This window comes from Variovorax sp. (genome assembly GCF_035634955.1).
In the GTDB taxonomy this organism is placed as follows: domain Bacteria; phylum Pseudomonadota; class Gammaproteobacteria; order Burkholderiales; family Burkholderiaceae_C; genus Variovorax.
The window spans coordinates 506,769-551,158 of record NZ_DASQBZ010000015.1; the positions used below are offsets into that span (position 1 = coordinate 506,769).

General features: G+C 69.4%; 36 protein-coding genes (1 of these 36 only partly in view). 18 read left to right on the forward strand and 18 right to left on the reverse strand.

Features of this window, described 5'->3' with window-relative positions; translation table 11 throughout:
* Window positions 1-512, reverse strand: partial view of a TonB-dependent siderophore receptor gene (locus VES41_RS07335; protein ID WP_324814879.1) — the start only. The gene continues 1,600 nt to the left of window position 1, outside the view; the window shows 512 of its 2,112 coding nt (coding positions 1-512); the start codon lies at window positions 510-512; the stop codon falls past the left edge of the window.
* A 195-nt stretch (window positions 513-707) separates the two neighbouring features.
* Here VES41_RS07335 and VES41_RS07340 point away from each other — a divergent pair, with 195 nt between their 5' ends.
* Complete coding sequence (locus VES41_RS07340; protein WP_324815036.1) at window positions 708-1,694, forward strand: LLM class flavin-dependent oxidoreductase; 987 nt, start codon at window positions 708-710, stop codon at window positions 1,692-1,694.
* Window positions 1,695-1,737: 43 nt separating this feature from the next.
* Here VES41_RS07340 and VES41_RS07345 read toward each other — a convergent pair whose 3' ends face one another.
* From VES41_RS07345 to VES41_RS07370, 6 genes are all read right to left on the reverse strand, one after another.
* A complete protein-coding gene (locus VES41_RS07345; protein WP_324814881.1) occupies window positions 1,738-3,396 on the reverse strand; it encodes an L-lactate permease in 1,659 nt (552 codons plus the stop codon).
* Between the two features lie 124 nt (window positions 3,397-3,520).
* A complete protein-coding gene (mnmA, locus tag VES41_RS07350) occupies window positions 3,521-4,666 on the reverse strand; it encodes a tRNA 2-thiouridine(34) synthase MnmA (protein WP_324814884.1) in 1,146 nt (381 codons plus the stop codon).
* A 71-nt stretch (window positions 4,667-4,737) separates the two neighbouring features.
* Window positions 4,738-5,220 carry an NUDIX hydrolase gene (locus VES41_RS07355; protein ID WP_324814887.1) on the reverse strand — a complete coding sequence of 161 codons (483 nt, stop codon included), beginning with the start codon at window positions 5,218-5,220 and terminating at the stop codon, window positions 4,738-4,740.
* Window positions 5,217-7,628 carry a CHASE2 domain-containing protein gene (locus tag VES41_RS07360; protein WP_324814889.1) on the reverse strand — a complete coding sequence of 804 codons (2,412 nt, stop codon included), beginning with the start codon at window positions 7,626-7,628 and terminating at the stop codon, window positions 5,217-5,219. The genes VES41_RS07355 and VES41_RS07360 overlap by 4 nt, the downstream gene beginning before the upstream one ends.
* A 102-nt stretch (window positions 7,629-7,730) precedes the next feature.
* Entirely contained in the window at window positions 7,731-8,054 is a 324-nt protein-coding gene (locus tag VES41_RS07365; RefSeq protein WP_324814892.1) for a hypothetical protein, read from the reverse strand.
* Complete coding sequence (locus VES41_RS07370; RefSeq protein ID WP_324814895.1) at window positions 8,054-8,797, reverse strand: response regulator transcription factor; 744 nt, start codon at window positions 8,795-8,797, stop codon at window positions 8,054-8,056. Before VES41_RS07370 ends, VES41_RS07365 begins: the two co-directional genes overlap by 1 nt.
* A 275-nt stretch (window positions 8,798-9,072) precedes the next feature.
* Between VES41_RS07370 and VES41_RS07375 the strand changes: the two genes are divergently transcribed.
* From VES41_RS07375 to VES41_RS07400, 6 genes are all read left to right on the forward strand, one after another.
* On the forward strand, window positions 9,073-10,209 hold the full coding sequence (locus tag VES41_RS07375; protein ID WP_324814898.1) for a Re/Si-specific NAD(P)(+) transhydrogenase subunit alpha: 1,137 nt from the start codon (window positions 9,073-9,075) through the stop codon (window positions 10,207-10,209).
* A 30-nt stretch (window positions 10,210-10,239) separates the two neighbouring features.
* A complete protein-coding gene (locus VES41_RS07380) occupies window positions 10,240-10,566 on the forward strand; it encodes an NAD(P) transhydrogenase subunit alpha (protein WP_324814901.1) in 327 nt (108 codons plus the stop codon).
* Window positions 10,563-12,050: an NAD(P)(+) transhydrogenase (Re/Si-specific) subunit beta gene (locus tag VES41_RS07385; protein ID WP_324814904.1), complete on the forward strand. Its 1,488-nt coding sequence runs from the start codon at window positions 10,563-10,565 to the stop codon at window positions 12,048-12,050. Before VES41_RS07380 ends, VES41_RS07385 begins: the two co-directional genes overlap by 4 nt.
* 76 nt (window positions 12,051-12,126) lie before the next feature.
* Window positions 12,127-13,800, forward strand: a complete 1,674-nt coding sequence (locus tag VES41_RS07390; RefSeq protein ID WP_324814907.1) for a long-chain-fatty-acid--CoA ligase — start codon at window positions 12,127-12,129, stop codon at window positions 13,798-13,800.
* A 73-nt stretch (window positions 13,801-13,873) separates the two neighbouring features.
* Window positions 13,874-14,629 carry a 5'-methylthioadenosine/adenosylhomocysteine nucleosidase gene (locus VES41_RS07395; protein WP_324814910.1) on the forward strand — a complete coding sequence of 252 codons (756 nt, stop codon included), beginning with the start codon at window positions 13,874-13,876 and terminating at the stop codon, window positions 14,627-14,629.
* Window positions 14,630-14,790: 161 nt separating this feature from the next.
* Window positions 14,791-17,133: a xanthine dehydrogenase family protein molybdopterin-binding subunit gene (locus VES41_RS07400; RefSeq protein WP_324814913.1), complete on the forward strand. Its 2,343-nt coding sequence runs from the start codon at window positions 14,791-14,793 to the stop codon at window positions 17,131-17,133.
* 174 nt (window positions 17,134-17,307) lie between these two features.
* On the opposite strand, the gene VES41_RS07405 is transcribed toward VES41_RS07400, so the two are convergent.
* On the reverse strand, window positions 17,308-18,297 hold the full coding sequence (locus VES41_RS07405; protein ID WP_324814916.1) for a magnesium and cobalt transport protein CorA: 990 nt from the start codon (window positions 18,295-18,297) through the stop codon (window positions 17,308-17,310).
* A 275-nt stretch (window positions 18,298-18,572) separates the two neighbouring features.
* On the opposite strand from VES41_RS07405, the gene VES41_RS07410 reads away from it, so the two are divergent.
* The 4 genes from VES41_RS07410 (at window position 18,573) to hprK (ending at window position 22,857) form a co-directional block, all read left to right on the forward strand.
* Window positions 18,573-20,660, forward strand: a complete 2,088-nt coding sequence (locus VES41_RS07410; RefSeq protein WP_414719061.1) for an ATP-dependent helicase — start codon at window positions 18,573-18,575, stop codon at window positions 20,658-20,660.
* 268 nt (window positions 20,661-20,928) lie between these two features.
* Window positions 20,929-21,261: a ribosome hibernation-promoting factor, HPF/YfiA family gene (gene hpf, locus VES41_RS07415; RefSeq protein WP_324814922.1), complete on the forward strand. Its 333-nt coding sequence runs from the start codon at window positions 20,929-20,931 to the stop codon at window positions 21,259-21,261.
* 110 nt (window positions 21,262-21,371) lie between these two features.
* Window positions 21,372-21,839 (forward strand): PTS sugar transporter subunit IIA, encoded by a 468-nt coding sequence (locus VES41_RS07420; RefSeq protein WP_324814925.1) that lies wholly within the window; start codon window positions 21,372-21,374, stop codon window positions 21,837-21,839.
* Window positions 21,840-21,897: 58 nt separating this feature from the next.
* Window positions 21,898-22,857 (forward strand): HPr(Ser) kinase/phosphatase, encoded by a 960-nt coding sequence (gene hprK, locus VES41_RS07425; RefSeq protein ID WP_324814928.1) that lies wholly within the window; start codon window positions 21,898-21,900, stop codon window positions 22,855-22,857.
* Window positions 22,858-22,887: 30 nt separating this feature from the next.
* Here the strand turns inward: hprK and fur are convergent, their stop codons facing one another.
* On the reverse strand, window positions 22,888-23,307 hold the full coding sequence (gene fur, locus VES41_RS07430; RefSeq protein WP_324814932.1) for a ferric iron uptake transcriptional regulator: 420 nt from the start codon (window positions 23,305-23,307) through the stop codon (window positions 22,888-22,890).
* Between the two features lie 82 nt (window positions 23,308-23,389).
* On the opposite strand from fur, the gene VES41_RS07435 reads away from it, so the two are divergent.
* The 7 genes from VES41_RS07435 (at window position 23,390) to VES41_RS07465 (ending at window position 30,823) form a co-directional block, all read left to right on the forward strand.
* Entirely contained in the window at window positions 23,390-23,953 is a 564-nt protein-coding gene (locus tag VES41_RS07435) for an outer membrane protein assembly factor BamE (RefSeq protein WP_324814934.1), read from the forward strand.
* 87 nt (window positions 23,954-24,040) lie between these two features.
* On the forward strand, window positions 24,041-24,895 hold the full coding sequence (dapB, locus tag VES41_RS07440) for a 4-hydroxy-tetrahydrodipicolinate reductase (RefSeq protein ID WP_324814938.1): 855 nt from the start codon (window positions 24,041-24,043) through the stop codon (window positions 24,893-24,895).
* A gap of 84 nt (window positions 24,896-24,979) precedes the next feature.
* Window positions 24,980-26,236 carry an ABC transporter substrate-binding protein gene (locus VES41_RS07445; protein WP_324814940.1) on the forward strand — a complete coding sequence of 419 codons (1,257 nt, stop codon included), beginning with the start codon at window positions 24,980-24,982 and terminating at the stop codon, window positions 26,234-26,236.
* Window positions 26,226-27,170, forward strand: a complete 945-nt coding sequence (locus VES41_RS07450) for a sugar ABC transporter permease (protein WP_324814943.1) — start codon at window positions 26,226-26,228, stop codon at window positions 27,168-27,170. Before VES41_RS07445 ends, VES41_RS07450 begins: the two co-directional genes overlap by 11 nt.
* Window positions 27,167-28,033 carry a carbohydrate ABC transporter permease gene (locus VES41_RS07455; RefSeq protein ID WP_324814946.1) on the forward strand — a complete coding sequence of 289 codons (867 nt, stop codon included), beginning with the start codon at window positions 27,167-27,169 and terminating at the stop codon, window positions 28,031-28,033. The genes VES41_RS07450 and VES41_RS07455 overlap by 4 nt, the downstream gene beginning before the upstream one ends.
* Window positions 28,034-28,037: 4 nt before the next feature.
* Window positions 28,038-29,702, forward strand: a complete 1,665-nt coding sequence (locus VES41_RS07460; protein WP_324814948.1) for an alpha-amylase family glycosyl hydrolase — start codon at window positions 28,038-28,040, stop codon at window positions 29,700-29,702.
* Window positions 29,699-30,823, forward strand: coding sequence for a sn-glycerol-3-phosphate ABC transporter ATP-binding protein UgpC (locus tag VES41_RS07465; RefSeq protein ID WP_324814951.1), 1,125 nt, complete (start codon window positions 29,699-29,701; stop codon window positions 30,821-30,823). The genes VES41_RS07460 and VES41_RS07465 overlap by 4 nt, the downstream gene beginning before the upstream one ends.
* A 21-nt stretch (window positions 30,824-30,844) precedes the next feature.
* On the opposite strand, the gene ggpS is transcribed toward VES41_RS07465, so the two are convergent.
* The 9 genes from ggpS to glgB form a co-directional block, all read right to left on the reverse strand.
* Entirely contained in the window at window positions 30,845-32,338 is a 1,494-nt protein-coding gene (ggpS, locus tag VES41_RS07470) for a glucosylglycerol-phosphate synthase (protein ID WP_324814954.1), read from the reverse strand.
* Window positions 32,335-33,120, reverse strand: a complete 786-nt coding sequence (locus VES41_RS07475; RefSeq protein ID WP_324814956.1) for an HAD family hydrolase — start codon at window positions 33,118-33,120, stop codon at window positions 32,335-32,337. The genes ggpS and VES41_RS07475 overlap by 4 nt, the downstream gene beginning before the upstream one ends.
* Entirely contained in the window at window positions 33,117-34,262 is a 1,146-nt protein-coding gene (locus VES41_RS07480) for an NAD(P)H-dependent glycerol-3-phosphate dehydrogenase (protein ID WP_324814959.1), read from the reverse strand. Before VES41_RS07480 ends, VES41_RS07475 begins: the two co-directional genes overlap by 4 nt.
* A gap of 151 nt (window positions 34,263-34,413) precedes the next feature.
* Window positions 34,414-34,584, reverse strand: a complete 171-nt coding sequence (locus VES41_RS07485) for a hypothetical protein (protein ID WP_324814961.1) — start codon at window positions 34,582-34,584, stop codon at window positions 34,414-34,416.
* A gap of 246 nt (window positions 34,585-34,830) precedes the next feature.
* Complete coding sequence (locus tag VES41_RS07490) at window positions 34,831-37,311, reverse strand: glycogen/starch/alpha-glucan phosphorylase (RefSeq protein WP_324814963.1); 2,481 nt, start codon at window positions 37,309-37,311, stop codon at window positions 34,831-34,833.
* A gap of 30 nt (window positions 37,312-37,341) precedes the next feature.
* A complete protein-coding gene (gene glgA / locus VES41_RS07495; RefSeq protein ID WP_324814966.1) occupies window positions 37,342-38,814 on the reverse strand; it encodes a glycogen synthase GlgA in 1,473 nt (490 codons plus the stop codon).
* Window positions 38,815-38,819: 5 nt separating this feature from the next.
* Window positions 38,820-40,142, reverse strand: coding sequence for a glucose-1-phosphate adenylyltransferase (glgC, locus tag VES41_RS07500; RefSeq protein ID WP_324814968.1), 1,323 nt, complete (start codon window positions 40,140-40,142; stop codon window positions 38,820-38,822).
* A gap of 2 nt (window positions 40,143-40,144) precedes the next feature.
* Complete coding sequence (gene glgX / locus VES41_RS07505) at window positions 40,145-42,229, reverse strand: glycogen debranching protein GlgX (RefSeq protein WP_324814969.1); 2,085 nt, start codon at window positions 42,227-42,229, stop codon at window positions 40,145-40,147.
* Window positions 42,230-42,254: 25 nt separating this feature from the next.
* Window positions 42,255-44,390: 1,4-alpha-glucan branching protein GlgB (gene glgB / locus VES41_RS07510; RefSeq protein WP_324814970.1), on the reverse strand; the 2,136-nt coding region annotated here is incomplete at its 5' end.

Below are 44,390 nucleotides of genomic sequence, written 5' to 3' on the forward strand. Positions count from 1 at the left end.
CCCGAGCCGAACAGCATGCCGGAGGGCCCTCGCAGCACTTCGACACGCTCGAGCGTATAGGGCTCGGTGCGCGTGGTGCTGGTGTAGTAGCCGTAGTTCTGGCGCAGGCCGTCCAGATAGACGTCCGGGTAGCTGCCGCGGATGCGGACCGAATCGGTGCGCGCGTCCAGGCCATACGCGTCGGAACGCACGCCGGCCGAGTAGTTCAGGGCGTCCTGCATGTTGGTGACGCCGCGGTCCACCAGTTCGTCGCGCGGCACGATGGTCACCGATTGCGGCGTCTCCGACAGCGGGGTGTCGGTCTTGGTGGCGCTGATGGCGTTCTTCGCGCGGTAGCCGATCACCGGTGTGGCCGCGGTTTCCGGCACCGCGTCGGCATTCACGCGCACTTCGGGCAAGGTGCCGGCCGGCGTGGCCTGCACCTGCGACTGGGCCCAAGCCGGGGCGGCGGCGGCCAGCAGGCTGGCGAGCAGGGTCATCGGGTGCTTGTGAGGGGCCCAGGCAGCCTTCATGAGTCGTTTCTCCTCGAGTTTCTTGTGCGGAACCAAAAATGATAGCCATTCGCATTCCATTTTTTGTGGAATGTCAGCAACGATGGGCGGGAATTGGCGCGAAGCGCGTGGCGAGACGCCGCGGCACGAGGGAGAAAAACAACACGCCGGCAGGCTTTGGCGCTTGGCGCCATGATGGCGGCCATGTCTGCCGCCATGCCACCGCTTTCCATCCTCGACCTGTCTCCGATCTGCGAAGGCGGGGACGCCGCCCAGTCGTTCCGCAACTCGCTCGCGCTGGCGCAGCACGGCGAGCGCCTGGGCTACAGGCGCTACTGGATGGCCGAGCACCATGGCATGCCCGGGATCGCCAGCGCGGCCACGGCCGTGCTGCTGGCCCACGTGGGCGCGGGCACCTCGACCATCCGCATCGGCGCCGGCGGGGTGATGCTGCCGAACCATTCGCCGCTGGTCATCGCCGAACAGTTCGGCACCCTCGAATCGCTCTATCCCGGCCGCGTCGACCTGGGCCTGGGCCGCGCGCCGGGCTCGGACCAGCGCACCGCGCGCGCCCTGCGCCGTGATCTCGACAGCAATTCCGAACAGTTCCCGCAGGACGTGCTCGAGTTGATGGACTTCCTGTCCAAGGAGCCGCGGCAGCCGGTGCTGGCGGTGCCGGGCCGGGGGCTGGAGGTTCCGATCTGGATCCTCGGGTCGAGCACCTTCGGCGCGCAGCTGGCGGCGCACCTGGGCCTGCCGTACGCCTTTGCATCGCACTTCGCGCCGCAGCAGATGATGCAGGCCATCGAGATCTACCGCAGCACATTCCGCCCCTCGGCGCAGCTGGCCAAGCCGTACGTGATGCTCGGCTTCAATGTATTCGCGGCCGAGACCGACGAGGCGGCCGAACTGCTGGCCAGCTCATGGCAGCAGGCCTTCGTCAACCTGCGCAGCGGCCGGCCCGGACGCCTGCCGCCGCCGGTGCCGGGGTACCGGCAGCGGGTCGGGCCGGCGGAGAACATGCTGCTCGACACCGTACTGTCATGCGCCGCGGTCGGTTCGCCACAGACGGTGCGCGCCGCCGTCGAGGCCTTCGTGGCGCGCACCGGGGCCGACGAGCTGATGGTGACGTCGCAGATCTTCGAGCCGGCGGCGCGGCTGCGCTCCTACGAACTGCTGGCCCAGCAGTGCATGAAAGCCTGAGCAGGCCCGGCCGCTCGCGCCGCCGGCCCCGCGGCGGCCATGTTCAGTGCACGAGCAGGGTGAAGGGCCAGACGTAGGCCTGCAGCGTCACCAGGATGCCGACCAGCGACGCCAGCGCGATCGAGTGGAAGAACACGAAGCGCAGGATGTCGCCCTCGTGGTTGAACCAGCGCGTGGCAGTGGAGGCGACCACGATCGACTGGGCGTCGATCATCTTGCCCATCACGCCGCCCGAGCTGTTGGCCGCGCCCATCAGGTTGGCCGACAGGCCCAACTGCTCGGCCGCCACCTTCTGCATGCCGCCGAACAGGACGTTCGACGCCGTGTCCGAGCCGGTCAGCGCCACGCCGAGCCAGCCCATCAGGGTGCCGAAGAACGGATAGAAGACGCCGGTGTTGGCGAAGGCCAGGCCGAGCGTGGTGTCCGTGCCCGAGTAGCGCGTGAGCGTGCCCAGCGCCAGCATCAGCATGATGGTCAGCAGCGAATAGCGCACCAGCCAGATCGTGCGGCCGAAGGTGCGCACGATCTGCAGCGGGTTGTACTTCATGAGCACCCCGCCGACGATGGCCGCCAGCAGGATGGCGGTGCCGGTCGCCGACAGCAGGTTGAGCGTGTAGACGGCACTTTCCTTGGTCGGCGCGGTCACCACCGGCGGCACCTTCTCCACCATGTTGTGCAGCCCGGCGATCGGGAAGTTCGGCGAGTACAGGCCGTTGAGCCAGCCCTTGACCGACGGCAGGCCCCAGATGAACACGAACACCGACAGGATGACCCACGGCATCCAGGCACGGACCAGCTCGGCGGTGCCGTGGCGCGTCACCGGCGCCGGGGGTTTGGTCTCGCCGGCGCTTATGTCCTTGCCGCGCAGCGAGGCCGACGTCCAGATGGTGCGCGGCTGCCACACCTTGAGGAAGGCGACCAGGCAGACCATCGAGACGATGGCCGCGATGATGTCCACCAGCTCGGGTCCGATGAAGTTCGACACCAGGTACTGCGGGATCGCGAACGACAGGCCCGCAACCAGGATCGCCGGCCAGATCTCGGCCATGCCCTTGCGCCCGGCGAACGCCCAGATCAGCCAGAAGGGCACGAGCAGCGAGAAGAAGGGCAGCTGGCGGCCGATCATTGCCGTGACTTCCATCAGGTCGTAGCCGTGCACCTTGGCCAGCGTGATCACCGGCGTGCCCAGCGCGCCGAAGGCCACCGGCGCCGTGTTGGCGATGAGCGACAGGCCCGACGCCGCCAGCGGCGAGAAGCCCAGGCCGATCAAGATGGCCGCGGTCACCGCCACCGGGGTGCCGAAGCCGGCTGCGCCCTCGAAGAAGGCGCCGAAGCAGAAGGCGATCAGCAGCAGCTGGATGCGCCGGTCCTGCGTGATGCCCGACAGCGAATCCTGCAGCACCTTGAAGCTGCCGTTCTGTTCGGTCAACTGGTGCAGGAAGATGATGTTCAGAACGATCCAGCCGATCGGCAGCAGGCCGGTCAGGCCGCCGAGCATCGCGGCGCGGCCGGCCATGTCCGCGGGCATGCCGTAGGCGAAGATCGCCACCAGCAGCGCGGCGACCAGGCCCATGCCGGCGGCGATGTGCGCCTTGATGTGGAAGAAGCCGAGCGCGGCCAGCATCACCACCACCGGGATGGCCGCGAGGGCGGTGGAGATGAACATGTTGCCCAGGGGGTCGTAGATCTGCTGCCAAGGCATGGCGGATTCTCCTTGTCGAAATGTTGTTAGGCGGAGCGCGACAGCGCCGCCGCATCGCGCGGCGGCCGGGCGAGATTATCGTGAGTGAGCGCTTCTGTGCGCGCCGGGCCGCGTCGCCGATGTGTCAGGGCGTGTGCGCCCAGGGCAGCGCGGACGCGATCACGCCGCCGCCCAGGCACACGTCGCCGTCGTACAGCACGGCCGACTGGCCGGGCGTGACGGCCCACTGCGCCTCGTCGAAATCCAGCTGCAGCGGCGCCGTGCCGTCCGCCGGCCCCGCCGGCATCTGGCACGCGGCATCGGCCTGGCGGTAGCGGGACTTGGCGCCGTAGCGGCCCGGCGCCGGCGGTTCGCCCGCCACCCAGCTCAGGTCGTCGGCGGCCAGCGAGCGCGAGAGCAGCCAGGGGTGGTCGTGTCCCTGCACCACCCACAGCGTGTTGCTGTCCATGTCCTTGCGCGCGACGAACCACGGAGCATGTTCGCCGCCGCCGCGGGCGGCGCCTTTTTCCTTGATGCCGCCGATGCCCAGGCCCTGGCGCTGGCCCAGGGTGTAGAAGGACAGTCCCTGGTGCTGTCCGAGCACGCGTCCGCGGTCGTCGCGGATCGGCCCGGGCGCCTTGCTGATGTAGCGGTTGAGGAACTCGCGGAACGGCCGCTCGCCGATGAAGCAGATGCCGGTCGAGTCCTTCTTCTTTGCGTTCGGCAGCCCGATCTCGTCGGCGATGCGCCGCACCTCGGTCTTGCGCAGCTCGCCCACCGGGAAAAGGGTGCGCGCCAGCTGCTGCTGGTTGAGGCGGTGCAGGAAGTAGCTCTGGTCCTTGGCGGGATCGAGCCCTTTGAGCAATTCGTGGCGTCGCGTGGCCTCGTTGAACCGCACGCGCGCGTAGTGGCCGGTGGCGATCCGCTGCGCGCCCAGGCGCATGGCGTGGTCCAGGAAGGCCTTGAACTTGATCTCGGCGTTGCACAGCACGTCCGGGTTGGGCGTGCGGCCCGCCTGGTATTCGCGCAGGAACTCGGCGAAGACGCGGTCCTTGTAGTCGGCCGCGAAATTGACATGCTCGATCTCGATGCCCAGCACGTCCGCCACGCTGGCGGCGTCCACGAAGTCGATGTTCGACGAGCAGTACTCGCTGTCGTCATCGTCCTCCCAGTTCTTCATGAAGATGGCGACCACCTCGTGGCCCTGCTTCTTGAGCAGGTACGCCGTGACGGCCGAGTCGACACCGCCGGACAGGCCGACGACCACCCGTTGCTTCGCTTGCGTGCTCATGGGCGATATTGTCCCTGCGCCGGCCGCTCCATGCCTGGGGCGGGACATGCCGCGGTGCGCCCGGCCGCGGTTCAGTCCGCGGCCAGCACCGACGGGTCGACGTGGATCAGCGACAAGGGGTGGCGTGCGCCGGCGAGATGGTCCTCGACGCAGCGCAGCAGCAGCGGGCTGCGGTGACGCGCCCGGCTGGCGCGGATCTCCTCTGGCGTCAACCAGAGCGTGCCGAGGATGCCGGTGTCGAGCTCGCGGCCGGGCACTCGCTCGCCGAGCTCGCCGCAGAAGGCCATGCGCAGGTAGGTGGTGTCGTGCCCGTCGCGCTGGCGCGCCCGTGCCATGTAGATGCCGACCAGGCCGGTGGGGCGGAACAGGTGGGCCGTTTCCTCCAATGCCTCGCGCGCGCACGCCTGGACGGGCGTCTCGCCGGCCTCGAGATGCCCTGCCGGGTTGTTGAGCATGCGGCCCGCGGGCGTGTCCTCCTCGACCAGGAGGAAGCGTCCGTCCCGCTCGATGACCGCCGCCACGGTGACGTTGGGCTTCCATCGCGGCGCGGTCATGCGTCCTCTTGCTGTTGCTGGCTGAGATGCTTCATGGTGCTGCAGTTGAGCTTGGGCAGCAGCAGTATGACGGTGCAGCCGGCATTCTCGGCGCTGTCGATCTCCACGCTGCCTCCGTGGCGCTGCGCCACCGTACGCACCAGCAGCAGGCCCAGGCCCACACCGTGCACGCCCGGGTGCGACTCGCGGTGCAACCGATGGAAAGGCTGGAACAGTTGGCTCTGCTGTTCGGCCGCGATGCCCGGGCCCTGGTCGCGCACGGAAATCGCCCACCTGTCGCCGCGATCGGCAATGCCGCAGGCGATCTCGGCACCGGCCGGCGAATACTTCAATGCGTTGCCCAGCACGTTGGTCAGGGCGCGGGCGAGCAAACCGCGATCGCCGGCGCAGGGGGCTTCGTCCGGGCCGGCGCCGAGCACGATGCGCACCTCGCGCCGGCGCGCCTCGTCCCAGGCGTTGTCGATGGCCTGCATCAGCGACTCGTTCAGGTCGAGCACCTCGGCCTTGAAAGGCTGCGCCTCGGCGCGCGCCAGGTTGACGAAGCCGTCGGCCAGCTCGAGGCCAGTCTGGGCATGGCGCTCGATGCGCTGCAGCAGCAGCTCGCGCGGCAGCATGGCGGGGCGGGCGCGCGCCAGTTCGATCACCGTGAGGATGGACGCGCTGGGCTCCCGGATGTCGTGCGAGATGAAGCGCAACGCCTCGTCGCGCTGGCTCTGCGCGCGGCGCATGCGGGTGATGTCCACCAGCGAGATCATCCAGCCGGAATGGATGCTCTCGGCGGTGAAGGTCGGCGCGCAGCGCAGCAGGAGGATGCGCCCGCGGGCGTCTTCCCCTTCTCCGGCGATCGGCGCGGGCGCGTCCTGGCGCAGGGCCTCGGGCGCCAGCATGCGGGCGCCGTTGTCGCGCGAGCGGATGTCGGCCAGCAGATCCTGGGCATCCTCGCCCTTGAGGGCTTCGGCAGTGCGCCCCCAATGTGCCGCCGCGGCCCGGTTGGCCATGAACACCTTGCCGCGCCGGTTCAGGATCAGGGTGGCATCGGGCAGGCGGTCGACGCCATCGCGGACGAAGCGATGCAGGTCACGCACGCGCCGCATGGCCAGCGCGGAGGCGTCGAAGTCGCGATCGAGGAAGTCGCCATCGGCCTGTTCGTCGCGCGGCAGGGACAGGCCCGCCAGCACTGTGTTCAGCTCTCGGGTGCCGCGCTGCAGAAAGCGGTGCGCCGCCGTCAGGCGCATCAGGCTCCACAGGGGATAGACGAGCAGCAGGCCGCCGAGCCCGGCAGCGGACGTGAAGCGCAGACCGATCCACGGCTGGGCCACCTGCACGCCCGTGCGCGCGACCAGGACCGTCAACAGCAGCACGAACACGCCCAGCGGCCCCAGCCAGAGCAGGCCCAGGAGGACGATGGCCAGCGGCACCAGGTTGAATGCCAGGTTCTGCCAGGTCGACGCCGAGGCGATGTGCTGGCCCGCCAGCAGCGCCTGCAGTTCGGTGGCGAAGATCTCGACACCCGGAACCAGGCCGTACTGCCTGGGCGCCGGGCTGGCGAACACGTCCGCAAGGCTCGCGTCGGTCGCGCCGATCAGCACGTAGCGGTTCTTGAAGACTTCCGGCGGCACGTTGCCGCGCAGCACGTCGATGTACGACACGGTCCGGTGCGAAGACGACGGGGCATGGAAGACGATGGCGTCATGCGCGGTGCGTGCCCAGCGTGCGGCCGGGGGCGACGTGGCCCCGCCGGCCGCGGTTTCGGGCTGCGGTGCGACCGGCTGGCCGCTGCCGGCCTGCGCCAGCGCCAACGCGAAGCTGGGCCACTCGCGCCCGGGAAAGCCCTCGCGCTGGTAGACCCCCTGGACGGTGCCGTCGGCGTCGAGCGAAAGGTGCGCGTGGCCCAGGCCGGCCGCAGCCGCCGCGAAGGCCGGGGCCGGCAGCATTTCCTTCTGCGTCTCGCCATGGCGACCACTCACCTGCACCGCCATCGGCAGGATGACGCAGCCGGCGTCCCGGATGCGGTGGGCCAGCAGCGCGTCGTCATCGTCAGGGGCATCGTCCTCGCCGCCGAGCAGCAGGTCGAGGCCGATGCAGCGCGGCCCTCCCCGGGCAATGCGGCGCAGCACCTCGGCATGGAGCGCGCGGCGCCAGGGCCAGCGGCCGATGGCGTCCATGCTCCGTTCGTCGATCGCGACGATGACGATGTTGTCGCTGGCGTCCGGCCGCACCAGGTTGAGCGCGCTCTCGCGCAACAGGCGGTCGGCCCGAGGCAGGCTGTTCGAGGCGGTCAGCGTCGCAACCAGCCCGAGCAGGCCGACGGCCAGCACCAGCCAGCCCAGGCGTCGTCGCGCCAGGCCGACCAGGCGCTGCGCGGGCGTCGGGCGAGTCACCGGGGGCGATGGAACGGAGAGTGGCATGTGGGTGGCAGATGGGGCGCGCAGGTGGTGGGACGGGCGGTACGCCGCGCGAACGCGGTCAGTCCGCGCTGCACGGCCGGCAGCCGGCGTCGGCCGAACGAATCAGCCGCGGATGCTGGCGACGACGCCTGGCGTTGCCGGGTCGAAGATCTGGCCGCGTCTGCGCATCAGCGTGCGCGGCGCTGCACCGGGTGCGTCCGCACCGTTGCCCACCAGCGGCTGTGCTGGCCTCGGGGCCGGCGAGTCGTCATCGGTCGGCACGTCGAGCACACTGCCGTCCATCAGGTCGACCTTCACGCTGTTGCCGGCGGCCTCGGCCGCCGGCGGCCCGGCATCCGGCTGGCTGTGCAGCGCGGCGGCGCTGCAGGCGCACGAGAGAAGCAGGCCGCCCAGGCCGGTGCAACACCGCCGGAACGCGGTGTTCATCAGGTGCTCCTGATGCCGGCCTCTGCGTCGGCTTCGTCGGCGCCGTACGGCGACATTCCGGTGTCGACGGTCTCCAGCCTGTAGCCCAGGCCATACACGGCGGACAGCAGGAAGCCGTTGGCCGGCCGCAGCGAAAGCTTGGTGCGCAGGCGCGAGATGTGTGTGTCGAGCGAGCGAGAGGGCTCGTCCGGCCCGCGGCCCCAGACGGCTTCGCGCAGATGCTCGCGCGACAGCAGTCGTCCCATGTTCTGGAACAGGAACAGGGCCAACTCGTACTCGCGGTGCTTCAGGTCGACCGGCGCGCCATCGACATGCAGCGTGCGCGATTGCGGGAAGAAGTGGTAGGTGCCGAACTGCAGTTCGACTTCGTGCTGGCTCGGGTAGGCGCGCCGCAGGAGGGCGCGCACCCGTGCCTGCAGTTCGGCGGCGCGGATCGGCTTGACCATGAAGTCGTCGGCGCCGGCGGCCAGTCCTTCGACCAGGTCCGCTTCGTCGCGGCGGTTGGTGACGAAGAGAATCGGCATCCGGCTGGCCAGGTCCTCACGGACCCATTTCACGATGGACGGACCCTGGATGTCAGGCAGGGTCCAGTCGAGGATCAGAAGGTCGAAGGACTGGACGCGCAGGTCGCGCATCAGCGCCTTTCCTTCCGTGTAGGCGTGGCATTCATGGTCGATGCCGTTCATGGTGTGGCGGATCAGTTCGATCTGCGACACCTCGTCATCCAATGTGGCTATGCGCATTGTTTTTCCGTCCCTTTTTTGCTAGTTGTGCTACGCAGTCTAAATCTGCGAAGCCGGCCATGTTCCAGCGATCCAGTTGCGATTGTCAACTCTTGCGCCAAATGTCACGATGGCTACGATCATTGTCCACGGGCTGTGAGAAACGTCGGACACCCTTTGCGGAAGCGGCGTTAGCGGCCACATTTACACACTTGTCTCAGGTCAAGAAACCCTTCGCGGTCTTCAGGTAAGCTCCCGGCCGATTGGGTTGAGTCCCCAGCCCGGAGGAGGTTGCTATGTTGATTGGCGTGCCCGCCGAGACAGTGGCGGGCGAAACCCGCGTGGCCGCAACGCCCGAGACGACCAGGAAGCTGGTCGCGTCCGGCCATGTCGTGCAGGTTCAATCCGGTGCCGGCCTGGCCGCGTCCGTCACGGACGAGGCTTATCAGGCTGCAGGTGCCCAGATCGTGGACGCAGCTGCGGCCCTGGGCGCGGAAATCGTGCTCAAGGTCCGCGCGCCCTCGCAGGAAGAGGCTTCCCGCATGAAACCCGGCGCGGTCGTGGTGGGCATGCTCAACCCGTTCGATGCCGAGGGCCTGCAGCGCCTGGCGACGGCGGGGCTGACCGCGTTCGCCCTGGAGGCCGCGCCGCGGACCACCCGGGCGCAGAGCATGGACGTGCTGTCGTCGCAGGCCAATATCGCCGGCTACAAGGCGGTGATGATGGCTGCCGACAAGTACCAGCGCTTCTTCCCGATGCTGATGACGGCCGCCGGCACGGTCAAGGCCGCGCGCGTGGTCATCCTCGGCGTGGGCGTGGCCGGGCTGCAGGCCATTGCCACGGCCAAGCGCCTGGGCGCGGTGATCGAGGCGTCGGACGTGCGTCCGAGCGTCAAGGAGCAGGTCGAGTCGCTGGGCGGCAAGTTCATCGACGTGCCGTACGAGACGGCTGAGGAAAAAGAGGCCGCAGAGGGCGTGGGCGGCTATGCCCGGCCCATGCCGCCGTCGTGGCTCGCGCGCCAGCAGGTCGAGGTGGCCAAGCGCGTGGCGCTTGCCGACGTGGTCATCAGCACGGCGCTGATCCCGGGCCGGGCTGCGCCGACGCTGATCAGCGAGGAAATGGTCAAGTCGATGAAGCCGGGCTCGGTGATCGTCGACATCGCGGCCGGGAAGGGGCCCGGCGGCGTGGGCGGCAACTGCCCGCTCTCCGAGGCCGACAAGACGGTGACCAGGCACGGCGTGACGATCGTCGGCGAGACCAACCTGCCGGCCCTGGTGGCGGCCGATGCGTCGTCGCTGTATGCGCGCAACGTGCTGGACTTCCTCAAGCTGGTGCTGCCCAAGGAGGGCGGCTTCAAGGTCGACCTCGAGGACGACATCGTTGCCGCCTGCCTGGTGGCGCAGGCCGGCCAGGTCACGCGGGCGAAAGCCTAGTCAAGCACGAAGACACAGCGGAGAACAGCCATGGATCCCGTCAGCCATACCGTCATCAACCTGATCATCTTCGTGCTGGCCATCTACGTGGGCTACCACGTGGTGTGGACCGTCACGCCCGCGCTGCACACGCCGCTGATGGCGGTGACCAATGCCATCTCGGCCATCGTCATCGTCGGGGCCATGCTGGCGGCGGCGCTCACCGAGACCTGGGTCGGCAAGGGCATGGGCGTGTTGGCCGTCGCGCTGGCCGCGGTCAATGTGTTCGGTGGCTTCCTTGTCACGCGGCGCATGCTCGAGATGTTCAGGAAGAAAGAGAAGAAAGCGCCTGCGCGCGCCGAGGGAGCCTCGAAATGAGCATGAACGTCGTCACGCTGCTGTACCTCGTGGCCAGCGTGTGCTTCATCCAGGCACTCAAGGGCCTGTCGCACCCGACCACGTCGATTCGCGGCAACCTGTTCGGCATGGCCGGCATGACCATCGCCGTGCTGACCACGGCGGCGTTGATCGTGCAGCTGGCCGGCGGCAAGGCCAGCGGCATGGCATGGGTGCTGCTGGGTCTGGTGGTCGGCGGCGGCTACGGGGCCTGGCGCGCCAAGACGGTCGAGATGACCCAGATGCCCGAGCTGGTGGCCTTCTTCCACAGCATGATCGGCCTGGCGGCGGTGTTCATCGCCATCGCCGCCGTGCTCGAGCCATGGGCGTTCGGCATCACGGCCGCGCCGGTGGCCGCGGCGGTGGGGGTGAACACGCCCGACGGTGCCTACATCATCGACGGCTTCCTGCGCTATGCGATCCCGGCGGGCAACCGGCTTGAGCTCTTCCTGGGCGCGGCCATCGGCGCGATCACCTTCAGCGGCTCGGTGATCGCCTTCGGCAAGCTGTCGGGCAAGTACAAGTTCCGCCTGTTCCAGGGCGCGCCGGTGCAGTTCAAGGGGCAGCACGTGCTGAACCTGGTGCTGGGCCTGCTGACCGTCGCGCTCGGCCTGGTGTTCGTGTTCACCGAGAGCTGGGCCGCGTTCTTCGCGATGCTGGCGCTGTCCTTCCTGATGGGCGTGCTGATCATCATCCCGATCGGCGGCGCCGACATGCCGGTGGTGGTGTCCATGCTCAACAGCTACTCGGGCTGGGCTGCTGCCGGCATCGGGTTCTCGCTGAACAACGCGATGCTGATCGTGGCCGGTTCGCTGGTGGGCTCCTCGGGCGCGATCCTGAGCTACATCATGTGCAAGGCGATGAACCGCTCGTTCTTCAGCGTGATCCTGGGCGGCTTCGGCGGCGAGGCCACCGCGGCGGTCGGCGGCGCCAAGGAGCAGCGGCCGGTCAAGAGCGGCAGCGCGGACGACGCCGCGTTCGTGCTGGGCAACGCCGAGACGGTGGTCATCGTGCCCGGCTACGGCCTGGCCGTGGCCCGCGCGCAGCACGCGGTCAAGGAACTGGCGCAGAAGCTCACCGAGAAGGGCGTGACCGTGAAGTACGCCATCCACCCGGTGGCCGGGCGCATGCCGGGACACATGAACGTGCTGCTGGCCGAGGCCGAGGTGCCCTACGACCAGGTCTTCGAGATGGAAGACATCAACGGCGAGTTCGGCCAGGCCGACGTGGCCATCATCCTGGGCGCCAACGACGTGGTGAACCCGGCGGCGCTGCAAAAGGGCAGCCCCATCTACGGCATGCCGATCCTGGAGGCCTACAAGGCCAAGACCGTGATCGTCAACAAGCGGTCGATGGCGGCGGGCTACGCGGGGCTCGACAACGAGCTTTTCTACATGGACAAGACCATGATGGTGTTCGGTGACGCCAAGAAGGTGGTCGAGGACATGGTGAAAGCTGTCGAGTAACTTTTTATTGCACTTACCATAGAGGGGCGTGGCGCCACGGGCGGCCGCGCCCTTTTTCTATCTGGAGACGACACCGATGACCGATCGCCCCTGGCTGTCCAGCTATCCCGCAGGCGTGCCCGCCGATATCGACGCGACCCAGTACGCCTCGCTGGTCGAGCTGATGGAGGAGAGCTTCGGCCGCTACGCCGACAGGATTGCCTTCAGCTTCATGGGCAAGGACATCACCTACGCCGAGGTCGACAAGGCTAGCCGCAAGCTGGCGGCCTACCTGCAGGGCCTGGGCCTGGTCAAGGGCGACCGCGTCGCGCTGATGATGCCGAACACGCCGCAGTACCCGATCGCGGTGGCGGCGGTGCTGCGTGCGGGGCTGGTGGTCGTGAACGTCAATCCGCTCTACACGCCGCGCGAGCTCGAGCACCAGCTCAAGGATTCCGGCGCCAAGGCGATCATCATCATCGAGAACTTCGGCGCCACGCTGCAGAAATGCATCGCCGCCACGCCGGTCAAGCATGTGGTGCTGGCAGCCATGGGCGACCGGCTGGGTCTCAAGGGCCTGCTGGTGAACTTCGTGGTCCGCGACATCAAGAAGCTGGTGCCTCCCTTCCAGTTGCCCGGCGCAGTGCGTTTCAACGATGCGCTCGGCCGCGGCGGCTCGCGCAAGTTCGAAGCGCCGCAGATCGGGCCGGACGACGTCGCCCTCCTGCAATACACCGGCGGCACGACCGGCGTGTCGAAGGGCGCGGTGCTGCTGCATCGGAACATCATCGCCAACGTGCTGCAATCCGAAGCCTGGAACGCGCCCGCCATGAGCAAGGTGCCGCAAGGCGAGCAGCCCACCAGCGTGTGCGCGCTGCCGCTCTATCACATCTTCGCCTTCACGGTGAACATGATGCTGTGCATGCGCACCGGCGGGAAATCCATCCTGATTCCCAACCCGCGCGACCTGGCGGCCACGCTCAAGGAGCTGTCGCGCCACACCTTCCACAGCTTTCCGGCGGTCAACACGCTGTTTGCCGGCCTGGCCAACCATCCGGACTTCAACACCGTCAACTGGAAGAACCTGAAGGTGTCGGTGGGCGGCGGCACCGCGGTCCAGAGCGGCGTGGCCAAGCTGTGGCTGAGCAAGACGGGCTGCCCCATCTGCGAAGGCTACGGCCTTTCGGAGACCTCGCCGTCGGCCAGCTGCAACCCGGTCACGAGCACGGAATACAGCGGCACCATCGGCGTGCCGCTGCCGAGCACCCGGATGAAGCTGCTGGACGACCAGGGCAACGAGGTTCCCCTGGGCCAGGCCGGCGAGATCGCGATCAAGGGCCCGCAGGTCATGGCGGGCTACTGGCAGCGCCCGGACGAGACGGCCAAGGCCATGACCGCCGACGGCTATTTCAAGACCGGCGACATCGGCGTGACGGACGAGCGTGGCTACTTCCGGATCGTGGACCGCAAGAAGGACATGATCATCGTCAGCGGGTTCAACGTCTATCCGAACGAGGTCGAGGACGTGGTGTCGCAGCTGCCCGGCGTGCTCGAGTGCGCCGTGGTGGGCGTGCCCGACGAGAAGACCGGCGAGGGCATCAAGCTGGTGGTCGTGCGCAAGGGCGACGAACTGACCGAGGAGCAGATTCGCGAGTTCTGCCGCGACAACCTCACCGGCTACAAGCGCCCCAGGTTGATCGAGTTCCGCACCGAGCTGCCGAAGACGCCGGTCGGCAAGGTGCTGCGCCGCGAACTGCGCGACCCACGCTGACCGGCGGCGACCCCATGCACGCCCGGACTGCGGCACGGCGTCACGGTGCAGGCACGGCCGAACGGCGGCGCCGATGACCACCGCCATCCTCAGCGCCTTGCCCGAAGAGCAGGCCGGCCTGGCGCAGCGGCTGGACGGCCTGCGCACCCAGGTGTATGCGGGCCGGGAGTTCCATGTGGGCCGGTGGCAGGGCCGGGAGGTCGTGTTCGTCCTGTCGCGCATCGGCAAGGTGGCGGCGGCGACGACCGCCGCCGCGGCGATCGAGCGCTTCGGCGCGACGCGGCTGTTCTTCACTGGCCTAGCCGGCGGCCTGCACCCGGACGTGCGGGTCGGCGACACGGTGATCGGCGGCGAATTTCTCCAGCATGACATGGATGCCTCGCCGCTGTTCGCTCGCCACGAGGTTCCGCTCTACGGGCGCGCGCGCTTCGCGGCCGATGCGTCCTCGGTGGCGCTTCTGCTGGCGGCGGCTCAGGCCGCGCCGGAAGGCGGCGGGCTCGAACCGGAGGTGCGGCAGCGGTTCGGCCTCGGCCGGGCTTCGCGCCTGCACCGCGGACTGATCGTCAGTGGCGACCGCTTCGTCTCGCGTGCGCACGAGGCACAGGCCCTGCGCGAGCAGTTGCCGGACGCTCTGGCGGTCGACATGGAGGCGGCCGCCGTGGCCCAGGTGTGCCACGACCACGGCGTGCCGTTTGCCGCCGCGCGCCACGTCTCGGACCGCGCGGACGACGAGGCGCACGTCGATTTCCCGGCCTACCTGGCGCAGGTGGCGGCCTGCCAGGCGCGCGGCCTGATCACCGCGCTGCTCGATCGGCTCCCGGCGCCCTGACCGGTCCGGCCCGGCGTGGCCGGGTCGTACGCCCACGGCCCATGCGCGCAGCGCCTGTGGATTTCCCGCTTCTGCGGCATGATGCGCGGCACCGAGATGACGCGCCGCCGCATCCAGCCGGCGCGCCCGATTCACCCATCCATGCATGAACGAGGCCCGCCGTGACCGTTGACCAGAGCCCTTCCCCGCCCGTCGTCGCCCGCTTCGGCAGCGGCCAGGCCGTGCGCCGGCTGGAAGACGAGGCCCTGCTGAGCGGACGCGGCCAGTACACCGACGACGTTCGCGCCGAAGGGCAACTGCACGTGGCTTTCGTGCGGTCGCCCTATCCGCATGCCCGCATCCTGTCGATCGACACCGCCGCCGCGAGCGGCATGCCCGGCGTGGCCCGGGTGCTGACGGGGGCCGAACTGGTCGACGCCGGCGTCAAGCCGATCCCGGGTGTCGCCGGCTTCGCGCGCGCCGACGGCAGCCCGGGCGCCACGCCGCCGCGCCGTGCGCTGGCCCACGAGCGCGTGCGCTTCCTGGGCGAGGCGGTGGCCGCCGTGCTGGCCGACAGCGTGCAGCAGGCGCGCGACGCGGCAGAGGCCGTGATGGTCGACTACGAGGATCTGCCAATGGTGGTCGACCCCCGGCAGGCCTTGGCCCCGGGGGCGCCGGTGGTCTGCGACGAGGCGCCGGACAACATTTCGGCCGAGATGCGGCACGGCGACGCCGTCGCGGCAGATGCCGCCTTCGCCCGGGCGGCGCACGTCGTCGAGCTGACCTTGCGGCATCAACGGCTGGCCGCCGTGACGCTGGAGCCGCGCTCGGTCCAGGCCGATTTCGACGCCGCCACCGGGCGCACCACTGTGCGCATGAGCACCCAGATGCCGACCGGAGCGCGCAACACCATCGCCACCGACATGCTCGGGATTCCCGCCGACGACGTGCGCGTGGTCGTCGGCGACGTGGGCGGCGGCTTCGGCATGAAGACCGGTCTCTACCCGGAAGACGCGGTGGTAGCGATTGCCGCGCGCATGCTGCACCGGCCGGTCAAGTGGATCGCCGATCGCAGCGAGGAGTTCATCTCCTCCACACACGGGCGCGACATCGAGGCGCACTGCGCACTGGCGCTGGCAGCCGACGGCCGCATCCTGGCGCTGCGCGTGCATTCGGTGGCCAATGTCGGTGCCTACCCCACCGGCGCGGGCGTCGCCATCCAGTTGCTGATCGGCCCGTGGGTGCAGACGAGCGTCTACGACATCCAGACCATCGACTTCCATTTCAAGGCGGTGATGACCCACACCGCGCCCACCGGCGCGTACCGCGGCGCCGGCCGGCCCGAGGCCATCTTCAACATCGAGCGCCTGATGGACGAGGCCGCGCGCCAGACCGGCATTGACCGCCTCGCGCTGCGCCGCCGCAACTTCATCCGGCCCGAGCAGATGCCCTACACCAACCCGATGCAGCAGGTGTACGACAGCGGCCGTTTCGAGCATGTCATGGACCAGGCGCTGGCGCTGGCCGAATGGAGCGGGTTCGACGCGCGCGCGGCCCAATCGGCCGAGCGGGGCCTGCAGCGCGGGCTGGGCATTGCCACCTTCCTCGAATGGACGGGCGGCAACGTGTTCGAGGAACGCGTGACCGTCTCGGTGCAGGCGGAGGGCGTGATCGAGGTCTACTCCGCCGTCAACGCAATGGGCCAGGGCATCGCCACGTCGCTGGCGCAACTGGTGGTCGATGCCTTCGGCGTGCCGATCGAGAAGGTGCGCGTGGTGCTCGGCGACACCGACCGCGGCAACGGGTTCGGAAGCGCCGGCTCGCGCTCCATCTTCACCGGCGGCTCGGCCATGCAGGTCGGGTCGCAGCGCACCATTGACGTCGCGCGCGGCCTGGCCGCCAAGGAATTCGAGGCCAGCGAGCAGGACGTGCGCTACGACGCCGGCCAATTCAGCGTCGCCGGCACCGACCTGGCCATCGGCCTGTTCGAGCTGGCCGGGCGCCAGCCGGACGCGCGCATCTTCATGGACTCGACCAGCGCCGTGGCCGGCCCGAGCTGGCCCAACGGCTGCCACATCTGCGAGGTGGAGCTCGACCCGGCCACCGGCGAAGTCGCGGTGCAGCGCTATGCCTCGGTCAACGACGTCGGCCGCGTCATCAACCCGATGATCGTGCGCGGCCAGCTCGACGGCGGCGCCGTGCAGGGCATCGGCCAGGCCTTGCTCGAGGAGGTGGTCTACGACGCCGCCTCCGGCCAGCTCGTCACCGGCAGCCTGATGGACTACGCGCTGCCCACCTCGTCCGGTTCGCCCGAGTTCACCACCGAGATGGACACCGGCACCCCGTGCCTGAACAACCCGCTGGGCGTCAAGGGCGTCGGCGAGCTGGGCACCATCGGCGCGACGCCGGCGGTCGTCAATGCCGTGGCCGACGCCCTGTCCCGCGCCGGCCATGCCGACAAGGCGGCGCGGCTGCAGATGCCGCTGACGCCGGACAGGCTCTGGCGGCTGCTGAATGCCGGTTGAGCGGGTGCGCCCCGCCGCTGCGGCCTGATCCGCCGCGTCGCGCCCCCAGGCAGGCGCGCGGCAAGCGCAGCGAAGCCCCTTCGGGAACAACCACGGAACCGGCTCCGCCGGGCCGGAGGGTGTGCCCCCTCGAGGGGGTTGGCGGACCTGCGAAGCAGGGTAGCCTGGGGGGAGCTATTTCAACCAGCCGCGCCGCCGGAAGTACCACATCGGCCCGAGCGCGCTGGCGGCCATCAGCGCCAGCACGTACGGAAAGGCGGCCTCGCCCAACGCCCTGAGATCCGGGAAGGCCAGGTTCATGCCGTAGATGCTGGCGATCAGCGTCGGCGGCAGCAGCGCCACGCTGGCCACCGAGAAGATCTTGATGGTCTTGTTCTGGTTGATGTTGATGAAACCGACGGTCGCATCCATCAGGAAGTTGATCTTGTCGAACAGGAACGCCGTGTGGTTGTCGAGCGACTCGATGTCGCGCAGCAACTGCCGCGCCTCCTCGAACTGCTCGGCGTTGAGCATGCGGCTGCGCATCATGAAGCTCACCGCGCGGCGCGTGTCCATCACATTGCGGCGGATGCGCCCGTTCAAGTCTTCCTGGCGGGCAATGGCGCCCAGCGCCTCGCCGGCGAGTTCGTCGCTCACGTTCCCGGCCAGCACCTTCTTGCTGACCACCTCAAGCTCGTCATAGATGTCCTCGAGCGTGTCGGCCGAGTACTCGGCGTCGGTGTCGAACAGCTTGAGCAGCACCTCCTTGGCATCCTCGATGAAGCCGGGTGCCCGCCGCGCGCGCAGGCGCAACAGGCGAAACACCGGGATGTCCTCCTCGTGGATGGAAAACAGCACGCCCGAACTGCGCCGGGAGACGTCGTTGTGGCGATTGAGGATGAAGGCCACGCGCACCGAGCGCGGGTCCTCGTCGTCGATCAGGAAGTCGCTGCGGATGTGCAGTTCGCCGTTGTCTTCCTCGTAGAAGCGGGCGGATTCCTCGATGTCCTCGTCCATCGCGTCTTCCGGAATGGACAGGTCGTAGTACTGCTTGACCCAACGCTTTTCCTCCAGCGTGGGCGATTCCAGGTCCACCCAGATGGGGCGGAACTTGGACAGTTCTTCCAGCGACTCGATCTCTTCCTGGACGAGACGGCCGTTGGCGAGCGTGAAGATGTTGAGCATGGGCTCACTCCCTGAGATGACGTTCGACGAATGGGCAAGAGTGCGGGGCGCTTTCAACCCCGATCCGGCACCCATTCGCGAATGACGGGCGTCAGCTGGGAGTTGAAAGCTGCCGAGGAGGGCAGTTTTCCAAGGCGGTGCTCCTAAAAGCGTGCTTGTTGCGACGGGCGCAATTATGTCATCTGTGCATGGATCGGGCGGCGCCTTCTTGCGCCTGCCCGACCGCGTGATCCGCTGGATGAATGTACAGTTGCGCCTGCGCCGCCATGAACACGATCGAACACCCTCTCAGCCGCCTGCATGAAGCCCTGGAGCGGCTGAACCCGCCGCAGCGCGAGGCGGTGCTGCACGGCGCCGACGGCGCCGACGCCGGCGCATTGCTGGTGGTGGCGGGCGCCGGTTCGGGCAAGACGAGCACGCTCGCGCACCGCGTGGCCAGCCTGATCGCCCATGGTGCCGATCCGCAGCGCCTGCTGCTGCTGACGTTCTCGCGCCGCGCGGCGCAGGAGATGTCGCAGCGCGCCGGCCACGTGCTGGCGCGGGCACTGGGCCTGGGAACGCAGTCGCCGCCCGAACTGCCCTGGGCCGGCACCTTTCACGCCATCGGCGCGCGTCTGCTGCGCGACCATTCGGCATCGCTGGGGCTGGACCCGCAATTCACCATTCACGACCGCGGCGATGCCGAAGACCAGATGGGCCTGGTCCGGCACGAGTTGAACCTCGCCGGCAGCGGCCGGCGCTTTCCCGGCAAGGGCACCTGCCTGTCGATCTATTCGCGCGTGGTCAACACCCAGGACAGCCTGTCGGCCGTGCTGGCGCGCGCCTTCCCGTGGTGCGCCGAATGGGAGGCCGAACTCGGGCGGCTGTTCGGCGCCTACGTCGATGCCAAGGCCGCGCAGAACGTGCTCGACTATGACGACCTGTTGCTGGCCTGGCACGAGATGATGGGCGAGCCTGCGCTTGCAACACAAGTGAGCAAACGCTTCGACCATGTCCTGGTCGACGAGTACCAGGACACCAACCGGCTCCAGTCGGCCATCCTGCAGCGGCTCAGGCCGGACGGACGCGGGCTGACGGCCGTGGGCGACGATGCGCAATCCATCTATTCGTTCCGCGGTGCCACGGTACGCAACATCCTCGACTTTCCGAGCCAGTTCGCCTCCCCCGGGCGGCCGGCACGCGTCGTCACGCTCGAGCGCAACTACCGGTCCACCTCGCCGATCCTCGACGTTTCCAACGCCGTCATCGCCGGGGCCGGAGAGCGCTTCGCCAAGCGGCTGTGGAGCGACCGGCCGTCCGCAGGCCCGGCCCAGCTGGTGCTGGTTCCCGACGAAGTCCACCAGGCGCGCTGGGTGGCCGACCAGGTGCTGGCGCACCGCGAAGGCGGGTTGCGGCTGAAGTCGCAGGCCGTGCTGTTCCGGGCCGCCAGCCACAGCGCGGCGCTCGAGCTGGAGCTGGCGCGGCGCAACATCCCCTTCGTGAAATTCGGCGGACTCAAGTTTCTCGAGGCCTCGCACGTCAAGGACATGCTGGCGCTGCTGCGCTTTGCGCAGAACCCGAAAGGCCGTCTGGCCGGTTTCCGGGTGGTCCAACTCATCCCCGGCATCGGCCCGGCGACCGCCACGCGGCTGATGGACGCGCTGGAGACGTCCGCCGATCCGGCCGCCACCGTGCGGGATCTGCCCGTGCCCGCGGCGGCGCGCGACGCGTGGGCGGAATTCGCCGCGACCTACGGCGCGCTGCGCTCAGCCGGCCCAGGCACCTGGCCGGCCGACCTGGAAGTGGCGCAACGCTGGTACCAGCCGCAACTCGAGCGGCTGCACGAGGACGCGGGGCTGCGCCTGGCGGACGTCGGCCAGCTGGTGCAGCTGGCGGCCGGCTATGCCTCGCGCGAACGCTTCCTGACGGAACTGACGCTCGACCCGCCCGACGCCACCAGCGACCGGGCGGGCCCGCCCCTGCTGGACGAGGACTACCTGATCCTGTCGACCATCCATTCGGCCAAGGGGCAGGAGTGGACCTCCGTGCACGTGCTCAATGTGGTGGATGGCTGCATTCCCTCGGACATGGCCACCGGCAGCGCCGAGGAGATCGAGGAGGAGCGGCGCCTGCTGTACGTCGCCATGACGCGGGCCCGGGACCACCTGCATCTGCTGGTGCCGCAGCGCTTCTATGTGACGCGGCAGTCGGCGCGCGGCGACCGCCACCTGTATGCGGGGCGCACGCGCTTCATTCCGGCCGCCGATGCGAAGGGGTATCTGCAGGTGGTGTGGCCGCCGCCGCCCGCGGAGCCGCCAGCCGTGCCGCCGCCCGCGGCCACCATCGACCTGCGCAACCGCCTGCGCGCGGCCTGGCGGTCCTAGCGTGTGTCCCGGCGGCTCGGGGCGCCATCGCTGCGCACCCTTGCAAGCCCCCCAGTTTGACGCAAAACGCCTGTAACAGGTATCCGGTATTGCAGGCTGGGTCTTGCATTGCTTTTCACCACCCTCGCGGGCATAGTGAATCGGACCAGTTCTGCTCCAGCGCACGCCGCTCCTCTCCCACCTGCTATCCGCTTCCCCCACTTTCCCGCCGACCTGGCCGCATCCGCGGCTCATGGTCTCTTCAACCGTCGCTTCCAGGAGGTCACACATGAATTTGACGATCAGCGGACATCACCTCGACGTCACACCCGCCCTTCGCACCTACGTCACCAGCAAGCTGGACCGCATCACGCGCCATTTCGACCAGGTCGTAGACGTCAAGGTGATCCTGACGGTGGAAAAGCAGAAGGAGAAGGAAAAGCGCCAACGAGCCGAGTGCAACATCCACGTCAAGGGAAATGACATGTTCGCCGAGTCGAGTCATCACGATCTCTATGCCGCCGTCGATGAACTGGTCGACAAGCTCGACCGGCAGGTGGTTCGCCACAAGGAGTGCCTGCAGGACCACCATCACGAGACCGTCAAGCGAGTGGTGAACTAAGGTTCTAGAAGGCAGTCCGAGCCGTTCGGGCAAATCCTATTGCGGGCCGCCGAAAGGCGGCCCTTTGCATTTCGTGGCATGGGTGCATAATCGGCCCCGTCCCACACACCATGAATCGTCTCGCGTCCATTCTGCCGCCCGCCCAAGTCCTCGTGAGCGTCGATGTCACCAGCAAGAAGCGTGCCTTCGAAGAGGCGGGCCTTTTGTTCGAGAATCTGCACGGCTTGGGGCGGGCACTCATCACCGACAGCCTGTTTGCCAGGGAGCGCCTGGGCTCCACCGGCCTCGGCCACGGCGTGGCCATTCCGCATGGCCGTATCAAGGGCCTGAAGTCGCCCATGGCGGCCGTGTTCCAGCTGGCCAATGCCATCGGCTTCGATGCGCCGGACGAGCAACCCGTCAAGCTGCTGATCTTCCTGCTGGTGCCCGAGGCGGCCACGCAGAAGCACCTCGAGATCCTGTCCGAGATTGCCGAGCTGCTGAGCGACTCCGGCCTGCGCGAGCTGATCAAGTCGAGCGCCGATGCGGCGCAGCTGCACGCCCTGATCGCGGGCTGGCAGCCGGCGCAGGTCGCGTGAGCCGCCCGGCTGCCTTCCTTCCTGCTTCCATGCCCCAAGCGGGGCACCTGTATTTCTCATGAAGCCGAACGCCATCAGCGCCGATGCGATGTTCGAGGAATTCCGCGGCTCGCTGCGCTGGGAGTGGCTGGCCGGCCTGGGTGCCTCGGAGCGCCAGTTCGACCCGGAAGTCATCAGTCGCGCCCAGTCGGCCGCTGACCTGGTCGGCTACCTCAACTACATCCATCCCTACCGGGTGCAGATCCTCGGCGCCCGCGAGGTGGCCTACCTCACCACCGGCTCGCCCGACGACTGCGCACGCCGCATTGCGCGCATCGTCACGCTGGAGCCGCCGATGCTGGTGCTGGCCGACGGCCAGGCGCCACCGGACCAGCTGCTGACGATCTGCGAGCGCGCCCAGCTGCCGCTGTTCTCCACGCGCGAATCGTCGGCCTTCGTCATCGACCTGCTGCGCGCCTACCTGTCCAAGCACTTCGCCGAGCGCACCTCGATGCACGGGGTGTTCATGGACATCCTGGGGCTCGGCGTGATGATCACGGGCGAGTCGGGCCTGGGCAAGAGCGAGCTCGGCCTGGAGCTGATCTCGCGCGGCAACGGCCTGGTGGCCGATGACGCGGTCGACCTGTACCGCATCAACCAGACCACGATCGAGGGGCGCTGCCCGGACCTGCTGCAGAACCTGCTGGAGGTGCGCGGCATCGGCCTGCTGGACATCCGCGCCATCTTCGGCGAGACGGCGGTGCGACGGAAGATGCGGCTCAAGCTCATCGTCCACCTGGTGCGCCGCGACAGCTTCGAGCGCGACTACGAGCGCATGCCCTCGGCACCGCTGACGCAGGACGTGCTGGGCGTGCCGGTGCGCAAGGTGATCATCCAGGTGGTCGCCGGCCGCAACATCGCCGTGCTGGTCGAGGCCGCGGTGCGCAATTCGATCCTGCAACTGCGCGGCATCGACACCTATGCCGATTTCGTGGCGCGCCACCACAAGGCAATGGAAGGCGCCAGGGACGACGACTGACGCCCGGCGCCCCGCCCGGGCTTGCCGGGTCTATCGCTTACTGAGGCAGTCGGCGCACACGCCGTAGAGCGACATGGCGTGATCCTGCAGCTGCCAGCCCTTGTCCTTGGCGACCATCTGCTGGCGCGACTCGATTTCCGCGTCGAAGAATTCCTCGACCCGGCCGCAGCTGGTGCACACCAGGTGGTCGTGATGGGAGCCTTCGTTGAGCTCGTAGACTGCCTTGCCGCTTTCGAAATGGCTGCGCTCGAGAATGCCGGCCTGCTCGAACTGGGTCAGCACCCGGTAGACGGTGGCCAGGCCGATGTCGGAGTGATCGTTGAGGAGCACGCGATAGACGTCCTCGGCCGTCATGTGGCGTTGGTTGCCGCTGTGGAAGATCTCCAGAATCTTCAGTCGGGGCAGGGTGGCCTTCAGGCCCGTGCTTTTGAGTTCGTCGATCTTGTCCATGATGCGTGCCGCTTTTGTGGCCTGCGAGCGGCAAAGAGGGTGCCGCTACAATGAGCCGATCATATCGCTTGCCCTTCTTTCCATGACTGCCAATCACCCACGCCGATCCTGGGCGCTCCTGGCGGCGATCGCTGGCAGTGCCGTGCTGGGCGCGTGCAGCAGCATCGGCGACAGTACCCGCGGCGCGCTCTATGCCATCACCCCCTACAAGGTCGAGGTGGTCCAGGGCAACTTCGTCTCCAAGCAGCAGGTCGATGCGCTTCAACCCGGCATGACGCGCCAGCAGGTGCGCGAGATCCTGGGAACGCCGCTGCTCAACGACGTCTTTCACAGCAACCGCTGGGACTACGTCTTCACCATCCGCCGCCAGGGCGTTGCGGCGCAGCAGCGTCGCCTGACCGTCTACTTCGACGGCGAGCGCATGGTTCGCCACGAGGGCGACCCGATGCCCAGCGAAGAGGAATTCGTCGCCACGCTCGATCCGCGCGGCAAGTCCGAGCCCAAGATCCCGAAGCTCGAGGCCAGCGAGGACGAGCTCAAGAAATACGCGCCCAAGCCGAAGGACGCCGCCGAGCCGGGAGCCGGCGCGGCCGAGCCGCAGCCGCCGCTGCCAGCGAGCTATCCGCCGCTGGGCACCGGCCGCTGATTTCGCCACTTCCAATCGCCGTTGGCGGGCCAGCCGGGGCACGGCCAGCTGCGTGCGCACCCGATCCGTCCGTCCGAGGAACCTGTCTTGACCAATTCGTCCTCCGCCTCCGCTTCTGCCGCTGCCCACGCCGGCAAGCGGCGGGTCGCCGTCGCCGGCGCGTCCGGCCGCATGGGCCGCATGCTGATCGAAGCCCTGCTGGCTTCCGATGACTGCATCCTTGCCGGTGCGCTGGACGTCGCCGGCAGCCCGGCGCTGGGCCAGGATGCCGGGGCCGCGCTGGGCGTCGCCACCGGCGTCCCGATCGTCGCCGACCTCCGCCAGGGCCTGGCCAACGCCGAGGTCCTGATCGATTTCACCCGGCCGGAAGGCACTCTGGCGCATCTGCAGATATGCCGCGAACTCGGCGTGCAGGCGGTGATCGGCACCACCGGCTTCTCGGACGCGCAAAAGGCGCAGATCGCCGACATTGCGCAAGGCACTGCCGTGGTGTTCGCACCCAACATGAGCGTGGGCGTGAACGTGACGCTCAAGCTGCTCGAGATGGCGGCCAAGGCCCTGTCCACCGGCTACGACATCGAGATCGTCGAGGCCCATCATCGCCACAAGGTGGATGCGCCGTCGGGCACCGCCTTGAAGATGGGCGAGGTGATCGCCCAGGCGCTGGGCCGCGACCTGAACGATTGCGCCGTCTATGCGCGCGAAGGCGTCACCGGCGAGCGCGATCCCTCCAGCATCGGATTCGCCACCATTCGCGGCGGCGACATCGTGGGCGACCATACCGTGCTGTTCGCCGGCATCGGCGAGCGCATCGAGATCTCGCACAAGTCGTCCAACCGGGCCGGCTACGCGCAGGGCAGCCTGCGTGCCGTGCGCTTCCTGGCCGGCCGACGCAGCGGCCTGTTCGACATGTTCGATGTGCTGGGCCTGCGCCAGCCCTGACGACCGGATCTCGCGTTCCACCGCGATTGGACTGCACTATTGATTGAACGCGTCCCCCGCCCATGCCTCGGCCGGCTTGCGGCCATGGTGTTGTCGAGCCTGCTGTGGCTGGCGCTGACGCCGCGGTGGGCGATGGCCGTGGAGATCTCGATCTCCTGCGGCGCGGTGGGGCAGGAACTGCAGTTGTGCCGCGAAGGTGCCCAGGCGTGGGCCGAGCGCACCGGCAACTCGGTGCGGGTGGTGTCCACGCCCAATTCGGCGAGCGAGCGGCTGGCGCTCTATCAGCAACTGCTGGCCGGCGGCAGCACCGCGATCGACATCTACCAGATCGACGTGGTGTGGCCCGGCATCCTGGCGCGCAACCTGGTGGACCTCGGGCCGATGGCCGGCAACGCGCCGGCAGAGCACTTCCCGGCCATCATCCGCAACAACACGGTCGACGGCCGCCTGGTGGCGCTGCCTTTCTATACCGACGCCGGCGTCCTGTTCTACCGCGCCGACCTGTTGCGCAAGTACGGCTTGCCGGTTCCCCAGACCTGGGACGAAATGACGCGCACGGCAGGGCGCATCCAGCAGGCCGAGCGCCAGGCGGGCAATGGCGGCCTGTGGGGCTACGTGTTCCAGGGCCGCGCCTACGAGGGCCTGACCGTCAACGCGCTGGAATGGATCGACAGCCGCGGCGGCGCGCTGGTCGACGCGCAGGGCCGGGTCGTGGTGGACAGTCCTGCTGCGCGCGAGGCCTTGTCCATGGCCGCAGGCTGGATCGGGTCGATCGCGCCGCCTGGCGTGCTCAACTATTCGGAGGAAGAGGCGCGCGGCCTGTTCCAGTCCGGGCATGCGGTGTTCATGCGCAACTGGCCGTATGCCTGGGCGCTGGCGCAAGGTGCGGACAGCCCCGTGCGCGGCAAGGTGGGCGTGGCCGCACTGCCCAGCGGGGATCCGGCGCGCGGCGCGGCGCGTCACAGCGGCGTGCTGGGCGGCTGGAACCTCGCCGTCTCGCGCCACTCGCGCCACGTCGCCGAGGCGGCGGACCTGGTGCGCTATCTCACCGGCAGCGACGAGCAGAAGCGGCGCGCCGTGAAAGCCGCCTACAACCCGACCCGGCCGGCGCTCTACCAGGACGCCCAGGTGATCGCCGCCAATCCGTTCTTCCGCACGCTGTATCCCAGCTTCGAATCGGCCGTGGCGCGGCCGTCGCGGGTCACGGGCCGCAAGTACAACCGCGTCTCCAGCGCCGTCGCCAACGAGGTGCACGGGGCGCTGTCCGGCAGCAGCACGCCCGAGGCCGCGCTGCACGAACTCTCGCATGAACTGCGCAGGATGAGCCGCCGTGGCTGGTAGCGTGCCCCCGACGCGCCGCCCCGGCGGCCTTGCGCGCCAGCGCGTGCGTGCGGCGTGGATGTTCCTCGCGCCAACCCTGGTGGCGCTGGTGCTGGTGGCCGGATGGCCGCTGGCGCGCACGCTGTGGTTCGGCTTCACCGACGCGCACCTCGACGAACTGGGCGCGGCGCGCTTCGTCGGCCTGGACAACTACCTGTCGCGCGACGGCGGCGAATGGTATGGCGTGCTGGCCGATCCGGTGTGGTGGCGCGCGGTCTGGCGCACCGTCTGGTTCGCGGCGGTTTCGGTGTCGATCGAGACCGTGCTGGGCCTGGTGGTGGCGCTGGCGTTGAACGTGCGCTTTCCGCTGCGCGGCGTGGTGCGCGCGGCAATCCTCATTCCGTGGGCCATTCCCACCGTCGTGTCGGCCCGCATGTGGGGCTGGATGCTCAACGACCAGTTCGGCATCCTCAACCATGTGCTGATGGGCCTGGGCATCATCTCGCAGCCCGTCGCCTGGACCGCCGACGCGCAACTGGCCATGTGGGCGGTGGTGATGGTCGACGTGTGGAAGGCCACGCCCTTCATGGCGCTGCTGACGCTCGCGGCGCTGCAGATGCTGCCGGGCGACTGCTACGAGGCGGCACGGGTGGACGGCATCCACCCGGTGCGCGTCTTCTTCCGCGTCACGTTGCCGCTGATCCGCCCGGCGCTGATGGTGGCGGTGATCTTCCGCGCGCTGGACGCGCTGCGGGTGTTCGATCTGATCTACGTGCTCACCGCCAACTCGCGCGACACCCAATCGATGTCGGTGTATGCGCGCCAGTGGCTGGTGGATTTCCAGGAGGTCGGCTACGGCTCGGCCGCCTCCACCCTGCTGTTCCTGGTGATCGTCCTGCTGACCTGGACCGCGCTGGTGGTCGGCCGGGTGCAGCCGCAGGGGGATGCGCAATGAGCGCCGGCCAGACCCGCCGCACTCGGCGCATGAGCGGCGCCGCACTGGCGCGCCGCGCCGGCTTCGCGCTGCTGCTGGCGATCATCTTCCTGGTGTCCGTCTTTCCCTTCTACTACGCGCTGGTGTCCTCGCTGCGCACCGGCTCCGAGCTGTTCGTGCCGTCGCTGTGGCCGGACCACTTCGATCTGCGCAACTACGCGCAGATCTTCGTGCAGCAGAACTTCGGCCGCAGCATCCTCAATTCGCTGGCCGTGGCGCTCGGCGTCGTGGGCGCGTCGCTGCTGCTGGGGCTTGGCGCCGCCTGGGCGCTGGGGCGCGTGCCGTTCCGCGGCCGGGGGCTGCTGCTCATGACGATCCTCGGCGTGTCCATGTTCCCGCAGGTGGCGGTGCTGTCGGGCATGTTCGAGCTGATCAGCGCGCTCGGCCTGTACGACCGCCTGCCCGGGCTGGGGCTGGCCAACCTGGTGCTCACGCTGCCCTTCACCGTGTGGGTGCTGACCACCTTCATGCGCGAGCTGCCGCGTGAACTGGAGGAGGCCGCCTACGTGGACGGCGCCTCGCCCGCACTGCTTCTGCGCCGCGTGTTCCTGCCGCTGCTGTGGCCGGCCATGGTGCCGGCCGGGCTGCTGGCGTTCATCGTGGCCTGGAACGAGTTCCTGTTCGCGCTGACCTTCGCGCTGTCGCCCGACGCGCGCACGGTGCCGGTGGCCATCGCGCTGCTGTCCGGCGGCAGCAGCCAGGAGCTGCCGTGGGGTCCGATCATGGCGGCATCCGTAGTGGTCACGGTACCGCTGATGCTGCTGGTGCTCGTGTTCCAGCGGCGCATCGTCGCAGGCCTGACGGCCGGCGCGGTCAAAGGATGATGAGATGACGACAGACAACGACGCTTCGGCGGCAACCGACTGGTGGCAGCGCGGCGTGATCTACCAGATCTACCCGCGCTCCTACCTCGACACCAACGGCGACGGCGTCGGCGATCTCGCGGGCATTGCCGCGCGGCTGGACCACGTGGCCGCACTGGGCGCCGACGCCGTCTGGATCGCGCCGTTCTTCGTCTCGCCCATGGCCGACTTCGGCTACGACGTGGCCGACCACTGCCAGGTGGCGCCCATGTTCGGCACCATGGCCGACTTCGACGCCGTGCTGGCACAGGCGCACGAGCGCGGCCTGCGCGTGCTGATCGACCTGGTCATCTCGCACACCTCCGAGCGCCACTCCTGGTTCGCCGAAAGCCGCGCCGACCGCACCAACCCGAAGGCCGACTGGTACGTGTGGGCCGACGCCCGGCCCGACGGCGGGCCGCCCAACAACTGGCTGTCGCTCTTCGGCGGCAGCTCCTGGACCTGGGACACGCGGCGGCGCCAGTACTACCTGCACAACTTCCTGGCGAGCCAGCCCGACCTGAACTTCCACAACGAGGCGGTCCAGCAGGCCGTGCTCGACGTCGTGCGCTTCTGGCTCGAGCGCGGGGTGGATGGCTTTCGCCTGGACACGGCCAACTTCTACTTCCACGACAAGGCGCTGCGCGACAACCCGGCGCTGGGCGAGGGCGGGCAGACGGTCGGGGTGCCCGAGAGCAACCCCTACAGCTACCAGGACCACGTCTACGACAAGTCCCGGCCCGAGAACCTCGCCTTCCTGGAGCGCCTGCGCCGGCTGGTGGACACGCACCCCGGCACCGCGATGGTGGGCGAGATCGGGCCCGACCGCGATCCGGCCGGCACCACCGCGGCCTACACCGCGCGCGGCAAGCGCCTGCACATGGCCTACACGTTCAACCTGCTGGGCGAGACCTTCTCGGCGGGCCACATCCGGCGCGTCGTCGAGGAGTTCGACCAAGCCATCGGCGACGGCTGGCCCAGCTGGGCCATGTCCAATCACGACGTGGCGCGGGTCATCTCCCGCTGGCGACTGCAGGAGCATGGAGAACGCGCCGCGCCGCTGCTGCTGGCGCTGCTGATGTCGCTGCGCGGCACGCCCTGCATCTACCAGGGCGAGGAGCTGGGCCTGCCCGAGGCGGAGATTCCCTTCGAGCTCCTGCAGGACCCCTATGGCCGCCAGTTCTGGCCCGAGTTTCCCGGCCGCGACGGCTGCCGCACGCCGATGCCCTGGGTGGCCGAGGCGCTGCATGCGGGCTTCAGCGTGGCCACGCCCTGGCTGCCGGTGCCGCTGGCGCACGTGCAAAGGGCGGTGTCGCTGCAGTCGGCCGACGCCGCGTCGGTCCTGTCGCGGGTGCAACGCTTCATCCATTGGCGCAAGACCCAGCCGGCGCTGCAACTGGGCGGCATCCGGTTCGTCGACCGGGTCGCGGCGCCGCTGCTGTGCCTGGAGCGGCTGCTGCCTGGCCGGACGCTGCGCGCGGTGTTCAACCTGGGGCCCTTCCCGATGAGCCTGGCGTTGCCTGACGCGCTGACGTTCACGCCGCTGGATGGGCATGGCTTCGGCGGGCAGATGCAGGGCGCCACGCTGATGCTGCCGGGCTTCGACGCCTTTTTTGCGCAGCGCGACGAAGAGCAGGAGGAAAGTCCATGAACGCTCCCGACAGCAGGCCGCCGATCCAGGCCCAGGCCGTCGAGCTGCGCGGCGTGCGCAAGGACTTCGATGGCCATGCCGTGATCCGCGGCGTCGACCTGCGCATCGAGCCGGGCGAGTTCTGCGTCTTCGTCGGCCCGTCGGGCTGCGGCAAGTCGACACTGCTGCGCCTGGTCGCCGGCCTCGAGCAGGCCAGCGACGGGCAGGTGCTGATCGGCGAGCGCGACGTGACCGATCTCGCCCCGCGCGAGCGCGGCGTGGCCATGGTGTTCCAGAGCTATGCGCTGTACCCGCACATGACGGTGCACCAGAACATCGCCTTCGGCCTCGAGGCCGGGCGGCGCCTGGGCCGCGCGCAGATCGATGCCCGGGTGCGCGAGGCGGCCGAGCGTCTGGAACTCACGCCGCTGCTGCAGCGCCTGCCGCGCCAGCTCTCTGGCGGCCAGCGCCAGCGCGTGGCCATCGGCCGCGCCATCGTGCGCGAACCGAGCGTGTTCCTGTTCGACGAGCCGCTGTCCAACCTCGATGCGCAATTGCGCGGCCAGACGCGGCTGGAGATCGCGCGACTGCATCAGGCGCTCAGGACCACCATGGTCTACGTGACGCATGACCAGGTCGAGGCCATGACGCTGGCCGACCGCATCGTCGTCCTCAACGGCGGGCGCATCGAGCAGGTCGGCTCGCCGACCGAGCTCTATCGCAACCCGCGCAACCTGTTCGTGGCCGGCTTCATCGGCAGCGCGCGGATGAACTTCCTGCCGGTGCAGGTCGAGGCATTGGCCGAAGGCCAGGTGCGCGTGCGGCTGCCCGGCGGGGCGGTGCAGGCACTGCCGGCGCCGGCCGCCGAACTGGCGCCTGGCCAGCCGCTGACGCTGGGCATCCGCCCCGAGCACATCACGCACGACGTGGGCGGCGCGGCCATCGACGGACCGATCGAAGTGGTCGAGGAGCTCGGCGAGGACCGCCTGGCCTACCTGCGCGCGCCCGACGGCACCTTGTTGTGCGCCCGCTGGGGTGCCGAGGTTCCGCTTGCCGAAGGCGAGCCGGGCCGGATGTACCTGCCGGCGCGGCGCTGCCACCTGTTCGACGCCGACGGCACCGCGCTGCAGGACGCGCACTGACGGCCGCGCCCGGCCCGGGCGTCAGAGGCTGCGGAAGCTCTCGAGCGTGTGGCGCGCCCAATGGGTGGCGTCGTATTTCTCGACGCTCGCGGCCATGCTGCGCATGCGCTCGCGCTGCTCGTCCTGCGGCATCGCCAGCGCGCGCTCGATGGCGTCGTCCATCAGCTGGGACGAATACGGGTTGACCAGCACCGCGTCCGCCAGTTCGACCGAGGCGCCCGTGAATTCCGACAGCACCAGCACGCCGTCCATGCCGCGCCGCGCGGCCACGTATTCCTTGGCCACGAGGTTCAGCCCGTCGCGCAGCGGCGTGATCCAGCAGATGTCGGCGCAGCGGTAGTACGCGATCAGTTCCTCGAAGGGGATGGCGGACGTCATCAGCAGCAGCGGCTGCGCCGCCAGCGTGCCGTAGCGGCCGTTGATGCGCCCGGCGATCTGCTCGATCTCGTGCTGCACCTTGCGGTAGACGGCCATGCCGTTGGCGGCGGCGACCGAGGTCACCAGCAACTGAACCTGCGTGGCCACCTCGGGGCGGCGCTCCAGCAGCCGCTCGAAGGCCAGCAGCATGTCGCGCGTTCCCTTCGTGTAGTCGCTGCGGCCCACCGAGATGATCAGGCGCCGGCCGCCCAGGTCCTGGCGGATCGTCTCCTCGCGCCGTGCGGTGGCGGCACTGGCCGCGACCTCGCCGATGTAGCGCACGTTGGTGCCCACGGGAATCGAGTCGACGCGGATCTCGCGCCCCTTGTGGCGAATGCGCGTGGCGACCGACGCTTCCGACAACGCCAGGCCGACCGGCGACAGCGTGGGCTCCACGTCCACCTCCTCGACGATCTCGACGCCCTTGAGGTTGCGCGCCGCCGCGACGAAGCCCGAGGCATACCGCGGGATGTGGAACCCGACCTCGTCGCACGCGAGCAGGCTGTCGATGATCTCCTCGCGCCACGGCAGGATGTTGAAGATGCTCGACGACGGGAACGGCGTGTGGTGGAAGAAAGCCAGCCGCACGTCGGGCCGCAGCGCGCGCACGTAGCCGGGCACAAGCCACAGGTTGTAGTCGTGCACCCAGACGGTGGCGCCGTGCTCTGCCTGCTCCACGGCGGCCTCGGCGAAAAGCCGGTTGACCTCGCGGAACACGGGCCAGTCCACGGCGTCGTAGTTGTAGCGCTCCGGGAAGGAGTGCAGGATCGGCCACAGTGCCTCCTTGGAGGTGACGTGGTAGAAGCTGCGCACCTGCGCGGCGCTGAGCGGCAGGCGCGAGACGTTGTACTCGCCGTACGAGTCGCTCATGCGGACCACCTGCTGGAAGTCCTTGTCCTTGTGCTTGGGGTCGACCTGCTTCCAGGCCACCCAGGCGCCCTGGTCCACCGCCCCGAAGAAGCTCTTGAGCGTGGGCACGATGCCGTTCGGACTCTTGTGCTCGCGATAGACGGTGGCGCCGTCCTCGACGACTTCCTCGTAGGGTTGGCGGTGATAGACGATCACCAGGCTGGATTTCTTCACGGTGTTGTTGTTCATGACGGGAGACGAGGGTTCAAGTGGTCGGCCACGAAGCCGTGGTGATGCAGTGCGTCGGCGATGCCGGCCGCGCCCGGAGCGGGGCTGCGGTACACGCGCGGCCACTGCGCCAGGTGCGGCAGCAGGGCCGGTTCGGAATTGCCGACGGCCACGCCGGCCAGGCCGGTGCGGAACAGCGACAGGTCATTGAGGGTGTCGCCCGCCACCAGCAGCGATTCGTGCGGCCAGCCAAGGTGCCCGGCCAGGCGCAGCAGCGTCGGCCCCTTCGAGATGCCCGGCGGAAGCACGTCCAGGTACAGGTCGGCCGAGAGCAGGCAGTCGAAGCCGGCATCGCGCACTTTCTGCACCGTGGCCGGCGAAAGCGCGGCCGGCTCGTAGTAGTAGCTCAGCCGGTAGCGGAAGGGCGTCTCCTGCAGGCGCAGGCCCGGCTCGTGCGCGAGCAGCGCGCGCATGCGCGCGCCGGCGTCCCCCCAGGCCTGGGCGATGGGCTGCTCCAGTTCCTCCATGGGCTCGATGCCTGGGCCGCCGGCGATGGTGGTGCCGACGTCGCCGATGACATAGTCGGGCCGAGGCACCGGCGTGTCGCGCACCAGCGTGCGGATGAACGGCAGGTCGCGGCCGGTGACGAAGACCAGAGTCACCCGTTCGCGGTGTGCCTCGATCCAGCGGTACAGCGCGAGCCGCTGCGCGTCGCTGCCGCCGAGGAAGGTGCCGTCCAGGTCGGTGGCCAGCACCAGCGGGCGCCGCGGGGCCGGCGGCATCGGGGGCGTGGTGCGGCTCACAGGCGCTGCTCCGCGTGGGCGCGTCCGGCCGGTGGCTGGGCGATCTGCAGCGCGATGGCGGATGTCTCGGCACGGAAGGGCCGGGCCAGCAGCTGCCGCATGGCGGCGGCGATCGGCACGCCGTCGGCAACCACCGCGCGAACCGCCTCGCAGATGGGCATGTGCACCTCGAGCCGGCGCGCCAGGTCGGTCACCGGCACCGCGTTGTCGCGGCCTTCGACCACCACCGGGCGTCCGTCGAACATGTCGAGCGGGCTGCGGCCGGTGGCCAGCCCGATGCCGAAGCGCATGTTGCGCGATTGCTCGCTCGAGCAGGTGAGCGACAAGTCGCCCAAACCTGCCAGCCCGTACACCGTGTCGCTGCGTCCGCCCAGGGCCAGCGCCAGCTGGCGGATCTCCTCCAGTCCGCGCGTGATCAGCGCTGCGCGCGCGTTGGCGCCAAAGCCCATGCCCTGCGCGATGCCGCTGGCGATCGCCAGCACGTTCTTGACCGCGCCGCCGACTTCCACGCCGCGCAGGTCGTCGGTGACGTAGGGACGGAACGCCGGCGTGCCTAGCGCTGCGGCCAGGCGCGCGGCGAGCGAGTGCGCCGCGGCGGACGCCGCATCCTCCGAGGCCAGCGTCACGGCGCTGGGCATGCCTTGTGCCACTTCGCTGGCAAAGGTAGGGCCGGACAGCACGGCCAGCGGATGGCCGGGCAGGGCTTCTTCGACCACCTGGGCCATCAGCAGGCCACTTGCGTGCTCGATGCCCTTGGCGCACACGACCAGCGGCAGGCCCGACGGCAGGGCGCCGGCCATGGCGTTGCAGGTGACGCGCAGATGCTGCGACGGCACCACCAGCAGGGCGGCGTGCGCGTCGCGCAGGGCATCTTCCATGCGGGCATGCACGGTGACCCCGGCGGGCAGGCGATGCCCGGGCAGGTAGACGGTGTTCTCGCGGCCCTGCTGCATGCGGGCGGCGAGATCCGCCTCGCGCAGCCACAGCGCCACGGCGCGTCCGGCGCGCGCCGCGCTGATGGCCAGCGCCGTGCCCCAGGCGCCACCGCCGATGACGGCGATGCGCTGCAGCGGCGCGGCACACGTCGCGGGGCGCGGGGAAGTGGACGATGAAAGGGAAGAAGGACGGGCGATCCGTGCCATGGCGAGACTCCTCACGTTCGATTTGTGCGGTCGTGCCTGCGCATGCGCGAGGAACGCCGGATCGGCGTCGCGCAAAGAGGCAGACGAAGGGCGGGCCGGTGCTGCCGAGCCGTGCGAGGCTGGCGCTACCGGACGGGGGCGCGTGCGGCGATCAGCCGCCTGGAGCGCGAGCGGTCTGCTCTGTGATGAACAGGGGGAACGGAACGGGCTGGCTCAGCAAGGGCGTGAGCGCATTGCGCGATCGCAGCAGCCCGCAATTGAGCGAACCACGCAGCCACATGGGGAGCGTGGCCAGCACGCCCCCGCGCGTGAAGCGGGACATGCCATTGCGGCGGGGAGTGTGCGAGGCGGTCAGCTGCAACCGTTTCTTCCCTATCTTGGGGCGGCCGGCGGGATGCGCCGGGCCACAGGTGGAGGGGAGACTCGGGCCCCTGCAATGGGACCGGAGCCGGCACGACGCACACGGGGCGCACGTGCCTGCGAGGGGCTCACATTGTAACTTGCGATACAACTTCGTGCCGGGTAAATGGTCTTGCCGGTCGACGCGTCCGAGGGGCGCTGCCGGGTTTCATTGCCCGGGCTCGAGCTTGACCGGCTTCGTCTTCCAAATCTCGTGCGAGTACTGCGCAATGGTGCGGTCCGACGAGAAGCGGCCCATGCCGGCCACGTTCAGGATGGCCGTGCGCGTCCATGCGTCCGGATCGCGGTACAGCGCATCGACGCGCTCCTGCGTCTGGACGTAGCTCGCGTAGTCGGCCAGCAGCTGGTAGTGGTCGCCCCAGTTCACCAGCGCGTCGAAGATGGCGTGGTAGCGCGCCTGCTCGCCGTGCGAGAACATGCCGTCGCGGATGGCATCCAGCGCCCGCTGCAGTTCGAGGTTCGACTCGTAGATCTCGGCAGGCTGGTAGCCGCCGGCGCGGATGTTCGCCACCTCGGCAGCGGTGTTGCCGAAGATGAAGAAGTTTTCGGCGCCCACCGCGTCGCGCATCTCCACGTTGGCGCCATCGAGCGTGCCGATCGTCAATGCGCCGTTGAGCGCGAGCTTCATGTTGCCGGTGCCCGACGCCTCGGTGCCCGCGGTGGAGATCTGCTCCGACAGGTCGGCTGCCGGGATGATCAGCTCGGCCAGGCTCACGCTGTAGTTGGGCACGAACACGACCTTGAGCAGCTTCTGCGCGCGCGCGTCGTTGTTGACCACCGCCGCCACGTCGTTGACGAGCCGGATCACCAGCTTGGCCATCTGGTAGGCCGAGGCCGCCTTGCCCGCGAACACGACGACCCGCGCGACGTGGCTGCCTTCCGGGTCGTCCAGGATGCGCAGGTAGCGCGTGATCACGTGCAGCACGTTGAGCAACTGCCGCTTGTATTCGTGGATGCGCTTGACCTGCACGTCGAACATGGCGTCGGTGTCCACCGTCAGGCCCATGTTGTGCTCGATCCAGTTGCACAGGCGCAGCTTGTTCTCGCGCTTGGCGTGGCGGAAGGCCCGCACGAACGCCGGCTGCTGCGCCATCGGGCGCAGTGCCGCCAGCTGGTCGAGATCGCGCCGCCAGCCGCGGCCGATGCGCGAATCGAGCAGCTTGGCCAATGGCGGATTGGCCTGTGCCAGCCAGCGGCGCGGTGTCACGCCGTTGGTCTTGTTGTTGAAGCGGTCCGGCAGGAGCCTGGCGAAGTCGGCGAAGATGGACTGCTTCATCAGCTCCGAGTGCAGTTCCGACACGCCGTTGACCGAGTGGCTGGCGAGCACCGCGACGTACGCCATGCGCACGCGGCGCTCGCCCTGCTCGTCGATCAGCGACAGGCGTCGCAGCAGTTCCACGTCGTGTCCGTGCTTCTGCCCCACGCCGGCCAGGAAGCGCGCGTTGATGTCGAAGATGATCTGCAGGTGGCGCGGCAGGATGCGGCCGAACATTTCCACCGGCCAGGTCTCCAGCGCCTCGTGCATGAGCGTGTGGTTGGTGTAGCTGAAGATGCGCTGGGTGTACGACCAGGCGGTGTCCCAGGGCAGGTTGTGCTCGTCGATCAGCAGGCGCATCAGCTCGGGCACGGCCAGCACCGGGTGCGTGTCGTTGAGGTGAATGCTGATCTGGTCGGGCAGCGCGTCGAAGTCCTCGTGATTGCGCAGGTAGCGGTGCAGCATGTCCTGCACGCTGGCGCTGACGAAGAAGTACTCCTGGTGCAGGCGCAGCTCGCGTCCGGACGGCGTGGAGTCGTCCGGATACAGCACGCGCGAGACGTTCTCCGAATGGTTCTTGCTCTCCACCGCTTCCATGTAGTTGCCGCGGTTGAAGGCCGACAGGTCGATCTCCTCGGTGGCGCGCGCCGACCACAGGCGCAGCGTGTTGGTGGCCTGCGTGCCGTAGCCGGGGATGATGGTGTCGTAGGCCACGGCCAGGACGTCGTGCGTATCGACCCACCGCCCGGTGCCGTAGGGTGCGCCCTTTCCTTCGCGCTTTTGCACATGGCCGCCGAAGCGCACCCGGAAGCGCACCTCGGGCCGCGCGAACTCCCAGGGGTTGCCGTGGGTGAGCCAGTAGTCCGGCGTCTCCACCTGCTGGCCATCGACGATGCGCTGGCGGAACATGCCGTATTCGTAGCGGATGCCGTAGCCCAGGCCGGGCACGCCCAGCGTCGCCATCGAATCGAGGAAGCAGGCGGCCAGCCGCCCCAGGCCGCCGTTGCCGAGCGCGGCGTCGGGCTCGTGCTCGGCCAGCTGCTCGATGTCGACGCCGAAGTCGGCCAGTGCATGGCGGACCGTGTCGTGCAGTTCCAGCGCCAGCAGGGCGTTGGTGAAGGTCCGGCCGATCAGGAACTCCATCGACAGGTAGTACACGCGCTTGACGCGCTGCGCGTACTGCGCGCGCGTGGTGCTCATCCAGCGTTCCACCAGCTGGTCGCGCACGGCCAGCGCAGTGGCATGCAGCCAGTCGTCCTGGCTTGCGGCGACCGGGTCCTTGCCGACCGCGTAGATCAGCTTGTTGGCCACGGCGCGCTTGAAGGCGGCCACGTCGCGGTCGGGATGGTCGTATTGGAATTCTTCGATGGTCATGGTGGGGCGGGGAAGAGTGTCGAAGAGGGGTCAGGCGGCCAGCACCTGCTGGTAGAGCGCGACGTACCGGGCGGCGGCCTGCCCCCAGTCGGCCGGGCGGCGCATGGCCGCGGCACGCACCGCGCGCCAGTCGGCCGGCCGGCGGAACAGCGCGAACGCGCGGCGCACGGCGCGCGCGTACGCGGGTTGTTCGAAGTGGTCGAAGACGAAGCCGGTGGCAGTGCCGGCCGCCATGTCCTCGAGTGTGCAATCGGTCACCGTGTCCGCCAGGCCGCCGACGCGATGCACCAGCGGCAGGCTACCGTAGCGCAGCCCGTACATCTGCGTCAAACCGCAGGGCTCGAACGCCGAGGGAACCAGGGTCACATCGCCCGCGCCGAACAGTCGATGGGCCAGGGGCTCGTCGTAGCCGAGGGTGACGCTGATCTGCCGCGGCGCCGCCGTGGCGCGCTCGCGGAAGGCGGCCTCCAGCCACGCGTCGCCGCTGCCGAGCAATGCCAGCTGGCCGCCCTGGGCCAGCAGGTCGTCCAGCCCTGCGAGCACCAGGTGCAGCCCCTTCTGCTCCGTGAGCCGGCTGACCACGATGAACAGTGGCGCCTCGGCCTGCGCGGCCAGGCCGAGCTCGGCCTGCAGCGCAGCCTTGCAACGGGTCTTGCCCGCGGTGCGACGGGGCGCGAAGCCCTCGGGCAGGTGCCTGTCGTCGGCCGGATTCCAGACCCGGTCGTCGACGCCGTTGAGGATGCCCGATAGCACCTCGGCACGGCTGCGCAGCAGGCCATCCAGGCCGCGGCCCTGCTCGGGCGTCTGGATCTCGCGCGCGTAGGTCGGGCTCACCGTGGTCAGGCGATCGGCGAAGCACAGCCCGCCTTTCATGAACGACAACTGCCCGTGGAATTCCAGGCCGTTCATCTGGAAGGCAGCCGGCGGCAGGCCCAGTTCGTGCAGGTGCCATGGCGCGAACAAGCCCTGGTAGGCCAGGTTGTGCACGGTGAACACGCTGCCGACCCGCGGGGCGCGGGGCTGCCGCGGCGCGAAGGCGAGATATGCGGGAGCGAGCGCGGCGTGCCAGTCGTGCGCATGCACGATGTCGGGCTGCCAGGCGGGGTCCAGCCCCTGCGCCAGTTGCGCGCCGGCCCAGCCGAGCAGGGCGAAGCGCCGGTGGTTGTCGTCGTAGGCCTGGTGGGCGGCGTCCTCGTAGGGATTGCCGGGCCGGTCGTACAGGTCAGGCGCTTCGATCCAGTAGACCGCCAGCGCCGGCGCGCCATGCGTGGCGGCGGGCAGGTGCGCGAGATGCAGGCGCACCGGCTCGCCCCAGGGCGCGTCGAACTCGGCCGCCGGCGCCGATCCGCGCAGCCCGGCGACGATGGCGGGGAATCCCGGCAGCAGCGCGCGCACGTCCTGGCCGGCCGCCTGCAGCGCTGCGGGCAAGGCGCCGGTCACGTCGGCCAGGCCGCCGGTCTTGAGCAGCGGGAACAGCTCGGCACTGACCTGCAGGACGCGCATCGGCCTCATGCCCCGGCCGGCGCCGCCGGTGCGGCATCGCCCAGCCGCGCCAGCATCTCGCGTGTGACCAGCACCACGCCGCCTTCGGTGCGCTCGAAGCGCGCGGCGTCCGCGGCCGGGTCCTCGCCGATCACCATGCCGTCGGGCAGGACGCAGGCGCGGTCGATCACCACCCGGTTCAGCCGGCAGCCGCGGCCCACTTCCACGTCCGGCATCAGCACCGCCTCGTGGATGTCGCAATAGGAGTGCACGCGCACGCCCGAGAACAGCACCGAGCTGCTGACCTTGGAGCCCGAGACGATGCAACCGCCCGAGACGATGGTGTTGACGGTCATGCCATGCTTGCCGTCGCGGTCGAGCACGAACTTCGCCGGCGGCAGTTGCCGCTGGTACGTCCAGATGGGCCAGTCGGTGTCATAGATGTCGAGCTCGGGCGTGATCGAGGCCAGGTCGAGGTTGGCCGCCCAGAATGCATCAATCGTGCCGACGTCGCGCCAGTACGCCGGTGCATCGCCGCCGCGCCGGGCGCGGGTGACGCAGGACATGCCGAACGGGTGCGCAGCGGCCCGGCCCTCGGCCACGGCGCGCGGGATGATGTCCTTGCCGAAGTCGTGGCTGGAGTCGGGGTTGGCGTTGTCCTGTTCCAGCAGCTGGTAGAGGTACTTCGAGTCGAAGATGTAGATGCCCATGCTGGCCAGGGCCACGTCCGGCTTGCCCGGCATCGACGGCGGGTCGGCCGGCTTCTCCAGAAAGTCGACGATGCGGCGCTTGTCGTCCACCGCCATCACGCCGAAGGCGGTCGCTTCGGTGCGTGGCACCTCGATGCAGCCCACCGTGCAGCCGCGGCCGTGCGCCACGTGGTCCAGCAGCATGATGGAGTAGTCCATCTTGTAGATGTGGTCGCCCGCCAGCACCACCACGTAGTCGTGCGGCGTGGACTTCGAGGCGATGATGTCTAGGTTCTGGAACACCGCGTCGGCCGTGCCGCGGTACCAGCGTTCGTCGCCCATGCGCTGCTGGGCCGGCAGCACGTCCACCATTTCGTTGAGTTCGGCGCGCAGGAAGCTCCAGCCGCGCTGCAGGTGGCGCATGAGCGAGTGCGACTTGTACTGCGTGACCACCGCCATGCGCCGGATGCCGGAGTTCAGGCAGTTCGACAGGGCGAAGTCGATGATGCGGAACTTGCCGCCGAAGTAGACCGCCGGCTTGGCGCGGCGATCGGTCAGCTGCTTGAGCCGTGACCCACGGCCGCCGGCCAGTACCAGGGCGATGGTGCGGCGTACCAGTTGATGGGCCTGCAGGTGCCGGGGTGCGTTGTCTCGAGCCATTCTCATGTCTCCGTCTGGTTGGATTCGATGCCTGGAATGCCGCATGCCAGCCACAGGCTGCCGGCCGGCACCGTGACGGTGGGCGGCAACTGTGCGGCGTCGGCTGGCGCGTCGGGCTCGGCGTCGCTGGCCAGCCGGCACTGCCAGCTCCCCGGAGGAAGCACGAAGCAGGCCGGCTGCGCCTGGGCATTGGCCAGCAGCAGCCAGCGCGGCGCGCCGGCGGGCGGGTCGAACAGCACGGCCAGGGCATGGCAGCCGGCGTCGTTCCAGTCGGCCGGCGCCAGCGGCTGGCCATCCGTGCCGAGCCAGTGCAGCGCCGCCTCGCCCGGGGCGGGCGTGGCCGGCCACCACTGCGCGCGGCGCAGCGGCGCCGCCTCGCGCCGCAGGGCCAGCAGGCGCGCCACGTAGGCGGCCAGGCGCGTGTCGGCGGAGGCCCAGTCGAGCCAGGTGATGGCGTTGTCCTGGCAGTAGGCGTTGTTGTTGCCGCGCTGGCTGTGGCCGATTTCGTCGCCGGCCAGGAGCATCGGCGTGCCCTGCGACAGCAGCAATGACGCGAGCAGCGTTCGCGTCAGGCGGGCGCGCTCGGCAAGCACCACCGGATCGTCCGTGTCGCCCTCGACGCCGCAGTTGCGGCTGAGGTTGTGGGCATGCCCGTCGCGGTTGTGCTCGCCGTTGGCCTCGTTGTGGCGTTGGTCGTAGCTCAGCAGGTCGCGCAGCGTGAAGCCGTCGTGCGCGGTCACGAAGTTGACGCTGGCGACGGGGCCGCGGCCGTCGTGTTCGAAGGCATCGCTGGAGCCGCACAGGCGGCGCGCGAATTCGCCGCGGCCGGCAGCCCGGTGCAGCCAGAAGGCCCGCTGGGTGTCGCGGAAGCGGTCGTTCCATTCCAGCCAGCCGGGCGGGAACTGCCCCAGCCGATAGCCGTCGGGGCCGATGTCCCAGGGTTCGGCGATGAGCAGGCACCGGGCCAGCACCGGGTCCTGCGCGACGGCGGCCAGGAAGGGCGCCCCCGGGTCGAACGCGCCGTCTCCGGCCCGCCGCGCCAGCACCGGTGCCAGGTCGAAGCGGAAGCCGTCCACGCCCAGCTGCGTCACCCAATGGCGAAGGCTGTCCATCACCAGTTGCACGACGCGCGGATGCGACAGGTTCAGGCAGTTGCCGCAGCCGGTCCAGTTCTCGTAGAGGGACGGGTCTTCGGCGCGCAGGTGGTAGTAGAGCGCGTTGTCGATGCCGCGCAGGCTCAGCATGGGGCCGGCCTCGTCGGTTTCGGCGCTGTGGTTGAACACCACGTCGACCACCAGCTCCATGCCGCGCGCATGCACGGCATCGGCCAGCGAACGGAACTCCTGGGCCGGCGTGGTGCCGGGCCGGCCGCTCCAGTAGCGCATCTCCGGCGCGAACCAGGCGATCGGGCTGTAGCCCCAGTGGTTGGTCAGGCCCAATTTCAGCAGGCGCTGCTCGTCGGCGCGGTGCTGCACCGGCATCAGGCTCAAGGTGGTGACGCCCAGGCGCTGCAGGTGGTCCAGCACGGCCGGCTGGGCCAGGCCGGCGAAGGTGCCGCGCAGCGGCTCCGGCACGTCCGGGTGGAGCCGGGTCTGGCTGCCGACATGCAGTTCGTAGAGGACGCGTGCGCCGGCATCGATGTGCGGGCGCGCCACCGCAGGCAGGGCCGACGGCGCGCTCACGCGGGCCTTGAGGGCGACGGGCGCACTGTCACGCGGGTCGCGCCGGTCCGGTGCGTCCGGCTCGTGGTCGAGGAAGATGTCCTCGCCGCCGTAGCGGCCCACCACTTCCTGCGCATAGGGGTCGAGCAGCAGCTTGGCCGGATTGAAGCGCAGCCCCTGGCGCGGCGCCCAGGGGCCGTCGACGCGATAGCCGTACACGAGGCCGGCGCGTGCGCCCGGCAGCCGGCCGTGCCAGACGCCGTCCGTGCACGCGGGCAGCGGCAGGCGCTGCTGCTCGTGTTCGCCCTGGCTGTCGAACAGGCACAGGTGGACCGCGCTGGCGCCGGGCGCCGCCAGGGCGAAGTTGATACCGCCTTGAGGTGACGGCGTGGCGCCGAGCGGGTAGGGGGTTCCGGGGCTCAGCATGCAGAAGACGTCGAACGTGCCGTCATCATGGCGCGGCGGCGCCGGCCGCGCTGTCGGAAGCCGTCGCGTCGTCGCCGGCGGCGCCCGGCTGGTGTGGCACCCACATCAGCGTGGCCAGCGGCGGCAGTGTCATCACCAGCGACTGGCCGCGCCCGTGCCAGGCGATCTGCTCGGTGGGCCGGATGCCGTTGCCCAACCCGCTGCCGCCGTAGACGGCCTGGTCGGTGTTGATGACCTCGCGCCACGCGCCCGCCGCGGGAGCGCCGATGCGCCAGCCGTGGCGCACCACCGGCGTGAAGTTGCACACCACCAGCACCGCCCGGCCATCGCGGGCGCGCCGCTCGAAGGCGAATACCGAGTGGTCGTGGTCGTCATGGCTGACCCACGAGAAGCCCTCCGGCTCGCAGTCGAGCTCGTGCAGGGCCGGGAAATGGCGGTAGACGTTGTTCAGGTCGCGCACCAGCCGGTGGATGCCCTGGTGCGCGGCCTGCTGCTCGAGCAGGTGCCAGTCCAGGCCGCGGTCGTGGTTCCACTCGGCCCACTGGGCGAACTCGCCGCCCATGAACAGCAGTTTCTTGCCCGGATAGGCCCACAGGTAGCCATAAAGGTTGCGCAGCCCGGCGAACTTCTGCCACATGTCGCCCGGCATGCGGCCGATCATGGAGCCCTTGCCGTGCACCACCTCGTCGTGCGAGAGAGGAAGCACGAAGTTCTCGCTGTGGGCGTACATCAGGCCGAAGGTGACCTGCTGATGGTGGTGGGCCCGGTGGACCGGATCGATGCCGGTGTAGGCCAGGGTGTCGTTCATCCAGCCCATGTTCCACTTGAAATGGAACCCCAGGCCGCCGTGCTCCGGCGGGCGGGTGACCCCGGGAAAGCTGGTCGATTCCTCGGCGACGGTGATGGCGCCGGGACGCTCCATGCCGACCACGCGGTTGGCCCGGCGCAGGAAGTCGATCGCCTCCAGGTTCTCCCGGCCGCACTCGGCGTTGGGCAGCCATTGCCCCGGCGCCCGGCTGTAGTCGCGATAGAGCATGGAGGCGACCGCGTCCACGCGCAGGCCGTCCACCCCGTAGCGCTCCAGCCAGTACAGCGCGTTGCCCACCAGGTAGTTGCGTACCTCGATGCGGGCGTAGTTGAAGATCAGCGTGTTCCAGTCGTTGTGGAAGCCCTCGCGCGGGTCGGCGTACTCGTACAGGGGCGTGCCGTCGAAGCGTGCCAGGCCATGCACATCGGCCGGGAAGTGCGCCGGCACCCAGTCGAGGATGACGCCCAGCCCGGCGGCATGAGCGCTTTCGACGAAGTGCCGGAAGTCCGCCGGCGTGCCGAAGCGCGACGTCGGCGCGTACAGGCCGATGGGCTGGTAGCCCCAGGAGCCGTCGAACGGGTGCTCGCTCACCGGCAGCAGTTCGATGTGGGTGAACCCGAGGTCGCGCACGTACGGCACCAGGGTCCGGGCCAGTTCGCGCCAGCCCAGCCATTCGTGGCCGTTGCCGCGCCGCCAGGAGCCCGCGTGCACCTCGTAGATGCTGATCGGCGCCTCCCGGCCGTTGGCCGCGGCGCGCCCGGGCGGCAGTGGCACCGGCGCCGTCAGCGGATGCACCACGCTGGCCGTGTCTGGCCGCAGGCGGGCCGCGAAGCCGTACGGGTCGGCCTTGCGCAGCACCTGGCCGTCGGCCGCGAGGATCTCGAATTCGTAGGCGTCGCCGGCGGTGACGTGGGGCGCGAAGATCTCCCACACGCCGCATTCCGGGCGCAGGCGCATCATGTGGCGCCGCCCGTCCCACTGGTTGAAGTCGCCCACGACGGAGACGCGCCGCGCATGGGGCGCCCAGACCGCGAATCGCACGCCGCGCACCCCCTGCATCTCGTGCAGGTGCGCGCCCAGTTGCTCGAACGGGCGCAGGTGGGTGCCTTCGGCCAGCAGCCAGATATCGGCCTCGCCCAGCACCGGCGGAAAGCGGTAGGGATCGTCCAACTGCGAGACATGGCTGCCCCAGTCGACCTGGAAGCGGTAGCCCAGCCGGGCCTCGGCAGCCGGCACGAGGGCGGCGAACAGTGCGCTGTCGCCCTGGCGCTCCAGCTGGGCCAGGGGCCAGCCGGCGGCCGCCTGCAGCACCGTCACGGCCCGGGCCCCGGGCAGCAGGGCGCGCACGTGCAG

What these genes read in the sequence shown, in the direction of transcription:
- VES41_RS07360 (WP_324814889.1), bottom strand. Translation starts at nt 7,628, where the DNA reads ATGCCACTCTCCGTTCCATCGCCCCCGGTGACTCGCCCGACGCCCGCG.
- VES41_RS07355 (WP_324814887.1), bottom strand. Translation starts at nt 5,220, where the DNA reads ATGACCGCGCCGCGATGGAAGCCCAACGTCACCGTGGCGGCGGTCATC.
- VES41_RS07390 (WP_324814907.1), top strand. Translation starts at nt 12,127, where the DNA reads ATGACCGATCGCCCCTGGCTGTCCAGCTATCCCGCAGGCGTGCCCGCC.
- hprK (WP_324814928.1), top strand. Translation starts at nt 21,898, where the DNA reads ATGAAGCCGAACGCCATCAGCGCCGATGCGATGTTCGAGGAATTCCGC.
- VES41_RS07490 (WP_324814963.1), bottom strand. Translation starts at nt 37,311, where the DNA reads ATGACCATCGAAGAATTCCAATACGACCATCCCGACCGCGACGTGGCC.
- VES41_RS07395 (WP_324814910.1), top strand. Translation starts at nt 13,874, where the DNA reads ATGACCACCGCCATCCTCAGCGCCTTGCCCGAAGAGCAGGCCGGCCTG.
- VES41_RS07465 (WP_324814951.1), top strand. Translation starts at nt 29,699, where the DNA reads ATGAACGCTCCCGACAGCAGGCCGCCGATCCAGGCCCAGGCCGTCGAG.
- ggpS (WP_324814954.1), bottom strand. Translation starts at nt 32,338, where the DNA reads ATGAACAACAACACCGTGAAGAAATCCAGCCTGGTGATCGTCTATCAC.
- glgC (WP_324814968.1), bottom strand. Translation starts at nt 40,142, where the DNA reads ATGGCTCGAGACAACGCACCCCGGCACCTGCAGGCCCATCAACTGGTA.
- VES41_RS07405 (WP_324814916.1), bottom strand. Translation starts at nt 18,297, where the DNA reads ATGCTCAACATCTTCACGCTCGCCAACGGCCGTCTCGTCCAGGAAGAG.
- VES41_RS07370 (WP_324814895.1), bottom strand. Translation starts at nt 8,797, where the DNA reads ATGCGCATAGCCACATTGGATGACGAGGTGTCGCAGATCGAACTGATC.
- glgX (WP_324814969.1), bottom strand. Translation starts at nt 42,229, where the DNA reads ATGCTGAGCCCCGGAACCCCCTACCCGCTCGGCGCCACGCCGTCACCT.
- VES41_RS07480 (WP_324814959.1), bottom strand. Translation starts at nt 34,262, where the DNA reads ATGGCACGGATCGCCCGTCCTTCTTCCCTTTCATCGTCCACTTCCCCG.
- VES41_RS07420 (WP_324814925.1), top strand. Translation starts at nt 21,372, where the DNA reads ATGAATCGTCTCGCGTCCATTCTGCCGCCCGCCCAAGTCCTCGTGAGC.
- VES41_RS07365 (WP_324814892.1), bottom strand. Translation starts at nt 8,054, where the DNA reads ATGAACACCGCGTTCCGGCGGTGTTGCACCGGCCTGGGCGGCCTGCTT.
- glgA (WP_324814966.1), bottom strand. Translation starts at nt 38,814, where the DNA reads ATGCGCGTCCTGCAGGTCAGTGCCGAGCTGTTCCCGCTGCTCAAGACC.
- VES41_RS07445 (WP_324814940.1), top strand. Translation starts at nt 24,980, where the DNA reads ATGGTGTTGTCGAGCCTGCTGTGGCTGGCGCTGACGCCGCGGTGGGCG.
- VES41_RS07345 (WP_324814881.1), bottom strand. Translation starts at nt 3,396, where the DNA reads ATGCCTTGGCAGCAGATCTACGACCCCCTGGGCAACATGTTCATCTCC.
- VES41_RS07485 (WP_324814961.1), bottom strand. Translation starts at nt 34,584, where the DNA reads ATGTCCCGCTTCACGCGCGGGGGCGTGCTGGCCACGCTCCCCATGTGG.
- fur (WP_324814932.1), bottom strand. Translation starts at nt 23,307, where the DNA reads ATGGACAAGATCGACGAACTCAAAAGCACGGGCCTGAAGGCCACCCTG.
- VES41_RS07340 (WP_324815036.1), top strand. Translation starts at nt 708, where the DNA reads ATGCCACCGCTTTCCATCCTCGACCTGTCTCCGATCTGCGAAGGCGGG.
- VES41_RS07385 (WP_324814904.1), top strand. Translation starts at nt 10,563, where the DNA reads ATGAGCATGAACGTCGTCACGCTGCTGTACCTCGTGGCCAGCGTGTGC.
- VES41_RS07375 (WP_324814898.1), top strand. Translation starts at nt 9,073, where the DNA reads ATGTTGATTGGCGTGCCCGCCGAGACAGTGGCGGGCGAAACCCGCGTG.
- VES41_RS07455 (WP_324814946.1), top strand. Translation starts at nt 27,167, where the DNA reads ATGAGCGCCGGCCAGACCCGCCGCACTCGGCGCATGAGCGGCGCCGCA.
- mnmA (WP_324814884.1), bottom strand. Translation starts at nt 4,666, where the DNA reads ATGAGCACGCAAGCGAAGCAACGGGTGGTCGTCGGCCTGTCCGGCGGT.
- hpf (WP_324814922.1), top strand. Translation starts at nt 20,929, where the DNA reads ATGAATTTGACGATCAGCGGACATCACCTCGACGTCACACCCGCCCTT.
- VES41_RS07380 (WP_324814901.1), top strand. Translation starts at nt 10,240, where the DNA reads ATGGATCCCGTCAGCCATACCGTCATCAACCTGATCATCTTCGTGCTG.
- VES41_RS07460 (WP_324814948.1), top strand. Translation starts at nt 28,038, where the DNA reads ATGACGACAGACAACGACGCTTCGGCGGCAACCGACTGGTGGCAGCGC.
- VES41_RS07435 (WP_324814934.1), top strand. Translation starts at nt 23,390, where the DNA reads ATGACTGCCAATCACCCACGCCGATCCTGGGCGCTCCTGGCGGCGATC.